The sequence below is a fragment of the Actinomadura chokoriensis genome (assembly GCF_041463665.1).
Taxonomy (GTDB): domain Bacteria; phylum Actinomycetota; class Actinomycetes; order Streptosporangiales; family Streptosporangiaceae; genus Spirillospora; species Spirillospora chokoriensis_A.
The window spans coordinates 1-43964 of record NZ_JAXCEJ010000039.1 but is presented as its reverse complement, the minus strand read 5'-3'; the positions used below and the strand labels follow the sequence as shown (position 1 = coordinate 43964).

36 protein-coding genes are annotated in these 43964 nt (G+C 70.1%); 19 read left to right on the top strand and 17 right to left on the bottom strand.

Translation table 11 applies throughout. The features are described 5' to 3' along the window. Positions 1 to 182: 182 nt before the first annotated feature. From SM418_RS36245 to wecB, 6 genes are all read right to left on the bottom strand, one after another. Positions 183 to 728, bottom strand: a complete 546-nt coding sequence (locus SM418_RS36245; protein ID WP_371946089.1) for a hypothetical protein — start codon at positions 726 to 728, stop codon at positions 183 to 185. Then, positions 716 to 9931: a LamG-like jellyroll fold domain-containing protein gene (locus SM418_RS36240; protein ID WP_371946090.1), complete on the bottom strand. Its 9216-nt coding sequence runs from the start codon at positions 9929 to 9931 to the stop codon at positions 716 to 718. The genes SM418_RS36245 and SM418_RS36240 overlap by 13 nt, the downstream gene beginning before the upstream one ends. 116 nt (positions 9932 to 10047) lie before the next feature. After that, complete coding sequence (locus SM418_RS36235; protein ID WP_371946091.1) at positions 10048 to 12246, bottom strand: DUF8189 domain-containing protein; 2199 nt, start codon at positions 12244 to 12246, stop codon at positions 10048 to 10050. Between the two features lie 629 nt (positions 12247 to 12875). Continuing rightward, a complete protein-coding gene (locus SM418_RS36230; RefSeq protein ID WP_371946121.1) occupies positions 12876 to 15005 on the bottom strand; it encodes a glycosyltransferase family protein in 2130 nt (709 codons plus the stop codon). 53 nt (positions 15006 to 15058) lie between these two features. Continuing rightward, a complete protein-coding gene (locus tag SM418_RS36225; protein ID WP_371946092.1) occupies positions 15059 to 15745 on the bottom strand; it encodes a hypothetical protein in 687 nt (228 codons plus the stop codon). After that, on the bottom strand, positions 15738 to 16838 hold the full coding sequence (wecB, locus tag SM418_RS36220; protein WP_371946093.1) for a non-hydrolyzing UDP-N-acetylglucosamine 2-epimerase: 1101 nt from the start codon (positions 16836 to 16838) through the stop codon (positions 15738 to 15740). The genes SM418_RS36225 and wecB overlap by 8 nt, the downstream gene beginning before the upstream one ends. Positions 16839 to 16862: 24 nt before the next feature. Between wecB and SM418_RS36215 the strand changes: the two genes are divergently transcribed. From SM418_RS36215 to SM418_RS36205, 3 genes are all read left to right on the top strand, one after another. Next, entirely contained in the window at positions 16863 to 18305 is a 1443-nt protein-coding gene (locus tag SM418_RS36215; RefSeq protein ID WP_371946094.1) for a glycosyltransferase family 4 protein, read from the top strand. 19 nt (positions 18306 to 18324) lie between these two features. Continuing rightward, positions 18325 to 19587, top strand: coding sequence for a nucleotide sugar dehydrogenase (locus tag SM418_RS36210; protein WP_371946095.1), 1263 nt, complete (start codon positions 18325 to 18327; stop codon positions 19585 to 19587). 124 nt (positions 19588 to 19711) lie between these two features. Beyond that, the gene (locus SM418_RS36205; protein ID WP_371946096.1) at positions 19712 to 20839 is read left to right on the top strand and encodes a glycosyltransferase family 4 protein; all 1128 of its coding nucleotides are present in this window, start codon (positions 19712 to 19714) and stop codon (positions 20837 to 20839) included. An 8-nt stretch (positions 20840 to 20847) separates the two neighbouring features. Here SM418_RS36205 and SM418_RS36200 read toward each other — a convergent pair whose 3' ends face one another. After that, positions 20848 to 22734: an outer membrane protein assembly factor BamB family protein gene (locus SM418_RS36200; RefSeq protein ID WP_371946097.1), complete on the bottom strand. Its 1887-nt coding sequence runs from the start codon at positions 22732 to 22734 to the stop codon at positions 20848 to 20850. A 135-nt stretch (positions 22735 to 22869) separates the two neighbouring features. Here SM418_RS36200 and SM418_RS36195 point away from each other — a divergent pair, with 135 nt between their 5' ends. From SM418_RS36195 to SM418_RS36170, 6 genes are all read left to right on the top strand, one after another. After that, complete coding sequence (locus tag SM418_RS36195) at positions 22870 to 23466, top strand: HD domain-containing protein (protein ID WP_371946098.1); 597 nt, start codon at positions 22870 to 22872, stop codon at positions 23464 to 23466. A 78-nt stretch (positions 23467 to 23544) separates the two neighbouring features. Beyond that, positions 23545 to 24042, top strand: coding sequence for an SRPBCC family protein (locus SM418_RS36190; protein WP_371946099.1), 498 nt, complete (start codon positions 23545 to 23547; stop codon positions 24040 to 24042). A gap of 46 nt (positions 24043 to 24088) precedes the next feature. Beyond that, positions 24089 to 24823: an acetoacetate decarboxylase family protein gene (locus SM418_RS36185; protein ID WP_371946100.1), complete on the top strand. Its 735-nt coding sequence runs from the start codon at positions 24089 to 24091 to the stop codon at positions 24821 to 24823. Next, a complete protein-coding gene (locus tag SM418_RS36180; RefSeq protein WP_371946101.1) occupies positions 24823 to 25497 on the top strand; it encodes an SDR family NAD(P)-dependent oxidoreductase in 675 nt (224 codons plus the stop codon). Before SM418_RS36185 ends, SM418_RS36180 begins: the two co-directional genes overlap by 1 nt. A gap of 71 nt (positions 25498 to 25568) precedes the next feature. Continuing rightward, the gene (locus SM418_RS36175; protein ID WP_371946102.1) at positions 25569 to 28082 is read left to right on the top strand and encodes a HelD family protein; all 2514 of its coding nucleotides are present in this window, start codon (positions 25569 to 25571) and stop codon (positions 28080 to 28082) included. Positions 28083 to 28168: 86 nt separating this feature from the next. Next, a complete protein-coding gene (locus SM418_RS36170; protein WP_371946103.1) occupies positions 28169 to 28804 on the top strand; it encodes a TetR/AcrR family transcriptional regulator in 636 nt (211 codons plus the stop codon). A gap of 18 nt (positions 28805 to 28822) precedes the next feature. On the opposite strand, the gene SM418_RS36165 is transcribed toward SM418_RS36170, so the two are convergent. From SM418_RS36165 to SM418_RS36150, 4 genes are all read right to left on the bottom strand, one after another. After that, positions 28823 to 29677: a glycosyltransferase family 2 protein gene (locus SM418_RS36165; protein ID WP_371946122.1), complete on the bottom strand. Its 855-nt coding sequence runs from the start codon at positions 29675 to 29677 to the stop codon at positions 28823 to 28825. A gap of 23 nt (positions 29678 to 29700) precedes the next feature. Then, positions 29701 to 30549, bottom strand: a complete 849-nt coding sequence (locus tag SM418_RS36160; protein WP_371946104.1) for a CDP-alcohol phosphatidyltransferase family protein — start codon at positions 30547 to 30549, stop codon at positions 29701 to 29703. Then, on the bottom strand, positions 30539 to 31594 hold the full coding sequence (locus SM418_RS36155; protein WP_371946123.1) for an iron-containing alcohol dehydrogenase family protein: 1056 nt from the start codon (positions 31592 to 31594) through the stop codon (positions 30539 to 30541). The genes SM418_RS36160 and SM418_RS36155 overlap by 11 nt, the downstream gene beginning before the upstream one ends. Before the next feature lie 70 nt (positions 31595 to 31664). Further along, a complete protein-coding gene (locus SM418_RS36150; protein ID WP_371946105.1) occupies positions 31665 to 32396 on the bottom strand; it encodes a phosphocholine cytidylyltransferase family protein in 732 nt (243 codons plus the stop codon). A gap of 325 nt (positions 32397 to 32721) precedes the next feature. Here SM418_RS36150 and ispD point away from each other — a divergent pair, with 325 nt between their 5' ends. Both ispD and SM418_RS36140 read left to right on the top strand, forming a co-directional pair. After that, positions 32722 to 33423 carry a 2-C-methyl-D-erythritol 4-phosphate cytidylyltransferase gene (gene ispD / locus SM418_RS36145; protein WP_371946106.1) on the top strand — a complete coding sequence of 234 codons (702 nt, stop codon included), beginning with the start codon at positions 32722 to 32724 and terminating at the stop codon, positions 33421 to 33423. Further along, positions 33420 to 34184 (top strand): glycerophosphodiester phosphodiesterase, encoded by a 765-nt coding sequence (locus SM418_RS36140; protein WP_371946107.1) that lies wholly within the window; start codon positions 33420 to 33422, stop codon positions 34182 to 34184. The genes ispD and SM418_RS36140 overlap by 4 nt, the downstream gene beginning before the upstream one ends. Positions 34185 to 34247: 63 nt before the next feature. On the opposite strand, the gene SM418_RS36135 is transcribed toward SM418_RS36140, so the two are convergent. After that, positions 34248 to 34988 carry a hypothetical protein gene (locus SM418_RS36135; protein ID WP_371946108.1) on the bottom strand — a complete coding sequence of 247 codons (741 nt, stop codon included), beginning with the start codon at positions 34986 to 34988 and terminating at the stop codon, positions 34248 to 34250. Positions 34989 to 35093: 105 nt separating this feature from the next. Further along, positions 35094 to 36146, bottom strand: a complete 1053-nt coding sequence (locus SM418_RS36130; RefSeq protein WP_371946109.1) for a glycosyltransferase — start codon at positions 36144 to 36146, stop codon at positions 35094 to 35096. A gap of 270 nt (positions 36147 to 36416) precedes the next feature. Between SM418_RS36130 and SM418_RS36125 the strand changes: the two genes are divergently transcribed. The 3 genes from SM418_RS36125 (at position 36417) to SM418_RS36115 (ending at position 39702) form a co-directional block, all read left to right on the top strand. Beyond that, a complete protein-coding gene (locus SM418_RS36125) occupies positions 36417 to 38093 on the top strand; it encodes an LCP family protein (RefSeq protein ID WP_371946110.1) in 1677 nt (558 codons plus the stop codon). Between the two features lie 45 nt (positions 38094 to 38138). Further along, positions 38139 to 38930: a thioesterase family protein gene (locus SM418_RS36120; protein WP_371946111.1), complete on the top strand. Its 792-nt coding sequence runs from the start codon at positions 38139 to 38141 to the stop codon at positions 38928 to 38930. Between the two features lie 73 nt (positions 38931 to 39003). Continuing rightward, positions 39004 to 39702, top strand: coding sequence for a hypothetical protein (locus tag SM418_RS36115; protein WP_371946112.1), 699 nt, complete (start codon positions 39004 to 39006; stop codon positions 39700 to 39702). A 152-nt stretch (positions 39703 to 39854) separates the two neighbouring features. Here the strand turns inward: SM418_RS36115 and SM418_RS36110 are convergent, their stop codons facing one another. From SM418_RS36110 to SM418_RS36100, 3 genes are read right to left on the bottom strand one after another with little or no spacing between them, the layout of a single operon-like run. Further along, on the bottom strand, positions 39855 to 40106 hold the full coding sequence (locus tag SM418_RS36110; RefSeq protein ID WP_371946113.1) for a hypothetical protein: 252 nt from the start codon (positions 40104 to 40106) through the stop codon (positions 39855 to 39857). After that, entirely contained in the window at positions 40103 to 40582 is a 480-nt protein-coding gene (locus tag SM418_RS36105; protein ID WP_371946114.1) for an ATP-binding protein, read from the bottom strand. The genes SM418_RS36110 and SM418_RS36105 overlap by 4 nt, the downstream gene beginning before the upstream one ends. 31 nt (positions 40583 to 40613) lie before the next feature. Next, entirely contained in the window at positions 40614 to 40859 is a 246-nt protein-coding gene (locus SM418_RS36100; protein ID WP_371946115.1) for a hypothetical protein, read from the bottom strand. Positions 40860 to 41035: 176 nt separating this feature from the next. Here SM418_RS36100 and SM418_RS36095 point away from each other — a divergent pair, with 176 nt between their 5' ends. The 5 genes from SM418_RS36095 (at position 41036) to SM418_RS36075 (ending at position 43792) form a co-directional block, all read left to right on the top strand. Then, positions 41036 to 41812, top strand: a complete 777-nt coding sequence (locus SM418_RS36095; RefSeq protein WP_371946116.1) for a helix-turn-helix domain-containing protein — start codon at positions 41036 to 41038, stop codon at positions 41810 to 41812. Beyond that, complete coding sequence (locus SM418_RS36090; RefSeq protein WP_371946117.1) at positions 41809 to 42015, top strand: DUF397 domain-containing protein; 207 nt, start codon at positions 41809 to 41811, stop codon at positions 42013 to 42015. The genes SM418_RS36095 and SM418_RS36090 overlap by 4 nt, the downstream gene beginning before the upstream one ends. Before the next feature lie 121 nt (positions 42016 to 42136). Further along, positions 42137 to 43252 (top strand): helix-turn-helix domain-containing protein, encoded by a 1116-nt coding sequence (locus SM418_RS36085; RefSeq protein ID WP_371946118.1) that lies wholly within the window; start codon positions 42137 to 42139, stop codon positions 43250 to 43252. Beyond that, positions 43249 to 43587, top strand: coding sequence for a PIN domain-containing protein (locus SM418_RS36080; RefSeq protein ID WP_371946119.1), 339 nt, complete (start codon positions 43249 to 43251; stop codon positions 43585 to 43587). The genes SM418_RS36085 and SM418_RS36080 overlap by 4 nt, the downstream gene beginning before the upstream one ends. Further along, the gene (locus SM418_RS36075) at positions 43577 to 43792 is read left to right on the top strand and encodes a PIN domain-containing protein (protein WP_371946120.1); all 216 of its coding nucleotides are present in this window, start codon (positions 43577 to 43579) and stop codon (positions 43790 to 43792) included. The genes SM418_RS36080 and SM418_RS36075 overlap by 11 nt, the downstream gene beginning before the upstream one ends. A gap of 36 nt (positions 43793 to 43828) precedes the next feature. Here the strand turns inward: SM418_RS36075 and SM418_RS36070 are convergent. Further along, positions 43829 to 43964, bottom strand: a 136-nt coding sequence (locus tag SM418_RS36070; RefSeq protein WP_371941829.1) for an acyl-CoA dehydrogenase family protein, incomplete at its 5' end; no start/stop codon positions are given.

Sequence of the window (43964 nt, the reverse complement as noted above, 5' to 3'; positions counted from 1 at the left end):
GAGATCCAGTCTGTTCGGACGTTTGTGAGAGAACACCCGTTCTACTGGATCTCCGTTCCCATGTCCGGCCACCAGCCGAAAACCCTTGACACCCCCGGCCTCATCCTTAACTTCCCGGCATTGAGTCTAGTTGAGGTGCCTGGTTCACTTATGATGGAGATCATGTAGCGCGCGAGCGATGTCTACAGGAAAGGGACTTGTTCGATCCTGGCGTCGGCGGATGGGAAGTCCGAGGCGAGCACGGGGCAAGTGATCTCTCGAGTCATGATTCCCACGATGAAATCCGTCATGGAGCCGTTGAACTCCCACCAAGAGTCCTTGGCATAAGAGTGCTCCGCCACCACGACCGTCCATCTATCGGGCGGCCCCTGCGTACGCCAGAAGAGGTGGTCGCTGTTGTCAGTGACACCCCACGGAAACAGCCCGCCCTCCGCCGGGTAGAGCGGAAATGGCACCAGTCCGAGAATCGGAAACTCCTCGACGAGATCCATCGCAGCCCCCAGAATTTCCTCCGCCCAGGAAAACAGATTCTCTCCCTCTTCATCCTCGACAGGATGAAGCGTTCCCAAGAAATTGTCAACCCTAAGTGGCGGGTACGTTCGACACAACTCCATGTAGTCACTGGGAAAGCGCAACCGAGTCTGACCCTCCAGCCTTTCCCAATCGACCGCAGGAGGTTCTTGCAAGGACTCACCGATGAGCTGGACCAATCGATTCAATGAAGCCATGGAAATATCACCCTATGCCTTCTATCTATACTTTTGCTGTTCTGAATGGTGACATCGAAAAGGAGTCCACCACTGCCGCGTGCAGACATATGCACAGCTGAAGCTCTTGCCGAGTGTCCGAGATAGATCGGACGAACCTCATAATAGACTTGCTGGCTCTCATCCTCAACCGCACGGCGTACCGCATTCTCATATACCTTCATAGAGGAGTTGTTCATCCGCTGATAGATCGTAAAGAGGTTCCGCAGATCTGATCCATTGCCGCCCAATTGAGCACCGATGAGGTGCCCGCGGGAGAAGGCATTTCGCGGATTGCGCGGGGCGCCAGCGGCGTCTCTGGGCCAGCCACTGGGAAAGAGTGAGCGTTTGGCCTCGGACCCGCCCTCCAGGTCCTTCGCACTGCAGTACTGGGCGCGAGCACCGGTGGCCCTGCCCTCGCTGTCGAGCGGCTGGTACTGCTTGAACGCCCGACAGCCGTCGTCGTCATCGCTGCCCGGAGCAGGGCGCCCGGGGTCTGGCTCCCAATCGGTCCCCGTCTTCGGGTACAGCAAGGACGAGCCGTTCGGGTCCAGGGGCAGGAGTACAGGACTCTTGTCGGGTTCCGGAACGGTGACGGTGCTCGCGGGTGCACGCGGTGTGACACTGCCGACAGTGGAAGGGACTTCGACGGGCAGGGCTCTGGGCGGCGCGGAACCCGCCAGAGAAATCTGCCCGACGATGGAGCCCGCCCCACTGATGGCCTGGGCACGCATGTCCCGCAGGCTCTGCGCGGTGTCCTTGACGACATCGTGTGAATTACCACTCCGGGGACGATGTCTGGCGCCATCCGAGATGTGATCGCCCGGGTTCGCGTAACGAGGCTTGCGCAGCCTAGGATCGATGGCCCTCGGGTTCTTCTTCGCATCACGTTCGGCGCCCTTGCGAGCCTTCTCGGTTCGCCGACGTGCGAGTTCTTCGGGACTCGGACCGCGAGGTTTGGCGGTCGGAGCGGGCCACGATCTGGGCGGACTCGGATTATACGGCGTCGGCCGTGGAAAGTAGTCCGGTGCATTATCCCCGATGGGATGCGACGTCCAAGGCAGTTGCGGCGGTCGTTGTGGATAGAGACTGTCACAAAACCATGGGGGCAAGATCTCTTGTTGACAGAGACTGCTGAAGCAGAGCGGCATCGCGGCATGACCAGTGGGGTCGGACTGGTCGAGCGGGTCGGCGTTCGCGTAAGTGTAGCGATTTGCAACGACTGACTTCGGAGTGGGGTCGAGGTCCCAACTGTCGCGGCTGAGGAAAGTACCGCTATCCGGGTCGTACCAGCGCGCACCCATCTTGACCTGGCCTGAGTCCGGGTCGGTCCAGTCGCCTTGATATCCCACGGCCGGCTTGGATCCGGCTTTGACGGTCGGCTTACCGAACGCGCTGTAGCCGACGGCGTCAGCCAGCCCAGTGAGAGAACTGCTGGGATCGAATGTTCCGGTGAGGTCGCCGTGAGTATTTGACAGAACGAGCCGTGTCTCGCTTCCCTGGCTCGTAGCCATGACGTCATCGTCCGCACCGAGGGAGTAGTGCGTCGTTCCATCGTTGACAATCTGATCGCCATCGCCGGAGTAGACGAAGGCGGTGCCATTACGTCCCGCCAATCGATCGAGACCGTCATAGGTGTATGTGGTGCCACCAGCAGCGGTAAGTCGATCGAACGCGTCAAAAGTGTATGTTTGGCTTTGGCCAGCGGTTGTCTGCGAGGTCAGAGTGCCGCGCGGGCTGTAGCTATAGTTTGTTCCACCATCGATGGTCCGCCGGTTGCGCTCGTCGAAAGTCGCCGTCGAGGTTCCCGCCCTGACGCGATTACCGGAATCGTCCCATTCGAAGGCAGTTGTCTGGCCATCGGCGATGGACGAGACAAGGCGGCCGGCGTAGTCGTATTTGTAGGTTTCATTGTCGGAGCCCCCATTGCTGTCCGTTGTCACCCTGCCCGTGGTGCGGTCACACTTGTCATAGGTGTAAGCAGTGGACGCCATCGTGGCCCCGGCGCTGTTCTCCAGGGTGTCGGACGTGACTCGGCCTATGTCGTCGTACCCGAAGGTCCGGATTCGGCCCGCCCCGTAATCGACCTGGTCGAGGTAACCGGCCGCGTCATAACGAAGCGTCTGGGTAATTCCAGTGATGCCATCACGTCGGGTCTTCAGGCGCCCCTTTTCGTAACCGAACGTGGACGTACCGGCGTTGTCGGTGCGAGTGATGAGCTGGCCGTCGGCGTCGTAAGCCATGGATGCCGCGCCTGATGGACCTTCGGCGGTCAGCATCTGGCCGCGGTCGTCGTAGCTGTACCGGTTGGTGCCGGCACCTGCATTGACCTGGGTCAACTGCCCGCCGGCGTCGTACGCGTAGGTGTGCTGGGCGGCCGGCGCGGAGCCCCCGGTCCCGGTTTCGGTGAGGGGACGTTGCTGGGAATCGAACGTGCCGGTGCGTACGACTCCGCCGGGCTCGGTGGTCCTGACAGGGTTCCCGGCCTCGTCATAGGAGGTCGTCCATGTGCGGTCGGTCGGTGCGGGGTGCGACGTGGTCGCTGGTTCTATGGTCGCCTCGGGCAGGCCGAGGGAGTTGATGGTGTAAATGGTGGCGTTGCCACGCCCGTCAGTGAAGCGGGTGCGGTTTCCAGCGGCGTCGTAACCGAAGGTCGTAGTAATCGTTTTGGTGTCGCCAACCGGCTCAACCTGCTTAGCAAGGTTCCCGGCGGCGTCGTAGTCGTAGGTCGTCGTGTGACCGAGCCGATCGGTGCTGGAGGTCATGTGGCCGGCGGCGCCGTACGCGAAGGTACGTTTCCGCAGCTCGGTACCATCCGGCTTCAGGTCGCTGTAGGAGACGAGTTGTCCGAGCGAGTACGCGAACCTGGCTGTGCGGCCGAGGCCGTCACTGGATCGCACTACCTGGCCCTGCCCGTCGTAGCCCATCTGGCTGACGACGCCCGCTGCGTCGATGTGTTTTGTCTGTTGACCGGTAGTGTCGTAAACATTGGTCATCGCCGCCCCGGAAGGCGTCGTACTGGTGGTGAGATTGCCAGCGTCGTCCCAGGTGTAGCCGCTGGTATAGGCGCCGGGACTCGGTCGCCGTTCGATCGCGGTGGACGTGAGAGGCCGGTTCAGGTCGTCATAGGTCGCTTCAGTGCGCGCGCCGGTGGGGTCGATGACCGACAGGATCTGCCCTGTGCGAGTGTAGGCGTATTGCCATTTGGCGCGATCATCGTTGTCTTTGGAGGGCTCATCGACCGTCTGTAGGCGACCCAGGCGGTCGTAGGTGTACCGGGTCTCGTTCTGGCGAGGGTCCGTGACCTTCTCAATCTGGCCGATCGGGTCGTAGAAGGTCGTGGTGGTGGGCGTCAGAGAGACAGACGATCCCGGCGGGGTATAGGACGGCGCGATCTCCTTGACCGGCTGGCCGAGGCGGTCGTACTCGATGCGGGTGACGTTGCCAAGCGGGTCCTTGGACTCGGTGTGCTCGTCGAACGCGTCGAACCCCGTGACCGACTCGGGCCTGATGGTCGACGGCGCGTTGCCCTCCGACTCGGCGGCGACGGGCGGGGAGGTGACGGCGATCTGCCGTCCGATTTCGTCGTACCGGTACGTGGTGGTATAAGCGGACTTGTCCGCGCCGTCGAGATTGCCTCGCGGGTCGGTCACCGAGGTCATCAGGTCACGTTCGTCGTAGGTGAACGACGTGATGTGGGAGATATTGCCCTCGTTGACTACCTGTTGTGTGACCCGCCCCGGCGTGTCGTAGACGTAGGAGGTCGTCTCATTCGTGACGGGAGTCGCCCACGGTACGTTGGACGGCGACCCAGTCTTGGTCTCCTGCGTGACGTTGCCGGCGACGTCGTACTGGTAGCTGATACGCCGGGCGAGGCCAGTGGGGTCGAGTGTGGAGGATTCAATGCGCCCGACGTTGTCGTAGACGTTCTCGGCAACTTTCTTGCCGTTGTCGGCTACGTGCTTGGTCGCGTTTCCCGCACCGTCGTATTCATAGCGCGACAGGACGATGTCCCGCTTAGTGCCGTCGGAGTTCCGGAAGTTCTTGAGCGTGGTTGCCTTGAGCAGGTCGTCGCCGTAGTAGGTGTATTCGGTACGGCGGCCCATGGCGTCGGTGGTGGCGGCCAGGCGTCCGGCGTAGTCGTAGGCGCGTGCCTCGACGACGAGGTAGTCGCCGGGGTCCGGCGCTCCTTCAGGATCGCCGTCGAAATCGCGGAGCCGGATCTCGGCGAGCATGTTGCGGGCCGTGTAGGCGTACTCGAGCCGGTTGCCGGCCGCGTCCACAAGGGCTGTGACGTTGCCGAAGCGGTCGTGGTCATAGCCGGTCTCGTGGTCGTAGGCGTCGGTGACGCGCTCGATCAAGTTGTGGTCGTCGTAGTCGTAAGTGGTGATGCGCGGCTCTTCGTCGCCCGCAGTGTCGGATATCTGGGTTCTGGTCAGGTTGCCGTCGGCGTCATAGGTGTAGTCGGTGCGTTGCTGCTGAGCGGCACCAGTGACGGCGTTCGTGGTGGAGGGCTCGGTGACGCTGGTGATGTTCGACCAGCCGTCGTAGCCGTAGTACGTGGCGGCTCCAGCCGGGACACTGCCGGATATTTCGGTGGCGGACTTCCGCCGCCCGATGGCGTCGTATGTGTACTTCGTGACCAGCCCGGACGGATCGGTGACCTGTGCCAGGTCGCCCGCGCTGGTGTAGGCGTAGCGGGTTTCGGCGCCGCGCGGATCGGTCTCTTTGAGGACCAGTCCGTTCGGCATGGTGCCGCCGCCGACCGCAGACTCGATTCCGGCGGTGTAGGCGTACTTCACCTGACCGCCGCCCGGTGGGTTGGTCTGGACCTGCAGTTGGCCGGCCGTGGTGTAGGTGTAACTAGTCTTGTACCGGGTGTCGGTGGCGCTGGTGGAGCGGCCGTCGCGGTACTCGGTCGGCAGGTCGTTCCGCGGGTCGGACGGGTTCGAGACGGTGGGGAAGGTGTAGCGGGCCGTGTGACAGGCGTCCTCGGTCCGGCATGCGGTGCGGGTCAGGACGTTGCCGCGGCCGTCATAGGTGAGCCCGACCGAGTCGCCGTTCTCGTTCGTGATCTTCGTCGGGTGGCCCTGGTCGTCGTACTCGAACGTCCGGATGCCCATGCCGGCGATCGACATGCCCATCCAGTCGGGGACGCCCCCGGGGTTGCCGGGCAGGTCGGTACAGAAGCTCGGGTCGCCCGGATCGGGTGTCGTGCACACGTACGTCGGGGTCGGGGACGGTGTCGCGGTGGGCGTGGCGGGTTGCGGCTTGTCCTCGTCCCGGACGTCCAGTCCCATCGGGATGCCGACGCGGATCATGTGCCCGGTCAGCGCGTCCGTCTCGTACAGGTAGGGGCGGTCGGCGGGGTCGCGGACCTCGACGGCGCGGCGCAGGTCGGTGGCGCCGCCGTAGACCGTCGGTGTCTTGATCTTCCAGGTGCCGCCGTTGCCGTCGGTGTACTCGCTGACCCGGTCCTGGCTCGTGTCGTAGGAGACCTCGGTCGCCGTCTTCCCGCTCGGCAGCGTGGTGGTGGTGAGCTGGTCGGCGGCAGTGAGGGCGTTCGCGTAGTGCGCGGCGACCTGCGCGGAGCCCAGCGGGTGATGGTAGATCGCGACTTCGTCGATGGTGCCGTTGTAGAAGCGGCGCTGGGCCGAACCCCAGCCCGGCCAGGAGGCCGGCGTGGACGCGTAGGCGGCGCCGATCTGGTTCTGTGTGAGCGCGAGATGGTTCGGTGTCTCGCCGGTGAGGGTCGCGACCTGCTGCCCGTCAACGTAGAGGGTCTGGGTCGAGCCCATGGCCGACAGAACCGCGTGATGCCACTTGCCGTCATTGACGATCTTGGTGGACGACATCGGCGCGATCGTGCCGTCGCTCCAGAACTGGCCGTGCAGCTTGCCGTCCGTACCGGTGTAGAGGAGCGGGACGCCGGTGCCTGACGTGGCGTCCAGTGGCTTGTCCTGGTAGCCGATCAGCGGGCCGCCCGACCCGGTCGCCGTGTTCTTGAACCAGACCTCGACGGCCAGGTCGCGGCTCTTCTTCACGGTGCCCGCGGGTAGTTCCGTCTGCGACGACGAACCGTTGAAAGCCGCAGCGGTGTCGTCGGTACCGGCGAGCGCACCGGCCGCCTTCAACGTGACGTTCTTGTACGTCGCACCGTCCTTGCCGAGGTTGACCGCCACCTGGCTGGACGCGCCGACGCCCTCCTCCTCACCGAACCGCCAGTACGACTCTGGTCTGTCGTCGAGGACGGTGGTGCGGTAGTGCGAGCCGGATGCGTAGTCGTAGCTCGTGCAGCGCGACGCAGGCCCGCAGACCTTGGTGAGGAGATCACCGGAGTAGGTGTAGGCCCACGTGAGGGCGGTGCCATCGACCGGTGCCGTGCTGACGGACGCCACGTGGCCGCCCGACCAGGTGAAAGCGAGGGTCCGGCCGCCGGTCGCAGTGGCCTTCGCGAGCTTTCCGGTGAGCGGGTCGTAGGTGAGCGTGATCGTGTGCTTGGCGGCGTCGGTGACGGCGGTCAGGCGGCCGCCGACGAACTCGAAGACCGTGCCTGCCTTGTCGGTGAGCTTCCACTTGCCGGTTTCGGCGACAAGCGTGGCCTGCCGCCCCGGAGGCGGGGCGTACGTGCCGTCGGGATTCTTGCCGTAGCGAACCTGCTGGCCGTCCGGGTAGCCGATGACGACGTTGCCGGAGCCGTCGGTGTCCTCGGCCAACCGCATGTCGAACTGGGTCGTCCAGCCGGCGCCGAAGGCCGAGTCACGGCGGGGGTCCAGGCTGTTGTACGTGCGCTCGACGCTGAGGTCGGGGCCCACCGTGGTGACGCTCGCGTCGATCACCGAAGTGGAGTAGTTGCCGGAGGCCGGTTCGAACTCGCGGTCCTGGCCCTGTGCGAGCTGGGCGGTGATCTCGGGTTGCGGGACGGTCGTCTGCAGCATCACCCTCGGCGACGGGACCTCGTTGCCGGCGTCCTTGACGAACACCCGCCACAGGTACGTCTTGTTCCACGAGAGACTGCCCGCCGGAACCGTCCAGGCGTAGGTGGGGACGTAGCCGGAGTCGAAGCAGTTGACGGCGCTTCCGTCCGCCGCCTTCTCGCAGATCTCGTACTTGTAGCTCAGCGCCGACCCGGGTGGGGCGTCCAGATCGATGGCCGTGGCCCACAGTTGCGGGGTCAGCGTCGGGGCCTGGTAGCCGTTCGGCGGATACAACTCCTGGAGGACCGGCGCGATATCGATGATCTTTATGCGGAGGCGGATCGGCGGGACCTGTTCATCGGTGAACACCGGGCCGCCCTTGTGCACCATCGTGAAGTCGATGGAGTACGTGCCGGGTTTCAGCGGCTTGATGACGGCGTCGAGAGTCGCCTTGCCGCCACGAGCGACATTCGCGGTGAGGTCCGCGGAACGCTGCTGGGTGACGAGCTTGCCCTTGGTGTCGTAGACGCGGTACCCGAGGTAATAGGTGCTGGGGGTCCAGGTTTCGGCGCCGGTGTTGGTGACCGTCACCTTCACCTTGCCGCTCTGCGCCTGGGTGACAGGTGGATTCGGCACCGGATTCGGCATCGCATAGGACGCGTTGTAGGGGCTGTGCGTCACGATCAGGCGGGGCGGGTTCACAGTGTCGTGCCCGGTGAACGCCTTGGCGCCGAGGCTGTCGGTCGCCTCGTCCCGTACCGACAGCCCGTAGTTCGACTGGGTTCCGTTCACCCAGCGTTGGACCAGGTCACGTCCGCCCTTGCCCAGGTTGAACGTCACAGCCTTCGTGGGGCACTTGGACTTGGTGGCGCCCAACTCGATGTGTCCGTAGGAGAACGACTGGCGCACGAGCGCCTTACCGACGGCGGGCCCCGGGTACTTGAGCCCGGACGTTCCGGCCCACGCTTCGGTGACCGGACGGACGCTGACCGGGCGGGATCGGCACGTCGCCGAGTCGTAGTTCACCATCCACAGCGTCGCGCCGAAGATCTTGTGATATTTCAGCTTGTCGCTCAGTCCCGGGAAACCGAGGTAGGCGGCCGAGTTCGGACCGATCGTCAGTGTCTGGCCGCCGCCGGTCTGGCCGTCGGCGGTGACGGTCAGGCTGGTGGTCGCCTCACTGATCTCGACGCTGGGATCGACGTTGACGGGGAACACGCGCGCGGGATCGGCCAGCCATTCCGGATCGGCCTTCACCTGGAGCGCAGGCGCACCGCCAACCGAGACCAGGCTGTACGACACCTTGGCGGACGTCGCGGGATCCGCCGCCGAGTCGGTCATCGAGCCTGCCGGCACCACGGCCTTCACCCGTCCCGACGCGTCGGTGAACACGACCCGGTCACCGTCGAGACGTGCGGTGAGCCCCTTGAGCGCCAGCGGGAACACGAACGTACCGGACGCCTTGGGCGATCGCAGGACCAGCGTTTCCTTGACACCGCCGGAACCGATGTCGATCTTCAGATCGGTGTCCGGCCGAACGCCGGGGTAGGTGACGCCACGCTCCCCCGCGCGGCCCGCCGTGCCTTTGGCGTTCTGGAGGGAGTAGCCGACCTCTTGGCCGCCTCCCAAGCCGATCCGGACGACAGGTTCAGCGTTGGCCGCCGGGGCGAGCCTGATGTCGACCGAGTCGGCCGCGTTGCGCCAGCCCTGTGAGGGCACATCGCCGGGACCGGAGGCGGCGCCGACCGGAACGACACGGGTGTCGATCGGTGCCCACGAGCCGTCCTGGCGCCGGTAGTTGAGCGGCCGTGGGGAGACCTCGGTCGATTCGGTGCCGTCGGCGTTGGTGTAGGTGCGTGCGTGCGCGTCACGCCGTTCGGGCAGTTCACGGCTGGTCTTGGCGTCGAAGCCCGACACCTTGTCCGGCTCGGGCTTCGGCGGTGCCACCACGCTCGCGGTGTTCTGCGGCGGCCGGGACGACTTCGTCAGCGTCGTGAGCGGATACCGGGACCGCAGGGACTTCGGTTCTGTCCGGTTGCGCCCGGCCGAAGGAACGTCCCCGCCCTGTCCCTTGGCCGAACCCCATGCCTGTTTCGGTCCGTGCGGGTCCGGCAGGTCGCGCCACGCCGACAGGGCGCCGAGCCCGCTGCTGTCCAGGGTCGCGACGAGCAGCAGGACGAGCACCACTGCGACGCTTCTGAACAGCATGGAGAATCGTCCGGTCAGCCGCGCACGCGAACCGATGATCAGCCGATTTGGCCGCACCATGTCTCACTCCCGGTGCACCGGGGCGGCGTCCAGGGACCCACCCGTGGTTCCGATTGAGATCTGTCGGGTATGCGGAGGCCGTCCCCTTCGGGGTTCAGGACGGCCCCCGCATCGAGTCAGCGAGCCGCTGGGGCCTTGGGCAGAGCCCGGCCTTCGAAAGTCGGGGACGACTTGGCGAGTTGCAAGGTCTCGCCCTCCGGCCAGTAGAAGCGCGGCTCCTGGTTGATGGTGCGGAAGACGTAGGACCAGGTCGAACCGTTCGTTCCGACATACTCGAACGCGGTCGGGTCCGTTGCCGGGGCGGAGGTGTCGTCGGCGGGCTGGGCATCGGCCCATGCGCGCCACGCGCCGGAGCCCTGGACCGTCTCGCCGGTGCTGTGGACACGGTCGTCGGTGCCGCGCACGACCACCTCGGTCTTACCGCTGCCCGGGCTGACCACCGCGGACGGTGAGCCCGCCGCGATCAGGTCGCCGACCTGGTCCCATGCCTGCGGGAAGTTCCCGGAGCCGTCCTGCGTCTTGGTCAGGATGTGGCCGTCGGTTCCGCGCACGAAGATCCGCAGTCGGCTGCCCGGGTACGTGACGACCGAGGCGTTTCCGGAGAAGCCTTGATCGCTCAAAGTCGCGCAACCGGACACCGTGCCCCGTGCGTACAGGGCGGTGCGCCAACTTCCGGAGGCGTCCAGGAAGAAGAGCCGCAGGCCGTCCGCGACCGGAATCGCCAGCGGGGCCGTCGCAGTGGAAAGGCCGGTCACGCCCAGTGTGATCCACCCTTGGTAGGGGTCGTTCGCGGCGTACTGCGGCAGTGCCCGGAGCGCCCCGGCCGCATCGACCGCGAACGCGACGAGCGCATCGTCCTGACGTGCGACCGTGACGGTCGAGCCCATCGCCTGATTCACGTCGATCCAGTTGCCCCAGGCGGCCGGTTCCTTCGTCGCCTGTGTCCGTGACCAGATGTCGCCGCTCAAGTTGTGCGCCAGGATGTTGAGCCGCCCGTCGGCCTGCTCGCCCAGCGCCGGCTGCCCGTAGTAGCCCTCCTGCCCTTGGATCGGCGTCCACTGCGTCGAGCCGAGAGCGTTGGGGTCTGCACGACCGTGCATCAGCCGGCCGATGCCGTCGGTGTAGGCGAGTTCGAGGACTCCCAGCGACCCGACGGCGGTGGGCGACGCCTGGAACACCGTCATCGGGTTGTACGGTTCCGGAGCCGCTACCGAAGCCTTCGTCTCGGTCTTGGCTCCAGTCGGCGCCAAGGCGCCGGTGCATCCGGTCTTGGGCGTCTTGAAGTAGGCGTACTGATCAACCCAGAGGCGGATCGGTGACGAGCTGTCATTCCAAATATTGATCTTGCCGTCCGCGCCGAGTTTCGCCGGCAGCATCCCGCTGTAGGCGCGGGTCTGCTGGAAGGCCACCGCATGGGTGGCCGGCGCGGCCGTACCGGATGGGTAGACACGCAGAACGCCGGAGCCAGAACTGTAGTAGTTCGTGATGGCCAGGTAGACACCGGAGACATCCGAGGCTGGCACACCGCCGTGGCCGAGTGGACCGACCGTATAAGTGCCGTTCGCCGGGACCGTCACGTCGGTGACCAGGTTGTCCGGCGTGATCGGCGCGATCGTTGAGCCCTTCACCGCCGCCGTCGGCTTGGCGAAGTATCCCGTGGCGTCCAGATAGAGGGTGATGGCCTTGGTGCCCATGTTCGTGATTTTGATCTGGCCGTCGGTGCCCAGGCGGCCGATGATCTGATTTTGGACGACCAGGCCCTTGCCGTAGTCGAGGGTGGTGTCACCCGGCTGCGCCTCGCCGGAGGGATACGTGACGATCAGACCGTTGGTGTCGCTCTTGCCAGAAAGAGTGAAAAGCGCACTGGACACTCCGCTTGATGGAATTCCAGCCTTGCCGAGCGGCGCCACCAGAGCACTTCCGTTCGCCGGAACAGTCACCTGCCCGATGCGCGCCGGCTTCACCGGAACAAGTGTCGAACCCGCCACGGATCCCGGCGCCGACATCGTATAACCGTGCGCATCGACGAAGACCTTCACCGTCGAGGATTCGTCATTGTTGGTCAGCTTGATGTTTCCGTCCGCGCCGACCTTCACGAAGATCAGGTTGTGCGCATAGAAAAGTTCCGGGAACCACACCGCTGTCGTCTCGGGTTTCGCGACGCCGGAGGGATAAGCGACAACTTCCCCGCTGCTGGTCCTGCCACTGGCCGCGATGTTGACCGCCACTGACGCGACGCCCGAGGCTGGAATCCCCACCTTCCCCGCGACATTTACCGTTATCGTGGCCCCCACGCCGATGACCACCTCGTCCACGAGGCGTCCACGGACCGGGAACCACTGTCCCGCCTCCGGTGCCGCACCTGGAACCGCACTGGCCCGCAGCGGAGCCTTTGCCTGGGCGGCGGCAGTGGATGAGGCCACAGGCAGCAAGGCAGTGCTCACACTAAGCGCCAACGCGATAATCGATGCAATGCAGCCGCGTATTCCGGAACTTCGCACGGCCAGCCCTTTCTCGTCAGGCCACGGCGAAGCAGACTCCCGCGGCGTTACTCGCTAACGCACCACAAGCAAGATCGATCAAGTCGGACGCCCTGACAAGATCACTGACCTGTTGCGGACAGTTTCGTACCACATCACGTGAACCCGGCACCCACGCCAATCCTCACGCCAGTGGGTGATCACACAGGTCAGCGAGAAGTCGTCCCGCCTGTATCAAGGATTACCGACACTAAGCCGTGACTCTGCGCACGCACGCCGCTACAAAGTGACAGTAAACTTGATGGTAAGCGCGGATATCCCGCGCTATTGAGCCGCGAGGTTAAGGTCACACTGCGAGATCATTAAGGTCGCACTCAATCGACCCGAGCTCCTTCTGGGGCGATGGCGGTACCCGCGCGCCCACACCGTGGCGACCAGCCTTGGAGAGCCGACCCCGATCGCTTCTACCGGGCTCCGGCCAGGAGGTTTGTCCATTGGTCGCAGACCTCGGGGAGGGCGTAGGCGGCTTTCACCTGGGATCTGGCCAGGTCGCTGTCCTGCTGCCAGCGGTCCTGGGTGACGGTCGCCGCTATCGAGGCGGCCATTGCCGACGTAGATTCGTGGATCCAGCGGGGGTCGTAGATGGTGTCGGCGCCGGGCCAGTTGAGGAGGGCCGGGACGGCGCCGGAGGCCATGCCTTCGGCGGGGGCCAGGTGGAAGCTCTCGTCGTCGCTGGTGGACAGGACGAAACCGATGCGCCGCAGCCAGGAGGCCACGTCGCGGCCGTAGCTGTCGAAGACGACGCCGCCGGACAGGAGGCGCGAGCGGCGGATGCGGCGGAACGCCTTCTCGTAGTGGGCCCGTTCCTCCTCCTTCTGCCAGATCCACCAGTACTCCCAGGGGAGTTTGGATTTGACGAAGAGGGTGAAGCGGGGGTCGTCGCGGCGCAGTTCTTCGAGGACGTCCAGCGCCAGGTCCAGCCGCTTCCGGGACGGGGCTATGCCGATCATCCCGAGATGGTGTTCGGCGCCGGGGAGTTTGGCGCGATCGAGCTGGGCGTCGTCCACCCAGTTCGGGATGGTGACGACCTTGGCGGCGGGCCAGCCCGTCGTTTCGAGGGTGAGCCGGGTGTAGTGGGGGCTCACGCAGATGATGCTGTCGACCGCGTCGATGTCCAGTTGCTTCGGCCATGGCGCGTACAGCTCGAAGCGGTGGAGGCGGACGACGAGGCGCTGGTCGGGGCGTTTGCGGCTCGCGAACCAGAGGGCGTTCGGGCCGCACCATTCGCAGATGATGACGTCCGCCCACTCGATGAGATCCTGGCTGCGCTTCTCGTCGTGGGCTTTCAGCGCCGGCCAGTGGTCGACGCGGACCTCCATGTCGGAGCGGGAGCGCAGGTAGTCGAGAAGGCCGCTGAAGAACTTCAGGTCGTGGCCCGCCACTCCTACCCGGAGGGGGCGCTGCTTGACCGCCAGAACGCTTTCGGACGGTTCGGGGAACGCCTGGGACAGGTAGGTGCGGAGGCGGTCGGCGGCGGCGTCGAGGGTGAACTCCTCGGCGGCCGCGCGGCAGCGGTCGGCGGCGAGGGTGTAGACGTCCGGGTTCTTGCCGATGAGGGTCAGGGCGTCGAGGACGTCGGCTTCGGTGGCGGCGAAGAGGGGGTAGTCCGTGCCGAGGAGCCCCTCGTGCATGGGCGTGCGGTTGAGGACGACCGGAACGCCGAGCGTGCCGCATTCCAGGACTTTCGTGGACAGTTCCAGGCTCGCGTCGATGGACGGGTCGCGCCAGGACAGGCCCACGTCGCAGGACGCGGTGAGCCACATCGCCTCCGCGCGGGGGTGGCCGCCGTGCCAGACGACGCCCTCGCCGCTCTCCAGCGCGGTCCGCATGCGGGTCGCGAAACCGGGGTCGGCCGAGTCGTCGTGGATCTTGTCGCCGATCATGTGGAGTTCGGCGTCCACCGCGCGCATGGCGAGCAGGCGCGGGAGCGAGGTCATCTCGTAGGTGTTCCAGCGGGGCGCGAACTTGCCCGTGTAGACGAGGCGGAGCAGGCCGTCGGGTGCGCCGGGAGGGCGGGGCGCCATGCCCGGCGGGAGGACGACCACCGGCGGGAACAGGACGCTCTTGCCCGCGGTCGCCGGTACGGCGCTCTCCAGGAAACCGCGCAGCTCCTCGGTCTGGCAGAGCAGGACGCGGGAGGCGTCCGCGATCCGGCGCAGTTCGGCCTTCGCGGAGGCGCTGAACTCGCCCGCCGACTGCGGGACGTCCGTCAGGTACGTCCAGAGGCGTCCGGCGAGGGGGCCCGCGGCGAGCTTGCCCGCGAGGCGGCGGCCCCGGACGACGACCAGGTCGTGCGGGTTCTCGTCGTCGATCCGGGTCAGGATGGCGGCGGCGTGCCTCGGCACCATGCCGCCGGGGCCGTCGAAGAGCCCCTCGGCGTGCGGGCTGCGGACGGTGACGCCGGGCAGGGCGCGCAGCGGGTCGACGAGCCGTCCCGTCCGGACCGGCGCCTTGAGCACCAGGGTCACCTCGCAGCCGGCGCGGGCGAGGGCCTGCACCATGCCCTGGGCCCAGATCGCCGATCCGTCGATCATGTTGAGGTCGACATCGCCGTAGACGAGGGCACGTGGTCGCACGGTGGATCCTTTCAACGGGCCGGTTCGAGGACGTCGGCGAGCCGGCCGGGAGTGGTGGCGGTCGCGTCCCAGCGCAGGGACGCCAGGGTCGCGGGCGGCGTCCCGCCCCACAGGACGAGGGGGAGCTTGCGGGCGGCGGCGATCTGCCGGAGTTCGTGCAGCGCGAGATCCCGGTCGTACATGCCGGGAACGCCCAGGTACGCCCACGGACCGCCGGGTTCGCCGGCGGCCGCGTCCACGACGAGCATGTCCACGTCGGCCGAGCCGAGGACGGTCGCGGCGTCGTGCGGGTACAGCGGGACGACCTTGGCGTGCCCGCCGAGCAGCGCCGCCGTGCGCGGGGCCAGCACCCCCGCGATGATCAGCCCCTCGCACGGGCCCGCCACGAGCAGGCGGTTCTCCGGACGGTCGACGCGGTCGGGCTGCACGCCGCCCCCGGCCGACGAGCGGGAGCCCGGCACGGGCGCGTTCCGCTTGCGCCACAGCCGGTACAGGTCCTTGGGCAGCCGCGTGCCGCGCTTCGGGTTGCGCGCGGCGCCGGCGACGAGGCGCCCGAACTGGACGGCCGTCGACGTCTCCAGCGCGGCGAGCCGCTTCTCCAGCTCCTCAAGGCGCGCCTCGCGCTCGCGCAGCGTGGACTTCAACCGTCCGAGCTGCTGATACGCCCTCGCGTCCCTCGCGTCCCTCGCGTCACTCACTCAGATACTCCATGATCACTTCGGCGATGCGGGGGCCGGCGTGGCCGTCCCACAGCGGTGGTCTGCGGTCGCCTGCCGGGGCGCCCGACTCCAGGGCCTTGCGGACGGCGGGCACCAGTTCCTCGAAGGTGACGAGGCGGTTCGTGCCCTGCGTGATGGTGATCGGCCGTTCGGTGTTGGGTCGGACGGTCAGGCACGGCACGCCGAGGATCGTCGTCTCCTCCTGGAGCCCGCCCGAGTCCGTGACCACGGCCGCCGCGCCCCGCACGGCGGCGATGAAGTCGATGTACCCGAGCGGGTCCAGGATGTGCACGCCGTCGTGGCCGTCCAGCCCGGCGGCCAGCAGGTTCGCCCGGCCGCGCGGGTGCACGGGGATGACCAGGTCGGCGAGGTCGGCGACGCCGTGCAGGTGCCGGACGAGCGCGGAGGCCGTCTCGGGCGCGTCCACGTTCGCGGGGCGGTGCATGGTCGCGAGGACGTACCGCTCCGGAAGCCGGTGCGCGGCCCGCACGCGGGCGGTGTCGAAGGAGTCCAGGTTCGCCAGCAGCGTGTCGATCATCGGGTTGCCGACCAGGTGCGCGCGGGACACCGGGACGCCCTCGGCGGCCAGGTGCCCGATCCCCTCCGGGCTCGTGACCAGGCACAGCGCGGAAAGCTGGTCGGTGACCCGCCGGTTGACCTCCTCCGGCATGGTCATGTCGAAGCTCCGCAGCCCGGCCTCCACATGGGCGACCGGGATGTGCAGCTTGGCCGCGACGAGGGCGGCGGCGATGGTCGAGTTCACGTCGCCGTACACGATGACCAGCGCGGGTGAACGGCTCGTGAACTCCCCCTCCAGGCCGATCATGAGCGCGGCGGTCTGCTCGGCGTGCCCGCCGGAGCCGACACCGAGGTTCACGTCGGGCTCGGGAAGCCCCAGCTCGTCGAAGAAGACCTCCGACATCCGCGCGTCGTAGTGCTGACCGGTGTGGATCACCGCCTGTTCGGCGCCTGCGGCCCGCAGCGCCGCGATCACCGGGGCGGCCTTGACGAAGTTCGGCCGCGCCCCGAGGACGTGCACGATGGGTGCCAACACAATTTCCCTTCTGTTCATCGGGGTCGCCTAACGTCCGGCCCCGTGGTCGACCAATCCGTACTGAAGAGGCCCGTCTACCTGGCCGGACTCGGCTGGCGGCAGTTCCGGGACGATCCGGGGAGGGCGGCGCGGCTGGGCGTCAGGCTGGTCGCGCGAACCCCGTTCGGCGCGCGGCTCCGGCGCTCGGCGCTGGCCGTCCCGAAGCCCCGGGACGTGGAGCGCGAGACCGAGGATCTGCGGGCCCTGCTCGCGCGGGCGCCCTCGCCGGCACCGCGCGGCCCCCGGCCGGGGAACGGCGTGCTGCAGTTCGTGACGAACGCGTTGCCGGCCACGAACGCCGGCTACACCGTCCGGACGCACCGGATCGCGCTCGCCCAGCGGGAGACGGGCCTCGACACGCACGTGGTCACCCGGCTCGGCCACCCGCTCAGCCAGGGCGTCGGCGACGTGCGGGCAAGGGTGGACGTCGACGGCGTCCCCTACCACCGGCTGCTGCCGTGGCTGCCTCCGGCCGATCCCGTCCGGGCGGTCGGCAAGAGCGCCGATCTGGCCGGACGGCTGGTGGAGGAGCTGCGGCCGTCCGTCCTGCACGCGGTCAGCAACCACCTGAACGCGGCCGTCGCGCTGGAGCTCGGACGCCGCCACGGCATCCCGGTCGTGTACGAGGTGCGCGGTTTCCTGGAGGACTCCTGGCTCTCCCGTGACCCTGCGCACCGCGAGACGGACGACTTCTACCGGCTCACCCGCGAGCTGGAGACCCGCCGGATGGCCGAGGCGGACGCGGTCGTCACGCTCGGCGAGGCGATGCGGGCGGAGATCGCGTCCCGGGGCGTCCCCGAGGAGAAGATCTTCACGGTCCCGAACGGCGTGGACGAGGCGTTCCTGGAGCCCCTCCCGGACGCGCGCGGCCTGCGCGAGGAACTGCGGATCCCGGCGACCGCCACGGTCGTCGGCCTCACGTCCTCGTTCTACGGCTACGAGGGCATCGACACGCTGATCGACGCCGCCGCCCTGCTCCGCGACCGGGGAGCCCCCGTCACGCTGCTGCTGGTCGGCGACGGCCCGGAGCGCGGCGCGCTCGAACGGCGCGCGGCCGGGCACGGCGTTCACGCCGTGTTCACCGGCCGGGTGCCGATGGAGTCCGTTCGCCGGTTCCACGCCGTCCTCGATGTGTTCGCGGTGCCGCGCCGGGCGGACCGGGTCTGCCAATTGGTGACGCCCCTCAAACCGATCGAGGCGATGGCGGGGGGAATCCCCGTTATAGCCAGTGATGTCAAGGCTCTTCGGGAAATCGTGGAACCGGGCGTGACGGGCACGTTAACAGTTCCGGAAAACCCGGAAGCATGGGCGAATTGTCTGGAAGATCTGGCTTACAGTCCCGAACTGAGACGGAAAATCGGTAGGTCGGCCCGGGAATGGGTCGCGGCGGAGCGCACCTGGCGCGCCGTGACCGCCGGATACCGGGCGGCCTACCGACGCACATAGACCGAAGGGAGCCGGGCGCATGGATCTTGTGGTCATCGGACTCGGCTACGTGGGAATGCCGCTCGTGCGGGAGTCGTGCCGGGCCGGCCTGCGGGTCGGCGGGCTCGACCGGGACGCGCGCGTCGTCGCCGGGCTCAAGGCCGGGCTGTCGCACATCGACGACGTCTCGGCCGCCGAGATCGAGCAGATGCTGGAGGCCGGGTTCGCCCCGAGCCTGGACGAGGGCGTCCTCGCGGGCGCCCGCACCGTGGTCATCTGCGTGCCGACGCCGCTGTCGCCCGAGGGCGGCCCGGACCTCACCGCGGTGCGCGGAGCGGCGCAGACCGTCGCCCGGCACCTGGAGCCGGGAACGCTGGTGGTGCTGGAGTCGACCACCTACCCGGGCACGACCGAGGAGGTCGTCCGGCCCATCCTGGAGACGTCCGGCCTGGTCGCGGGCGAGGAGTTCCACCTGGCCTTCTCGCCGGAGCGGATCGACCCGGGCAACCCGGTCTACGGGGTGCGCAACACCCCGAAGATCGTCGGCGGGCTGACCCCGGCGTGCGCGTCGGCGGCGGCGGCGTTCTACGGCAAGTTCGTCGACCGCGTCGTGGAGGCCAAGGGCACCCGCGAGGCGGAGATGGCGAAACTGCTGGAGAACACCTACCGGCACGTCAACATCGCGCTGGTCAACGAGATGGCGGTGTTCTGCAACGAGTTGGGCATCGACCTGTGGGACGCGATCGACTGCGCGTCCACGAAGCCGTTCGGCTTCCAGGCGTTCCGGCCGGGTCCGGGCGTCGGCGGGCACTGCATCCCGATCGACCCGAACTACCTGTCGTACAAGGTCAGGTCGCTGGGCTACCCGTTCCGGTTCGTGGAGCTGGCCCAGGAGATCAACGACCGGATGCCCCGGTACGTCGCGGAACGGGCGCAGCAGCTGCTCAACCGGGAGGGGCGCGCGCTGAAGGACGCCAAGGTCCTGCTGCTCGGCGTCACCTACAAGGCCGACATCGCCGACCAGCGCGAGTCGCCGGCCCGTCCGGTGGCGCGGCGGCTGGCCCAGCTCGGCGCCGACCTGGCCTTCCACGACCCGTTCGTGGCGTGCTGGGACGTGGACGGCGAGCCGGTCCGGAACGGGGGGGACGATCTGCGCGCCGCCCTGAAGGCGGCGGACCTGGCGATCGTGCTGGCCGACCACACCGCCTACGACGCCGGGACGCTCACCCGGCACGCGCGGCTGCTGTTCGACACCCGCGGCCGGGCCCGCAACGCCCGGCTGGAGAACGTGGAGCTCCTGTAGCGGACGGGGACGAGTCGCCCGGCACCGTCCATGCCGTGGTTGGCGGGAATTCATCGGCAATTTCCATCGGCCGCCGAGACTCGGCATGAAGATGATGATTTCGGCGCGTTACGGAGTGAGTGTGATGCGGGTCTGCGTTTGCACGGTAGTGCACCATCCCGAGGACGCACGCATTCTGCACCGGCAGATTCGCGCGCTGCTCGACGCCGGCCACGAGGTCACTTATATCGCCCCATTCCGGGCATGTAACGCGACCCCGTGGCGGCAGATCAGCCCCGTGGACGTCCCCCGGGCGACCGGGCGGCGCAGGTTCCGGGCCCTGCGCGCCGCCCACCGGGCGCTCACCGAGCACTCCGCGTACGCCGACGTGGTCCTCCTGCACGACCCCGAACTGCTGGTGTCGCTGCCCCGCGAGGTCCGGGAGCGGACGGTCGTCTGGGACGTCCACGAGGACACCGCCGCCGCCCTGTCGGCCAAGGGCTGGCTCCCCGGCCCCGCACGGCCCGTGCTGCGCCCGGCCGTGCGCCGCCTGGAGCGGCGCAGCGAGCGGCGGCACCGGCTGCTGCTCGCCGAGGAGGGCTACCGGTCACGGTTCCGCGAGAACCACCCGGTCGTGCCCAACACCACCTACGTCTCCGACACGCCGCCCGGACGGCCGGACGGCCGCCGCGCCGTCTACGTCGGCCAGCTGTCCCGGGCGCGCGGCGCCCTCGACATGATCGAGATGGCCCGGCCGCTGGCCGCCGAGGGAATCCTGGTGGAGCTGATCGGCGCGGCCGACCCCGACGTCCGGGGCGCGCTGCGGGCGGCTCAGCGCGAGGGCCTCGTGCGCTGGTACGGGTTCGTCCCGAACGACCGCGCGCTGCGGATCGCCGAGGGCGCGACGGCCGGGCTCGCGCTGCTGCACGACGAGCCGAACTACCGGCACTCGATGCCGACGAAGGTCGTCGAGTACATGGCCCGCGGCATCCCGGTGATCACCACGCCGAACCCGCCGGCGGTGGACATCGTCGAGCCGGCCGGCTGCGGGATCGTCGTCCCGTTCGGCGACCCGCAGGCCGCCGCCAAGGCCGTCCTGCGGCTGCGCGACGATCCGGACTACCGCGCCGAGCTGGGCAAACACGGTTACGAGGCGGCCCGGGCACAGTTCCACTGGCCCGTCCAGGCCGAAAGCTTCGTCGCCCAGCTGGAGGCGTGGGCGGGCCGCTCCACGGGCATCGCGCAAGAGCCCGAGCCCGTCCCCGAGGTCTGACCAGCCGGTCAGGACCGGTGGTGCAGCCGGTAGGCGACCGAGCGGGCGATCCGCGCGGCGGCCCCCGGCGGGCGGTTCGCCTCCACCACCACGACGTACCGGCCGACGCGCAGCGCGATCATCCCGGCGGTCGGGCCGATCTCGTACGCCTCGTCCCCGCCGATGTCGCGGCGCCGCCGGGCCTGCGACTGGGTGGCCTGCAGGGCGTCCAGCATCCGCGCGGCGGCCTGGTCCGTCTCGGCCACCCAGCGGACGCTCACGGTGAGGCCCCGGACGGCCGGATCGGCGTCCTTGGACGGGCTCGCGGACGGCGTCGCCGACCTCGACGCGCTCGGTTCCGGTACCGCCCTTCTGCTCCCCTGGTCGCCCTTCGGCCTGCGCTCGTCGCCCTTGTCGCCCTTGTCGCGCGGCGGCTCGTAGGCGCACGACACCGGGCGCGGCAGCCTGACCGCCCCGGCGGACGCCCGGCTCGGCACGGCGGCGTAGCCGGTCAGCCGGGCCGCCGCCAGGTCGGGCCCGGTGAGCAGCGAGCACGCGTCCGGCCAGTCGGCCTCCGGCACGCCGCCGAGTTCGGCCGGCCCGGCGCCGGTGAGCCCGCCGCGCAGCGCGACCAGCCGCGCCGCGCCGTCCGGGCGGGGCGCCGCCTGCGGGACGCCCACGTACAGCAGGCCGCCCGCCGCCGCCAGCCACGGCCGCGCGCCCGGCAGGTCCGGGTCCATCGAGAACGGCGCCGGGGCGGTCGTGGCCCCGCCGTCGCCCGGATCCACGATGTCGACGCCCGCCGGCAGGAGCCCCTCCGACAGCCGCGGGCGCAGCGCGAAGACGTGCCCGCCGGCCTGCGCGAGCGCCGCGTACGCGGGGACGTCGCGGCCCCACGCGACCCGCCCGGACGGCACGTCCACCGCCTCCATGCGGGTGTCGCCGGACCGGGCGCCGTCCGGGTGGTAGACGACCACGAGCCGCCCAGCCGTGAGCACGCCCGGGCACATCAGATCGCCGCACACGCCGTCGCCCGTCCAGACGCCGAACTGCGCGCCGGCCTCGCCGAACGCGCGCAGCGCCGTCCCGTCGGAGGCGAGCGTCACCCCGTCCAGCATCGAGACCTCGGGCGACTCCCGGGAGCCGAGCCGCTCGTCCCAGCGGACGGCTCCCCGCGCCGGGTCGACCGCCAGCAGCCGGCTGCGCCGCCGCTCCTCCTCGCGGCAGTCCAGGCCGAACGCGGCGAGGCCCTCCCGGCCGTCGGACGGGTGCGCGCCGCCCTCGAACAGCCGGCAGCCGCGCGGCAGCGCCAGCCGCCACACCCGCTTCCCCGTCACCGCGGAGACGCCGAACAGCGTCCGGTGCTTGGCGTCCGTGGTCAGGACGATGTCGGATCCGGCGGGCCAGCGCAGCGTCGTCCGCGACACCGCCGCGGGGCGCTCGCCCTCCCGCCGCCACAGCAACCCGCCCGACAGCGCGTCGAACGCGACGAGGACCCGGTCGCCGCGGTCGCCGTTCCGCTCGAAGTAGGCGACCAGCCGGGACCGCGTGGACGTCCAGCCGAGCATCGTCCAGCCGGAGCGGCGGTAGCCCCAGCGTTCGGCGCCGGTCCGCGCGTCCCGCACCCGCAGCCCGTGGCCCGACGCGGTCACGACCTGCCCCTGCGCGACCTCGTAGGCGACGCCCTCGTAGCCCGCGACGGCGCCCTGGTGGATCTGGGTCGTCTGGTCCCAGCTCACCGCGAGCGGCCCCGGCGGCGGCCCGACCTCGCGCTGGGGCGTGGCGGGCTCCCCGGTCACCGTGTGCCGGACCTGCCACCACTCGGCGCGCAGGACGTACTTGTCGACGAGCACGACGCACAGCGCCACGGAGACCGCGGCGGAGACCAGACCGAGCGCGACGCGGACCCTCCCCACGGACTCCGGTCGGCCATCAGGCCGCTGCCGGCTCCCGACCACGACCGAGCCCGCCTCCCTCCGCCGAATACTGTGATGGGACGACACCCACCATGCCGTGTGCGCGGCGGGCGCGCGACAGAACGGAGACGAACCGTGGAGGTCTTCACCCGCTGGCACGACTGGGACACGGCCCGTGCCGACATCACCGCCTCCGGCGCACCGGTCGACGTGGACGCCCTGGACACGGCCGTCGCCGCCGCCCGTCGCTGGCATGGCGACCAGAAGCGTCCCACAGGCGCCCCCTACGTCGAGCACCTGCTGGAGGCACTCGAAGTCCTGGTCTGCGGGGCGGAGGTGACGACGCCGGCCGTGCTGTCCGCCACGATCCTGCACGACGTCGTCGAGGACACCCCGGCGACCCTCCCGGACGTGGAGGCCGAGTTCGGCCCGGAGGCCGCCGAACTGGTCGACTGGGTCACCAAGCCGCCCGCTCCCGGCGCCGGCCGCCAGGCCAAGCGCGCGTCCAAAGCCGCCTACCTGCGCCGCCTCGGCGACGCCCCGGCGGAGGCGATCCAGGTGAAGCTCGCCGACCGCGTCAGCAACGTCCAGACCCTCGACAGGATGCCCACGGACTTCCAGCGCCGCTACTACGCCGAGACGCTCACCTACATCGTCCCGCTCGCCGCCGCCCACCCGTGGTTCAAGGCCTGGTACGCGACGTGGAGTGCCCGGTTCGCTCACTTGCGTTAGCGGCGGCACCGAGCTCTCAACGGCGGTTGGAGGAGGGTCCCCAAGGCCCGGCATCGGGGGAAATGAAATAAATACTGCATGGAGCGGGAGTGGGTGGTCGAGGAGAGCGTGGCCGTCGCGGCCGGGGCAGGCGACGTGTACGCGGCCGTCGCCGATCTGCGGCGGACGAGCGAGTGGAGCCCCGAGGTGTTCGCCGTCTGGGTGCGCGGGCGGACGATCGGGCCGGGGACGAGGTTCGTCGGGTTCAACCGCATCGGGTGGCGTGTGTGGTTCACCACATGCCAGGTGACCGCGGCGGTGCCGGGCAGGGCGTTCGCCTTCCGGGTGTCGAGCTTCGGCATGCCGGTCGCGCTGTGGGGGTATCGCATCGAGGACGTCTCGGACGACCCGTCCGCGCCCCGGACGCGGCTCACCGAGTACTGGGAGGATCTGCGCCGCGACAACCGGGGCGCCAGGTTCGTCTCGATCCTCGGCAAGGTCTTCACGGGCGTTCCGGCGGAGCGGCGCGCGGGCGTGAACCGCGAGGGCATGCGCGCCACCCTCGACCGGATCCGGACGTCCGCCGAGAAGGGCTGACCCCCGGTTCTTGGCAGCAAAACAAGAACCTGTTCTACTGAGCGGTGTGACAAGCACCGTGCAAGCGCATGCCATCCAGGGCGAGTGGGTCACCCTCCCGGTGCGGATCCGCGACGCCGCCGTGGGGTCGGCGATGTTCGCCGTGCCCGCCCGCTCCGCCCAGGCCGTCATCGGCTACTCCGGGCTGGAGGTCGCCGAGCCGGTGCCCGGCCGGGCGATCTGCTCGCTCGCCTTCGTCCGGTACGCGGACGGGGATCTCGGGCCGTACCACGAGTTCGCCGTCGCGTTCCTGGTCCGTCCGCCCGGGGCGGCGCCCTCCGGGGCGTTCGGGCGGCTGCGCGGCGTCGGGGCGTTCATCCACTGGCTGCCGGTCAACCAGGAGTTCACGCTGGAGGCCGGCCGGACGATCTGGGGCTTCCCCAAGGAGATCGCCGACATCCCGATGGACCTCGCCGGACGCGTCACGCGCTGCGCGGTGCGGTTCGGCGGGCGCACGGCGATCGAGGTCGCGCTGAAGCCGGGCGTGCCGATGCCGGCGAGCACCGCCGCACCGAAGGTCGACGCGTACTCGTGCATGGACGGTGTCACGCGGCGGACGCCGTGGACGCTGACGCCGTCCGACGTTAGGACCCGTCCGGGCGGGGCCAAGGTCGTCCTGGGCGACCACCCGGTCGCGGAGGAGTTGCGCGAACTGGGGCTGGACCGGGCGCGCGCGCTGAGCAGCAGCACGGTCGGCCACTTGCAGATGGTCTTCGAAGGCGCCGAGGAGGTGCGCCGGTGATGCGGACGGCACTGGTCACGGGAGCGGCGGGCGCGCTCGGCGCGCTGGCGGCGCGGCGGCTGGCGGCGGGCGCGTGGGACGTCGTCGCGATGGACGTCGACAAGGCGGGCCTGGAGGAGACGGCGCTGCGCTCTCCCAACATGCATGTCCGGGTCTGCGACGCCGGCGACCCGGAGGCCCTCGCGGACGTGCTGGCGATGGCCGGCCCCGTGCACCGGGTCGTGCACGCCGCGATGACCGCGCCGGGCCCGTCCGGGCCGTCCGGGCCGTCCGGGCCGTCCGCGCTGGACCAGCCGCTCAGCGAAGTAGAACGTGTTCTCCACGCCGATGTGATCGGCGCCATGAACGTCGTGCGGGCCACGCTGCCGGGCATGCTGGAACGCGGCTCGGGCGAACTGGTCCTCTGCGCCGCGCCTCCCGCGACGGGCGTGACGGCGGCGGCGTCCGGGGCGGTGTCCGCCTACACCGACGCACTCTGGCGCGAGCACGGCGGGCGCGGGGTGACGCTCCGCTGCGTCCATCTCGACGATCGGACACCGCCGCGCCGCGTCCTCGACGAGGTGGACCGCTCGCTCGCGCGCCCACCCGGTGACCTGCACCTCCACCCGGGGCGGGGCCGCGCGCCGCTCGCCCGGCGCATCCGCTCCGCGCTGATTCTCAGACCGACCGAATAAGCTGTCTCCTTCGCCCCTTCGGGGTGCCGGGGGACGTCCCCGGCGCGACACACGTGCGAGGAGCAGCCTGCATGTCGTCCCAGGTCACCGGGCGGCCGACCGGCCCCGGCGGCACGGTGAAGGATCAAGAGATCGCCGCCGAGCAGAGCTACGTCGACATCGCCTACACGCGGCTCGAGGAGATGCGCGCCGACGCCCAGGCCATGATCCGCGAGGGCTACCGCCAGTCGCTCGCCGGCACCAAGGGCTCGCTCGTGGACCGGGACGCCATGGTCCACCAGGCCGCCCTGCGCGCCCAGGCCCTCGACATCGCCGACGACGGCCTCGTGTTCGGCCGGCTCGACCTCGCGTCCGGCGAGCAGGCCGCCGGGGAGGTCCGCTACGTCGGGCGCATCGGCGTCCGGACCAGCGAGCACGACTCCCTGGTGATCGACTGGCGGGCGCCCGCCGCCGAGGACTTCTACCGCGCCACCCCCGAGGACCCGCGCGGCGTCGTCCGCCGCCGCGTCCTGCACTCGCGCGGGCACACGGTCGTCGACCTGGAGGACGACCTGCTCGACCCGGACGCGGCCGACGGCATGACGATCGTCGGCGACGGCGCGTTCCTCGCCTCGCTCGCCCGCACCCGCGAGGGCGCGATGCGCGACATCGTCGCGACGATCCAGCGGGAGCAGGACGAGGTGATCCGCGCCCCCGCCGACGGGACGGTCCTCGTGCGCGGCGCCCCCGGCACCGGCAAGACGGCCGTCGCGCTGCACCGCGTCGCCTACCTGCTGTTCCGGCACCGGCGCCGGTTCGGGTCGCGCGGCGTCCTCGTCATCGGCCCGAACCGCCGGTTCACCGCCTACATCGAGCGGGTCCTGCCGTCCCTCGGCGAGGGCTCGGCGACGCTCCGCTCGCTCGGCGACCTCGTCGACGGGGCCACCGCGACCGTGCACGACCCGCCGCGCCTGGCCCGCGCCAAGGGAGCGGACGAGATGGTGCACGTGCTGCGCCGCGCCGTCGCCGACCACGCGCCCGGCGCCCCGGGCGAGCTGCGCGTCGTGTTCAAGGGCGTCGTCGTCACGCTCGACGGGAACCGCCTCGACCGGATCAGGAACGATCTCCACCGGCGCAGCCGCGGCAGCGTCAACGCGGCCCGCGGCCGGGCCGCCGAGATGCTCCTGGACGCCCTCTGGGACCGCTTCACCGACATCGGCGGACCGGAGGCGGCCGAGGCCGAGGAGGGCGCCGAGACGGGTCTGTGGAACGCGATCCTGGCCGCCGACGGCCTCGCCTCCCTCGACGAGGAGCCCGCCCGCGGACAGCAGAACGGCGACCCCGGGCGCGCCCGGTTCGACGCGCGGGTCCGCGAGCAGCGGGCGTTCACCGACTTCCTCGTCGCCTGGTGGCCGATCCGCCGGCCGCTGGACGTGCTGCGCTCGCTCGGCGACCCGGCCCGGCTGCGCCGCGCCGCCGGCCGCGACCTCGACCGCGCCGACGTCGAGCCGATCGCCGCGTCCTGGGCCGACGGGCCGCTGAGCTACCAGGACGTCGCGCTGCTGGACGAACTCGACGCGCTGCTCGGCAGGCCGCCCCGGCCGTCCCGGCGCCGCAACGCCCCGTCCGAGGACGACCCGTTCGTGGTGGACGGCGTCAACATCCTCACCGGCGAGGAGGTCGTGGACGCGACGTGGGAACCGGAGATGCAGGAGCTGACCACGTCCATCGAGCGCCTCGAACGGTCCCGCCGGGTGGACGACGGCGTGGTGGAGGAACGTCCCGAGTACGCGCACATCGTCGTGGACGAGGCGCAGGACCTCTCCCCCATGCAGTGGCGGATGCTCGGCCGCCGCGGCCGCCAGGCCAGCTGGACGATCGTGGAGGACCCGGCCCAGAGCGCCTGGGAGGACCTCGACGCCGCCCGCCGGGCGATGGAGACCGCCCTCGGCGGCGAGAAGCCGGCGCGGGGCCGCCGCCGCACCCGCAAGCCGGCGCCGCGCACCCGGCACGAGTACGAACTCACCACGAACTACCGCAACTCCACCGAGATAGCCGCCGTGTCGGCCCGCGTCCTCGCCCGCGCGCTGCCCGACGCGCGCCCGGCCCGCGCCGTCCGGACGTCCGGCATCGAGCCGATCGTCCGCGTCGTCCCCGAACCCGACCTGCCCACCGCCGCCCGCAAGGCGACCGAGGAACTCCTCGACCAGGTCGAAGGCACGATCGGCCTCATCGTCCCGATGTCCGCGGACGACCCCGCGGCCACGCCGCCCGCCGCCGACCAGACCTCCCTCTTCGACGCCCCCGGCACGCCCGACGCGACCGGCGCATCGGACCGGGTCGCCGGATCCGGCGAGAGCCCGGCCTGGACGGCGACCGACCGCGAGCGGCTCGGCGAAGGGCTGCCCGAGCGCGTGCAGGTGCTGGACGTGCTGGAGGCCAAGGGCCTGGAGTTCGACGCCGCCGTGATCGTCGCGCCGGAGACCGTCGCCGCCCAGTCGCCGCGCGGGCTCCGCGTCCTCTACGTGGCGGTGTCCCGCGCGACCCAGCGCCTGACCGTCCTCACCGCCGACCCGCGATGGCGTGACACCCTGCTGACCGACTGAACTCCACCGCCGCGCGACGGCGAAAAATGGCCGTCCACGAGAGTTAGGCCGTCGCTGCCCCTTTTCGCACGGGCGAACGGAGAGCGATGAGCGGCCGCAATCCCGCACCGAGGCGCAGCTACGGCGGCAGGTCGGCGGAGGAGCGCCGCGCCGAGCGGCGGGAGCGCCTGCTGGCCGCCGGGCTCGAACTGTTCGGGAGGCGCGGCTACGCGGCGACGTCCATCGAGCGGCTGTGCGCGACGGCGAGCGTGTCGACCCGCAACTTCTACGAGGAGTTCAGCGGCCGCGAGGAACTCCTCACCACGCTGCACAGCATCATCAACGAGCGCGCGGCGCAGGCCCTCTCCACCGCCTGCGCCGAGGCGGCCGGCGCCGACCTCGGCACCCGCGTCGAGCGCGCCGTCCGCGCGTTCGTCACCGTCACCGCGAGCGACCCCCGCTGGGCGCGCATCGCGTTCGTCGAGGTCATCGGGGTCAGCGCCAGCCTGGAACAGCACCGCTTCCGCCGGCGCGGCCAGTGGGAGGACGCGCTGACCGCGATGGCCCGCGACGCCGTCGACCGCGGCGAGGCCGTCGACCGCGACTACGGGCTCACCATGATCGCCATCATCGGCGCGGTCAACAACCTCGTCCACCACTGGTCCGCCCGCGACCAGGACATCCCGCTCGACGACATCACCGCGGAACTCACCCACCTGATCCTGGCGGCGGTCACGTGCTGACCGGGAACGCCCGAACCCCTAGATGATGGGGGGACGTCCGGTGCGGGTCATGCGCCAGGCGGTGCGGTAGGAGATGGGGCGGCGCGAGCCGGCGGGCTTGCGCCAGCCCTCCGCGAACCCCTTGAACCACGGCTTGAGGGCGCTCGGCTTGCGCTCGCGCAGGACGGTCATGCCGACCCACACGGTCAGGTAGGTGAGCGCCAGCGGCCAGGGAAGGTTGCGGCGGGCCAGCCAGACCCGGTTGCGGGCGTTGTAGCGGTAGAACATGTCGTGCCGCGTCGGCAGGACGGCCGGGTGGAACATGACCGCGGACGCGTCGTAGACGATGCGGTAGCCCGCGTTCAGGATCTGCCAGGCGAGGTCGGTCTCCTCGTGGGCGTAGAAGAAGTCCTCGGGAAGGCCGCCGCCGGCGTCGAACGCGGCGCGGCGGATCGCGCACGCGCCGCCGAGGAACGTCGTGACGGCGGACGAGCGTTCCGGGTCGCCGGCGCGCAGCCGGGGGACGTGCCGGCGCTCGCCGCGCCCGCCCTCGGGGTCGCGGACGCGGAACGACACGACGCCGAGGTCGGGCTCGGCGGAGAACCGGTCGCGCAGGTGCGCGCCGAGGCGCGTCGAGCGGTACCAGCCGTCGTCGTCCAGGAACAGGATGACGTCGCCGCAGGACGCCTCGACGCCCCGGTTCCGTCCGCCGGGGATGCCGAGGTTCGTGGGAAGGGTCAGGGTCTTGACGCGCTGGTCGTCGAACGGCGCGACGCCGGCGCTCTCGCCGACGGGGTCGACGCCGTTGCCGACGAGGACGACCTCGACGTCCACGTGCTCCTGCTCCAGCGCGCTGCGGACGGCGCGGGCCAGCTCCTCCGGACGGTTGCCCATGGTGAGGACGACGACGGAGAGTTTCACTTCAGCCTCCGGGAGGCCAGGATGCTGACCAGGTGGAGCAGGGTCTGCAGGACCGCGACCGCGGCCACCGCCACCGTCAGGACGCGGACCGCGACGGGGGTCTCGTTGCCGAGGACGGTGTCGAACACGGCCGCCGCGAGGATCAGCAGCGACAGCTCCACGGCGCCGATGATCCGGTGGAAGCGCAGCATGGACGCGGCCTGCCGGGCGAGCGCGATGCGGGTGGAGCGGGGCCGCAGCGCCCGGTCGCCGCCGGACGGGTCGGCGGCCAGCCCCGACTTCGCGCGGGCCACGACGACGTTGTCGGTCTCGGCCTTGATCAGCGCGGCGCCGAGCGCGGCGACGAGGCCGAGCTCCACCCAGCCGCCGTTCCTCCACCCGCCCTGGGCCATGAAGCCGAGCCCCGCGAGCAGCGAGATCTCCGAGAGGTAGTGGCCGATGCGGTCGAGGAACACCCCGGCCACCGACGTCTGCCGCAGGTAGCGGGCGACCTCGCCGTCCACGCAGTCGAGCAGCAGGTAGACCTGGATGAGGACGGCGCCGCCGAGCGCCGTCCACAGCGGGTCCACCGGCAGCGACACGACGACGCCGGCGAGCACGCCGCTCGCCATCATCATGTAGGTGAGCTGGTTCGGGCTGAAGCCGAGCCGCAGCGCGATCCACCCGAAGTACGGGGAGAGGTCGCGCATGTAGAGGCGGCCCGCCCAGTGCTCCTCGTTGCGCCGGTCCTTCAGACCGGGCGGCTGGCCGTACCGGCGGACGTCGGCGACCTTCGCGCCCTTGCGGTGCGGCCGCTGGTCGTCACCGGGGGGCGCGTCGGAATGCCCGGGGAGCTCAGCCTCCATGGGCCTGGACATACTCTTCCACCGCCTTGCGGGCCTCGCCCTTGTCGAGGCTGAGATGTTCCAAGATCGTGTAGCGGCCGGGGCGGGTCTGCGGCGCGAGCAGCACCGCCTCGGTGAACTGCTCGACGCTCAGCCCGATGTCGCCGGGCAGCCGGGGCAGGCCGTGCCTGCCGAGGCAGCCGAGGATCTCCCGCAGCCGCTCCGCCCCGTCGCCGAGCCGGGTGGCGCGCAGGTGGTAGCAGAACGCCGCGCCGATCCCGGCGAGCTCCCCGTGGTTGGCCGTGTCCGGGTAGAGCTGGTCGATGGCGTGCAGGATCTCGTGGTCGCCGCCGCTCGCCGGACGGGAGTCGCCGGCGAACGCCATCGACATCCCGGACAGGACCAGGCTCTCGGCGAGGACGGTGAGGAACCGGTCGTCCTCGATCGAGCCGGGCTGGTGCAGCAGCGCCTCGGCGGCGGTGCGCGCCACGGTGAGCGCCATCCGGTCGACCCGCTCGCCGCACTGCTCGGACGCGAGCAGCCAGTCCTCGACGGCGGAGAAGTTGCTCACCACGTCGCCGACCCCCGCGCGGATCAGCCGGGCGGGCGCGGCGTGCACGTAGTCGAGGTCGACGATCATCGCGAGCGGCATCACCACGCCGAACGAGCCCTTGCCGCCGTCGTGGACGAGGGAGGCGACCGGGGAGCAGATCCCGTCATGGGACAGGTTCGTCGCGACCGACACCATCGGGATGCCCGACAGCGTCGCCGCGTACTTGGTGGCGTCGATCGTCCGGCCGCCGCCGATCCCGACGACGGCCTCGTAGGATCCGGCGCGCAGCTTGGACGCCAGCGCGACGGCCGCGTCCACGGTGCCGCCCTCGACCTGGAACAGGTCGCAGGCCGACAGGGACGGCCGGACCTGCTCGGCGATCTGGTCGCCCTGGCCGGGGCCGACCGCGATCGCCACCCGTCCCTCGGTGACGATCCGCCGGTCGGCGAGCAGTTCGCCGAGGGCCGCGACGGCACCGCGCCGCACGTCGATGGAGAGCGGCGCGTTGAGCATCCGCGTCAGCAGGGGCATGTGCCTCCTCGCTCGGGTCGGGCGCCTACGTCGTCCGGGACCGCCGGGCCGGTCAGTAGCCCTTGGCGATCCGCCGGGCCTTCTCCAGGTCGTCGTGGTTGTCGACCTCGACCCAGTCGACCTCGCCGATCGGCGCGACGCCGACGCGGCCGCCGCGGTTCACGTGCTCCTGGTAGCCGTCCTCGTAGTAGAGGTCGGGGTCGCGCTCCCAGGTGGCCTTGAGGGCGTCGGCCAGCGCCTCGGCGACGGCGGGCTCGATCAGGGTGGCGCCGATGTACTCGCCGCCCGCGGCCGACGGGTCCATCAGCTTGGTGATGGTCTTCAGGTGACCCTCACCGTCGAGGATGACCTTCATCTCCTCGTCGGCGAGAGTTTTCACATCGTCCACGGCGAGGAGGACGTCCGGCCCGCGGTTCGCCAATAGCGTCTTCTCGACGCTCACCGGATGGACCGTGTCGCCGTTGACCATGAGAACGCCCTTGGAGAAGTGCTCCCGAGCCAGCCACATGGAGTAGGCGTTGTTCCACTCCTCGGCCTTGTCGTTGTGGACGAGCGTGATGCTCACGCCGTACCGCTCCTCGAGGGCGGCCTTGCGCTCCTCGACGGCGCCCGCGCAGTAGCCGACGACGATGACGACGTCGGTCAGCCCGACCTCGGCGAGGTTGCGGAGGGCGATGTCCAGGATGGTCGTCTCGCCGTCCACCGGGACCAGGGCCTTGGGGAGGGTGTCGGTGTAGGGCCGCAGCCTCCGGCCCGCACCCGCCGCCAGCACCATGCCGATCATGCTTCCTCTTCCTCCAGGTCGAACAGGTCCGTGCGTCGCGCACGGGACGACGCTCTCGCCGCCGGTCAGGACGCCAAACTAGGCGGTCGCCGCGGCACACGCGAACGAGCCGGGCCCTCGGCCGGGCGGACGGTGCCGTCGTGGTGGAGCGGTGCCGATACCGCCAGCGCGACCCCGGCACGGCGAGGTAACCATACTCGATCCGGCGCGTCCGGGCGGGCCGAGCGGGTTCGTCCGCCCCTCGCCCGGGGGCCGTCCGGTACGTTGAGCATGGCCGGGAGGCCGGGAACGGGTGTCGGGAGACCTGTCGGGAAGATCGGGAGACATGGCGGCGCGGACGGTTGCGGTGGTGCTCGCCGGCGGGGTCGGCGAGCGCATGGGCGCGGGACGCCCGAAGCAGCTCATGGAGGTCGGCGGGCGGCCCATCCTGGCGCACGCGATCGGCGCGTTCGACGCGCATCCGGGCATCGACGAGGTCGTGGTCGTGATGGCGTCCGGGCACCTGCGCGACGCCGCCGCTATCGCCGCGCCGTTCCGCAAGACGGCCGCCGTGATCGAGGGCGGCGACACCCGTACCGCGTCCACGGTCGCTGCGCTGCGCGTGCTGGACGGGCGCCCCGACGACGTCCGCGTCCTTTTCCACGACGCGGCCCGCCCGTTCGTGGACGCTCCCGTCATCGACCGCGTGCTCGACGCCCTCGACGGCTGCGAGGCCGTCGCCGTGGGCGTCCCCTCGCCCGACACGATCGTGGTGGTGGAGGGGGGCGTGGTCGTCTCGATGCCGCCCCGCGAGACGCTGAGCCGGTTCCAGACCCCGCAGGGCTTCCGGCTCGGCACCATCCGCAAGGCCTACGAGCTGGCGCTCGCCGACCCGGCCCTCCGCGCGACCGACGACTGCGGGATCGTGCACCGCTACCTGCCGGACGTCCCCATCCGGGTGGTCGCGGGCAGCGAGCGCAACCTCAAGGTCACCCAGCCCCTCGACGCCGTCGTCGCCGAACATCTCGCCACCGAGGTGAACCCTTGATCTTCGAGAACGCCCCCACCGTCATCGGGCACCGCGGCTACGGGTCGGGTGACCTCACGCCGGCCGGAGCCGAGACACCCGTCTCCGAGAACACGCTTCCGTCGCTGCTCGCCGCCGTCGACGCGCTCCGCCACGCCCCCGGCGGTCCCTGGGTCGAGATCGACGTGACGCGCACCGCCGACGACCATCTCGTCCTGCGGCACGACCCGACGACGGTCGACGGCGACCACCTGATCGACCTGCCCGCCACCGCCAGCGGCCTGCCCCGGCTCGCCGAGATCCTCGACGCGCTGCCGGCGGACGTCGCGGTGGACGTGGACGTGAAGACCGTCCTCGAGGACGCGCTGGACGAGCCGTCCCGGCGCACCGGCACGCTGCTCGTCCCGCTGCTGAGGCGGGAGGCGAAGCGCCGCCGGCTGCTCGTCACGTCGTTCGACCCGTCGCTGCTGGTGTTCCTGAAAGAGGAACTGCCGGGTGTGCCGCTGGGGCTGCTGACGTGGCTGCGGTTCCCGCTGTGGCACGCCGTCCCGGCCGCCGCCGGGCTCGGCCTCGACGCCGTCGCCGTGCACACCGGGTCGTGCGGGATCGACCACCCGGACACGCGGCTGCGTCCGCTGGAGCACTGCGTGGACGTCGCCCACAAGGCCGGGCTGGAGGCGATCGCCTGGTGCCCGACCGCCGAGGCGGCGCCGACCTACGCGGACGCCGGATTCGACGCGATGGTGGTCAACGACGTCCCCGGCGTCCTCGCGGCCGTCTGACGGCCCCGCTCTCGGTCACTGCCCGGTCCGGTCACTGCGGGGTCCGGTCACTGCGGGGTCCGGTCACTGCGGGCGGTTGCCGCCGTACATGCGCGTCCACTCGCCGGGCTCGTCGTCGTCCGAGCCGCTGTCGATGGACGGCTCCGGCTTCTTCTCCGCCGCGGGAGGGGTGGACGGAAGCGGCGGCGGGTTGTGCGCGGCGGGCTGGGCGGGCGGCGGCGCACCGAACTGGGGCGCGCCCTGCCACGAGGGGCTCTGCGCGGGCGGCGGCTGCGGCGCGCCCATGTGGGGCGCGGCGCCGGGCATGGGCGGCGGGCCCATCGGCGCGGGCGGCGGTGCGCCGAAGCTCGGCGCGGATCCGGCGGGCGTCCGGGCCTTCCACCGCGACGGAGCAAGCGAGGCGACCAGGAGAAGCACGCCGAGAATGAAGAAGACGCCGACGGGGCCGAGCATCCCGTAGCCGGCCTCCAAGTCCCTCGGCAGGACGTCGTCGTCGGGATGGGTGATCGCCCAGCGCGGCCACATCAGCCAGATGAGCCCGATGGCGGTGTAGACGGCCCCGGCGAGCAGCGAGGCGACCGGTGACAGCCGCGACCCCGTCAGCAGGCCGAGCAGCACCGCCGCGACGGCGATGACCGCTAGGCCGATCCACAGTTCCTTCCCGTAGTAGCTCTGGAACCGCACGATGCCGAAGCTGTAGACGATGCGCAGCCTGCCGACCCCGTACATCAGGCACAGCGTGATGACCGGCGTCAAGACGAGTCCGGCCACGACGCCGAGGCCGTGGCGTGCTCCGTTGGACATGTCCACCCTCCAGTGCCCGGATCGACGGGCGAGATGCCGCCAAACCTAGCCCTCAGACGCGCGGGAGCGCACGCCGGTTCAGAGGTGGATATGCCTTCTGCTCCGCTACTGGATGGATTCGCCGGGTTTGACCGGTGTCGGCTGGCCGAGCCGCGGCGGGCTCGTCAGGAACCCGACGCCCCAGGTCACGTGCATGGTGGCGAACACGAGCGGGAGCCGGACCCAGGCCGACAGTGGCAGCCCGCGTCCCTCCACGGCGGCGCCCGCGATCATCAGGGCCGCGTAACCGCCGGGCAGGAGCCAGCCGGGCCAGAACCCGAACGCGCCCGCGATCGCGCCCACCGCCATCGCGAGCACGGCGATCGGCGGCGCCAGGTAGCGCAGGTTCAGCGTCCCCTGGTGCTCGCGCCCGACGACGCGGCGCCAGCGTCCGGTGTGGAAGTACTGCTTGGCGAGCGCCCGCAGGTTGGGACGCGGCCGGTAGGTGACCCGCATCCGCGGGGTGAAGAAGACCCGGCCGCCGGTCTCCCGGATGCGGTGGTTCATCTCCCAGTCCTGGGCGCGGACGAACGTCTCGTCGTAGCCGCCGACCCGCTCCAGCGCGCTGCGGCGGAACGTCCCGAGGTAGACGGTCTCGACCTCGCCCGCCTCGCCGCCGGTGTGGAACCGGGCGTTGCCGACGCCGAGCTTGGACGTCATCGCCCGCGCCACGGCCTTCTCGAACGGGGTGACGCCCTCGGCCGCCATGATCCCGCCCACGTTGTCGGCGCCGGTGTCCTCCATCGTCTCGACGGCGGCGCGGACGTAGTCGGCGGGCAGCAGCGAGTGCCCGTCCACCCGGACGATGATCGAGTACTGCGACGCCTTGATCGCGATGTTGAGGCCCTGCGGGGTGCGCCCGGTCGGGTTGGCGACGACGAGGACGCGCGGGTCCTCGGCGGCGAGCCCCCGGGCGATCTCCTCGGTGCGGTCGCGGGACGGTCCGATCGCGAGCACGAGCTCCAGCTCGCCGGGGTACTCCTGGGACAGGATGCCGCGCACGGCGTCGGCGAGGTGGCGCTGCTCGTTGAGGACCGGCATCACCACCGAGACCGCCGGCCAGGTGCGTTCACCGGAGTCGGGACGGGTCTTCACGGCGTACCGGGTTTCCTGGTTCATGGCGCGATGGGCACGGGGAGACGAATTCATGTGGGTCGCGGACGCGCGCCGGCCGGAAGACCGGAGGCGGGCGCTCCTTCCTCTCTCTTGCTCTCTTGCCTGACGCAGCCCACGCCACCCAGGTTCGCGTGCGGGCCGCCGGGGTGTGGTCAAGACGGCGCCACGTTACTGCAAGGACACGAGGTCCAGGTAGCGAACGGACGGGCGTCCCCCACTTTAGAGTGGTGGGAACGCAGGGCGGAACGTGATCTTCGGGAGGCGGCGGCCGGCATGGCAGACGGGCACGACTCGGGTCGCGGCGACGGTCGTCCGGCCGACCCCGATCCGCTGGAGCGCTACTTCCGGCCGCGTCCGGGCGCGCACGCGGCGCCCGGCGACGACGGCGAGGCCGACGCCGGCATCGAGGGCGTGACGATCGACGGGATGCCCGCGCCGCGGGTCTCGGTGGACGGCCCGCGTGGCCCGCGCCGTCCCGGCCGGGGGCTGAGCCCGCGCGCCGCGATGAGCGCCCGGCGGCAGAAGCGCTTCCTCACCCTCACCGGGACCATGTCGGTGTTCGTGCTGCTCACCTCGGGCGGCGCGTGGGCGTTCCAGAACTACGTCACCGGCATGATCGACAAGGTGTCGGTGGACGGGCTCGGCAAGGGCAAGGACGCGCCGAAGGGCGCGATGACGATCCTCGTCGCGGGCGTGGACCGCCGCGAGGGGCTGACGAAGGAGCAGCAGAAGGCGGCCAAGCTCGGGCATTTCGAGGGCGAGCGCTCCGACACGATGCTGCTGGTGCACGTGTCCCGCGACCACGACAGCGTCTCCGTCGTCAGTCTGCCGCGCGACTCCTACGTCACGATCCCGGCGCACAAGTCGAACGGCTCGGAGGGGGCGAAGGGGGCGCGGGTCCCGCCCCGGTCGGGCAAGCTGACCTGGGCGTACCAGTTCGGCGGGCCCGACCTGACCGTCAGCACCGTCAAGCAGGCGACGGGCGTGTCCATCGACCACTACGTCGAGGTGAACTTCTTCGGGTTCGTGCACATGGTGGACGCTCTCGGCGGCGTGGACGTGTGCACCGAGGAGGCGGTGAACGACACGAAGAGCGGGCTGCGGCTCCCCGCCGGGAAGTCGCACGTGGACGGCCTGAAGGCGCTCGCGTTCGCCCGCGCCCGCTACTCGCTGACCGGCGGCAGCGACCTCGGCCGCATCGACCGGCAGCAGCAGTTCATGGCGGCGATGCTGAAGCAGGCGCTGTCGACGAAGACGCTCGGCGACCCGGTCAAGTCGACGAAGTTCATGAACGCGGCGCTGAAGTCGCTGCGCGTCGACGGCAAGCTCGCCGACAACCTGCCGAAGCTCGCCGACCAGATGAAGGACCTGTCGACCGACGACCTCACGTTCGCGACGGTGCCGCTGTCCAACCCGGACTACAACACCGTCCTGTGGAACGCGCCGAGCCCGCAGTCGACCGTCCAGTGGGACCACCACAGGTCGCGCGACCTGTTCACCCGGATCAGGCGCGACCAGCCGCTGGCCGAGCACACCGCGAAGCCGAGCGCCACGCCGACGGAGAAGCCCGAGGACGAGCTGACCGTGCCGCCGGACGGCATCTCCGTCCGCGTCCTGAACGCGATCGGGACCCCGGGGCTCGCGACGAAGGCGGGCGGCCAGCTGCGGAAGCTCGGCTTCCAGGTGACCGTCGTCCCCGGTGTGGCGCGGCGCGGCCTGGAGACGACGCAGATCCAGTACGGCCCCGGCCGGGAGGACTCCGCCAAGACGCTGGCCGCCGCGATCCCCGGCGCCAAGCTGAAGAAGGTGACCTCGCTCGGCTCCCGCGTTCAGGTCATGGTGGGCGCGAACTGGGACGGCGCGAAGAAGGTGAAGGTGGCCCCGAGCGCGTCCGCGTCGCCGTCCCCGGCGATCCAGACGGGAACGGCGACGTCCAAGCTCTGCTCTTGATCCCTCCACTAGAATAAAGTTCTGGTGGAGGCGAGAGGGAGACGCATGAGCGAGAACGAGGCGTTCTACGAGCCGCTCGGGGACGGGCGCTACGCCAGCACCCCGGCCACGGCCGGGCCCTGGTCACCGGCCTTCCAGCACGGCGGGCCGGTGTCCGGCCTGATCGGACGGGCCTTCGAACGGCACGACCCCGTCGCAGGCACCCGGGTGGCGCGGGTCACGGTCGAGATCCTGAGCCCGGTGCCCGTGGCCGAACTGCAGGTGAACGTCCGGGTCGTCCGGCCCGGGAAGAGGATCGCGCTGCTCGAAGGCGAGATCACTCACGAGGGACGCCAGGTCGTCCGCGCCTCCGCCTGGCGGATCATGGCGGCGCCCTCGCACCTGGCCCCGGTCTCGCACGCCCCGGACCCGCCGCCCCTGCCCGGCTCGACGCCGCCGTTCGGGGACTGGGCCGGCGCCCATCTGGACGGCTATCTCTCCGCGATGGAGTGGCGGCCGGTCGAGGGCGCCTTCGACCGGCCGGGCCCCGGCACGACGTGGGCGCGCGCCCGGATCCCGCTGGTCGCCGGCGAACCCGACACGCCCCTCGTCCGGGCCCTCACCCTGGCCGACAGCGCGTCCGGCATCGGCGGCCAGCTGGACTACGCCAAATGGCTGATCATCAACACCGACCTCACCGTCGCCCTGCACCGCGACCCGGCCGGCGAGTGGCTCTGCATGGCCGCGTCCCTGGACGCCAGCCCCGGCGGCAGCGCCCTCTGCCAGGCGACCCTGGCCGACCCCTCCGGCGAGTGCGGCCGCGCCCTGCAGACGCTCCTGGTGGACGAGCAAACGTGACGCAGGCTTGCCGGTCCAATACTCTGGGTGATGATCCAGTGGCAGAACGAAGTCATCACCAGGAGTCCAGAGGATGTCGACCAGAGTTCTCGGCCTGTTCACCATGACCGCCGCCGTCTCGCTGACGCTCACCACGGGCATCGCCGCCGCGAGCGCCTCGATTGCGGCCCCACCATCGTCCCGGCCCTATCCGGGCCCGTCATCGTCGACCTCGTCGGCGGAGTCGGCCGCGCAGCCCGCCGCGCAGCCGGAACCGGAGACGGCCCCGGAATCGGCGTCGCAGCCGGCTCAGGAGTCGGCGTCGCAGCCGGTCCCGGGGTCGTCGCTGACGGTTCCGGAGCCGCCGTCGCTGCCGGCCCAGCCATCGGCCCCGGAGTCGGCGTCGCAGCCTGCTCAGGAGTCGGCGTCGCACTCGGCCCCGGAGTCGCAGTCGGCTCCGGAATCGGCCACGCACTCGGCCACGCACTCGGCCCCGGAGTCGTCCCCGCAGTCGCAGTCCGCCGAGCAGGGCGGCGAGCTCAAGGAGTGCGCGGACGCCGACTGCGAGGTCAGGATCCACGACGGCCAGACGATCACGTTCGACAAGAAGCTCGGCCTCGACCCGGTCCACATCAAGATCGAGGACAGCCGGGTGACCTTCCGCATGGGCAGCAACATGACCAGCACCGTCGACGCGAGGCAGCCCGACACCAGCACGACCTACGACGGCGTCACGTTCCGCCCGCGGCTGAACAAGGACGGCACGATGACCCTCAAGATCTCCCGCGACTGACGAGCGGCCACGGGGACGGGCGCCCATCGCCTGTTCGGCCTGCCCGTCCCGGCGCCTCTCAGCGCGACCGGAACCGGCGGGTGTCCCGGAAGGGACGCCCGCCGAACGCCGGATCGAACGCTTCGGGGACGAGGAACACGCCCTACCCCGGGTCAACGGCCATGCCGCAGCACCCTGCCGAGGGTTTCATCCGCGCGCACGACCGCCTGTGCGAACGCATGCGCTTTGACCGCCATGCAGGTCCGCCGGACCGAGTCCCGCCCTTCCAGGTCGGCGAGCCTTCCCCAGAACCGCGACTGGCAGGCCAGCTCGTCCCGCAACTCGATCAGGACGGCCGCCGCCGCGCGCCGCTCCCGGCCGGACGCCCTCCGCGACAGCGCGCGTTTGAACGACAGAACCATCACGAGCCGTCGGCGACATCCCACGCCGCCCACACGACCTTGCCGACGCCCAGCGTGTACATGCCCCAGCCGGACGCCAGGGACCCGGCCATCATGAGCCCGCGCCCGCCTTCGTCCAATGGAGCGGCGTAAGCGATCCGCGGGAGCGCCGAGCTGTCGTCGCGCACTTCGACGACCAGGTTCGCCGCGCACAGCCGGAATCGCAGGAGCATCATCGCGATACCGCGCACCTCGATGTCCGTCCCACCCGGTTCACCACCGGTCGCTTCCAGCGCGTTGCCGACCAGCTCCGTGACGACCTGCTGGCACGCCCACCCGCGCTCCTCCTCCACCTCCCACGAGCCCAGCAGCGCACGGGCGAAGTAGCGCGCGACCGGAACGGCCGACGGCAGCGCCGCCAGACCGAGCACCTCCACGCGACCGCGTCCGACACGCTCTGGAGGACGGGTCCCAGGCTTGGCGGCAACGGACACTGACATCGAGACGTCTCCTTCTGGTTGGGGGTCGAGGTCACCGACCGGCAGACGCGCGATGCACGCGCAACATCGCCGCCAGCGAATTCGGATCTCGATGAGCCGCCACCTCGCGCCATGGCCACACCCGCCGGTCAAGCGCGACGAACTCCCGCGTGACCACGCCGAAGAAGACGTAGTACTCCCGAAAGTTCCGCCTCAGCCCCACCAGTCCGACCGCCACGCCATCCGGACGATCAGGAACATGCGTCGCAAATTCCGGCCGCGAAAGCGTGCTCATCATGAAGACCCGAATTCTTCGGTGACCGAATTCCGACGACCACCATCACAGGCCCGAGTTACTCTGTGCTACGACCCCAATACATCCCAGAAGGCACCCCGGCCCCGGACGGAGGCCCCCCAATGCCCGACAACCAAGACGGCTACACGCGAGACCCGCTGCTTCGCAGCTTCGGCGCGGTGCTGCGCGCCTACCGGGAAGCGGCCGGCCTGTCGCGTCCCCAGCTCGCGCAAGCTCTCGGCTGCCAGCCCGGCTGGATCGAGAAACTGGAGACCGCCCAGAAGCCACCGTCCGAGCAGTCAGCCGACGACCTGGACGTCTTCTTCAAAACGTCGGCCCGCGCGTTCTGGCACATGTGGCGAGAGATCAAGCGGGAGGGCAAGCACCTGGCCGCCCCGCCCGGCTTCTCCAGGTACGCCGAGATCGAAACCGGATGCGTCGCGATGCGCTCCTTCGAGGCGTCGACAGTGCCCGGCCTGCTCCAGACACCGGCCTACGCACGTGCCGTCATGAGTTCCGGCCTTCCCTTGGACGCGCTTGAAGATCGCGTCTCCGCCCGTATGGCGAGGCAGGAGCTTCTCACCCGCGACAACGCACCCCGCATGTGGTTCGTCCTCGACGAATCCGCGCTCCGGCGCCCCGTCGGCGGCCCCAAGGTGATGGACGAGCAGCTCACCAAGCTGGTCGAGACGGCGACAACAAACCCGCGAATAGAAATCCGGGCGCTGCCCTTCACATCCGTGACGTATGCCGCTTTGGACGGTTCCTTCAAGGTGCTCAGCCTTCCGGGCGGAGTCGACCTGGCCTACCACGAGGCTCCTGAGATCAGTCACTTGATCGAAGACGGAACGACTGTCGCGGAGTACAGAGTACGTTTCGACTTGGTCATGGGAGAATCCCTCCCGACGCACGAGTCCCATGAAATGATCAAGAGGATTCAGGAGGGCTACACGTGAGCATCACGGACCGGTCCGCAGCCCGGTGGCGTAAGAGCAGCCACAGCACGGGCCAGGGCGGCGACTGCGTGGAGGTGGCGCCCCTGACCACTGCCATCGCCGTTCGTGACTCCAAGGACCCTGACGGGCCTCGGGTCGTCGTCAGCACCGTGACGGCCCGTTCCATGATCGACGCCATCAAACAGGGCCACCACGACCTCTGAACCGCAACGACGGCATCGGCCAAGACAGCGCCTGTAGCGAACGTTCGCCCTCCGGACATCGCCCTCCGCAGACAGTGGTAAGCGCCGCGCCCTCCCCCACCGCATGTGCGATAATGGCACAATGGAGGAGCAGGGATGGCGTGAAGTCGGGGCCCGAGTAGCGGAGGCTCGCAAGGCTCGTGGTTTCAGCCAGGAGGCCCTGGCCACCGAGGTCGGGCTGGACCGCACGGCCGTCACCAAGATCGAGACTGGCCGGAGACAGATCAGCTCACTGGAACTCGTGCGCTTGGCCGACGCTCTCGACCGCCCCCTTCAATGGTTCGTCTCGGCTCCTTCAGCCGCTGTCGTAAGCCGACGGGCGGCCCTTGAGGAACGGCGAGGTCACCTGAAGGGCGATCAGACACTCGACGACATCACGCGCGACGTCGCGGTCCTGGTCGAGGTCCGTAGCCTCCGGCCGGGCACGGCCAAGGGTGCTCTGAAAGCCATCAGTCCCGGAGACCCCGGTTGGCAGGCGGAAGCAGCTGCGTCACAGGCAAGATGCCTCATCGGCGTCGATGCAGGCTCCCCGATTCACGACCTGGCCGATGTCGTCGAGCGAGCCGACCTCTACCCCTACTCGATCTCCCTGGGAGACGGCGGCGGAGACGGAGCGTATGCGGAGGTCGGCGGCGTCGGCGTAGCGCTCGTCAACGGAGATCTCGCCCCAGGGCGACGTCGGTCCACGCTCGCCCATGAGCTCGGACACCATCTCTTCGGCGACGCGTACTCCATCGATTGGGGAGCCGGGACCAGCGCCACGGAGAAGGCGATCGACGCCTTCGCCGCCAACCTGCTCATCCCCCGTGCCGGATGCACCGAACGCTGGCGATCCCTCCGCATGGAGCATGAAGCACGCCCTGCGGCGATCATCCTCAGCGCCGAATACCGCACGAGTTGGACCGCCACTCTCCGCCAGCTCAGAACCTTCGGCCTGATCTCGCGTGAGGAGTACCGGGCCCTCGACTCCAGATCTCCTACGCGTGCCGACTACCTCGAATGCGGCATGCGCGTCACAGAGGAGCTCATGCCCCCCTATGTCCCGACAGGCGTGGCCGCCGCCGCGATACAGGCCTATCGAACCCATCGCATGTCCGCCGAGCGCGTCACCGAAATGTTGCGCGGCCAGATCGACATCGACGACCTGCCTGCCCGCGACGAGATTCCGCTGGAGGCACTCCGGGGCGAACTTCGTTGATCCAGCAGCGCCTCGTCATCGACAGCTCACCGCTCAACTACTTCGCACGCTCCAACCAGCTTCCGGTACTCCAGAAGTTACTCGCCGGCCACCGGTGCTCCATCACGTCCGCCGTCGAGGAGGAACTCCTTCAAGGAGCTCCCCGGCACGCGCAGCTCTACCAGGCCGCGGCCCAACCGTGGCTGGCCATCGTCAACGAGACCGCTCTCCCGTTCCTCGGCATGTTCTCCGAGTACCACGGACGACTCGGCGGCGGCATGCGCAACATCGGCGAGGCGACGACCCTGGCGTACGCGGAGTTTCATGGCATCATCGCGATGATCGATGATCGATGATCGAGCCGGCCGCCGCCAGGGCGTGGAGCGAGGCGTCAAGGTCACCGGCACGTTGGAGTTACTCTGCGGCGGCATCCGCGACAAGATCATTGATGTGGCCGAGGCCGCCGCGGTAGTGGATCTCCTGTCCGATCACGAAGCGTACCTGCCGTGCGACGGCGCCGGATTCTTCGAGTGGGCACGATGCGAGGGCCTGCTCAGCTGACCGCCACACCTGACGGCGAGACCGGCCTTCCGCGTCCTACTTGAGGAGCTGGCGGGCGATGACCATGCGCTGGATCTGGTTGGTGCCCTCGTAGATCTGAGTGATCTTGGCGTCGCGCATCATCCGCTCCACCGGGAACTCACGCGTGTACCCATACCCACCCAGCAACTGC

What these genes read in the sequence shown, in the direction of transcription:
- SM418_RS36150 (WP_371946105.1), bottom strand. Translation starts at nt 32,396, where the DNA reads ATGATCGGCATGGTGCTGGCGGCGGGTGCGGGCCGGAGGCTGCGGCCC.
- SM418_RS36075 (WP_371946120.1), top strand. Translation starts at nt 43,577, where the DNA reads ATGATCGATGATCGAGCCGGCCGCCGCCAGGGCGTGGAGCGAGGCGTC.
- SM418_RS36125 (WP_371946110.1), top strand. Translation starts at nt 36,417, where the DNA reads ATGGCAGACGGGCACGACTCGGGTCGCGGCGACGGTCGTCCGGCCGAC.
- SM418_RS36210 (WP_371946095.1), top strand. Translation starts at nt 18,325, where the DNA reads ATGGATCTTGTGGTCATCGGACTCGGCTACGTGGGAATGCCGCTCGTG.
- SM418_RS36100 (WP_371946115.1), bottom strand. Translation starts at nt 40,859, where the DNA reads ATGATGAGCACGCTTTCGCGGCCGGAATTTGCGACGCATGTTCCTGAT.
- SM418_RS36190 (WP_371946099.1), top strand. Translation starts at nt 23,545, where the DNA reads ATGGAGCGGGAGTGGGTGGTCGAGGAGAGCGTGGCCGTCGCGGCCGGG.
- SM418_RS36105 (WP_371946114.1), bottom strand. Translation starts at nt 40,582, where the DNA reads ATGTCAGTGTCCGTTGCCGCCAAGCCTGGGACCCGTCCTCCAGAGCGT.
- SM418_RS36240 (WP_371946090.1), bottom strand. Translation starts at nt 9,931, where the DNA reads ATGGTGCGGCCAAATCGGCTGATCATCGGTTCGCGTGCGCGGCTGACC.
- SM418_RS36085 (WP_371946118.1), top strand. Translation starts at nt 42,137, where the DNA reads ATGGAGGAGCAGGGATGGCGTGAAGTCGGGGCCCGAGTAGCGGAGGCT.
- SM418_RS36120 (WP_371946111.1), top strand. Translation starts at nt 38,139, where the DNA reads ATGAGCGAGAACGAGGCGTTCTACGAGCCGCTCGGGGACGGGCGCTAC.
- wecB (WP_371946093.1), bottom strand. Translation starts at nt 16,838, where the DNA reads ATGAACAGAAGGGAAATTGTGTTGGCACCCATCGTGCACGTCCTCGGG.
- SM418_RS36230 (WP_371946121.1), bottom strand. Translation starts at nt 15,005, where the DNA reads ATGATCGACGGATCGGCGATCTGGGCCCAGGGCATGGTGCAGGCCCTC.
- SM418_RS36115 (WP_371946112.1), top strand. Translation starts at nt 39,004, where the DNA reads ATGTCGACCAGAGTTCTCGGCCTGTTCACCATGACCGCCGCCGTCTCG.
- SM418_RS36165 (WP_371946122.1), bottom strand. Translation starts at nt 29,677, where the DNA reads ATGGGCAACCGTCCGGAGGAGCTGGCCCGCGCCGTCCGCAGCGCGCTG.
- SM418_RS36155 (WP_371946123.1), bottom strand. Translation starts at nt 31,594, where the DNA reads ATGCTCAACGCGCCGCTCTCCATCGACGTGCGGCGCGGTGCCGTCGCG.
- SM418_RS36245 (WP_371946089.1), bottom strand. Translation starts at nt 728, where the DNA reads ATGGCTTCATTGAATCGATTGGTCCAGCTCATCGGTGAGTCCTTGCAA.
- SM418_RS36135 (WP_371946108.1), bottom strand. Translation starts at nt 34,988, where the DNA reads ATGTCCAACGGAGCACGCCACGGCCTCGGCGTCGTGGCCGGACTCGTC.
- SM418_RS36175 (WP_371946102.1), top strand. Translation starts at nt 25,569, where the DNA reads ATGTCGTCCCAGGTCACCGGGCGGCCGACCGGCCCCGGCGGCACGGTG.
- SM418_RS36160 (WP_371946104.1), bottom strand. Translation starts at nt 30,549, where the DNA reads ATGGAGGCTGAGCTCCCCGGGCATTCCGACGCGCCCCCCGGTGACGAC.
- SM418_RS36205 (WP_371946096.1), top strand. Translation starts at nt 19,712, where the DNA reads ATGCGGGTCTGCGTTTGCACGGTAGTGCACCATCCCGAGGACGCACGC.
- SM418_RS36180 (WP_371946101.1), top strand. Translation starts at nt 24,823, where the DNA reads ATGCGGACGGCACTGGTCACGGGAGCGGCGGGCGCGCTCGGCGCGCTG.
- SM418_RS36170 (WP_371946103.1), top strand. Translation starts at nt 28,169, where the DNA reads ATGAGCGGCCGCAATCCCGCACCGAGGCGCAGCTACGGCGGCAGGTCG.
- SM418_RS36130 (WP_371946109.1), bottom strand. Translation starts at nt 36,146, where the DNA reads ATGAACCAGGAAACCCGGTACGCCGTGAAGACCCGTCCCGACTCCGGT.
- ispD (WP_371946106.1), top strand. Translation starts at nt 32,722, where the DNA reads ATGGCGGCGCGGACGGTTGCGGTGGTGCTCGCCGGCGGGGTCGGCGAG.